Source organism: Bradyrhizobium sp. BWC-3-1 (assembly GCF_032917965.1).
Taxonomy (GTDB): domain Bacteria; phylum Pseudomonadota; class Alphaproteobacteria; order Rhizobiales; family Xanthobacteraceae; genus Bradyrhizobium; species Bradyrhizobium canariense_D.
Window position 1 is genome coordinate 3,756,001 of the sequence record NZ_CP136625.1, and the last position, 53,031, is coordinate 3,809,031.

Consider the following 53,031-nt stretch of genomic DNA (forward strand, 5'->3'; position numbering starts at 1 on the left):
CCCCATCATCTCCCGCACCATCGGCACTACCTTCCGCCCATAGAGCTCGATGCTCTTCATCAGCTTGCCATGCGGCAGCGGGCCCGCCGAATACTTCAGCTGAAACCGCGAAATGCCGAGCGCCTTTGCCGTCTTGGCGATCTTGCGCGCGACCGTCTCGGGCGAGCCGACATAGAGCGAGCCGTGCTCGGCCTCGTTCACGAACTCGTCGCGGCCCATCGGTGGCCAGCCGCGTTCCTTGCCGATGCGGTCGCGCATCGCCTTGTAGTCGGGCCACAGCTCCTCGCGCGCCTGTTCGTCGGTCTCGGCGACATAGCCTGGCGAGTGCACGCCGATCGGCTGTGCCGGGCGGCCGAACTCCCTGAATGCGCGATGATAGAGCTCGACGAAGGGCGCGAAGCGCGCGGGATCGCCGCCGATGATCGCGAGCATCAAGGGCAGATCGTAATGCGCCGCGCGCACCACCGATTGCGGACTGCCGCCCACGCCGATCCAGGTCTTGAGCGTGCCGTTCTCGACCGGGGGATAGACCAGCTGCCCCTTCAGCGGCGGACGCAGCTTGCCTTCCCAGGTCACCGGCTTCTGCGACAGCAGCGCTGCGAACAGATCGAGCTTCTCCTCGAACAGTTCTTCGTACTTGCGCAAATCAAAGCCAAACAGCGGGAAGGATTCGGTGAACGAGCCGCGGCCGAGGATCACCTCCGCACGTCCGTTCGAGAGCGCGTCCAGCGTGGCAAAGCGCTGGAAGACGCGGATTGGATCGTCCGAGCTCAGCACCGTCACGGCCGAGCCGAGATGGATCCGCCTGGTCCGCGACGCGATGGCGGCCAGCACGGTCTCAGGGGAGGAGATCGCGAAGTCGGCGCGGTGATGCTCGCCGAGGCCGATGAAGTCGAGGCCGAGCTCGTCGGCGAGCACCGCCTCGTCGACGACGTTGCGGATCACCTGTGCGTGCGGAAGCATCGCGCCGGAGGCGTCCCTGGTGACGTCGCCAAAGGTGTCCAGTCCGAATTCGAGCGTTGCGGTCATTGATGAGGTCTCTGCGGGCGCGGCTTTCGCGCCTGTCACTGGGGAGGGGATTGCCTTGGTTGGAGCTAAGCAGCCGGGTCTGATGCACAATGCTGCTTCGAGAAACCCATTGTTTCCCTTTTTCATGGTGTCGGGGGGGCCCGCCGCCCGCGGCTTCAGTCGGACCTGGCGAACATGTCGACCAGGGTGTCGCGCAGCCAGCGCTGCGCCGGTACGGTGTCGTTGCGCTGGTGCCAGAACAGGCTGACGATGCGCGGCGGCGCCTTGAGCGGAAGCGGCATCGCGTGCAGGAACGGCGCGTGCCGGGATTGCGAGCGCAAATCGCTCGGCAGCACGGCGATCAGGTCGGACTGGCGCACGATTTCGTAGGCGGCGCTATAGTGATTGACGGTCGCGACCACGTTGCGCGACAGCCCGCGCGAGGCGAGGAAGAGGTCGTAGGACGGCAAGGTCTTGCCGGCGAGGCTCACATCGACATGCCCCGCGTTGAGGAAGCTGCGCGTGCTCAGCCGCTTCATCGCGGCGAGCGGATGGCTGCGCCGCATGAAGCAGGCGTAGTCGACGGTCCACAGCGAGCGCGAGCGGATGGCGGCCGGCTGCTGCGCCTCGTTGACATAGACGCTGAGGACGCAATCAACGCGATTGTCCTCGAGCTGGTCGGCGATCTCCAAAATGGTGTTGGGAACGGTGTGGATTCGCGCCTTGGGCGCGACCTTGCCGAAATGGTTCAGCAGGTTCGGCATCACCAGCGAGGCGACGTAATCCGACATCGACAGGCTGAACTCGGTCTGAGCACGGTGCGCATCGAACACCTGCTCGTCGAGCGCGCCGCGGACGGTTTCGAGCGCTTCGCCGATCGGCTCCCACAGCACCACGGCGCGCTGGGTCGGACGGATGCCGGTGCCGGACCTGACGAACAGGGGATCGCCGAGCGCGTCCCGCAGGCGTGCGAGCGCATTGCTGACCGCCGGCTGCGTCATCAGAAGCGCGTTGGCGGCGCGCGTGACGCTGCCCTCGGTCATCAGGGCCTCGAACACTTTCAGCAGGTTGAGGTCGAGCGAGCGAAACGACAGAACATTCACCCCAGTGATGTACTAGATCATGATTATAAATTATGACGATAATATCTCCTTGTCTATGGTTCCCCCGGGAGCGAGCGGAGTGCCGGGCCGCCAGACAGAGGGGGACTTTCATGTCGATGATCTCGGCGCGGATCGAGCGCCTTCCATTCGCACGCTTCCACAAGCATCTACTGCTGATGGGCGGGCTCGGCTACATGTTCGACGCGATGGACGCAGCCGTGCTGGCGTTCATCCTGCCGGTGCTGCGCACGACCTGGAATCTGTCGAGCGTCCAGATCGGCGTGCTCGGCAGCAGCACCTATATCGGCTTCCTGTTCGGCGCGCTGCTGGCGGGCACGCTGGGTGACCTGATCGGCCGTCGCGCGGTGATGATGTCGGCGCTGGCACTCTATTGCGTCGCATCCATCGTCAGCGCTGCGGTGAACGACTGGTCGTCCTTCTTCGCCGCCCGCGTCGTCGCGGGCATGGGCACCGGCGCGGAGAGCGCGATCATTGCGCCCTATCTGGCGGAATTCGTCGCACGGCGTTACCGCGGCAGCTTTACCGGCGCGCTGGCCGGATTCTTCTCCTTCGGTTTCGTCGCGGCGGCCTTGCTCGGCTATTTCATCGTGCCCGCCTCTGAGAACGGCTGGCGCATCGTTCTGGTGATCACCGCGGTGCCGGTCGTCATGCTGCTGTGGTGGCGCAGGGCGCTGCCGGAATCGCCGCGCTGGCTGGAAAGCCGGGGCCGGGAGAAGGAAGCCGCAGCCGTGCTGGACAGGATCGAGGCCGGATTTGCGAGCCAAGGCCATGTCCTGCCGCAACCGGTCGTCGAAATCACGGCGCCTGCCGTGACTGGTGGGACGCTGCTTGCCAATTTCGCCGCGCTCCTCGCCGGCCGCCAGGCGCGCATCACCATTATGACCTGGATCATGTGGCTTACGATCACGTTCAGCTACTATTCCTTCTTCGTCTGGATCCCCGGCCTTCTGGTCCAGAACGGCATGAGCATCACCAAGAGCTTCGCCTATTCGATCGCGATCTATTGCGCGCAAATTCCCGGCTATTTCAGCGCTGCGTACTTCAACGAGCGCATCGGCCGGCAGGCGACGATCGCCTCCTACATGGTGCTCGGCGGCGCCAGCGCGCTTGGACTTGCATTCGCGCAGAGCGATCAGCACATCATGGTCGCCGGAATCTTGCTGTCCTTCTTCATGAACGGCACCTATGCGGGGGTCTATGCCTATACCGCCGAGGTATTTCCGACGGCCGTCAGAACCACCGGCGCCGGGCTCGCCTCCGCGATCGGCCGCATCGGTGCGATCGTCTCGCCGATCCTGGTCGGCTATCTCTATCCCAATTTCGGCTTCGCCGGCGTGTTCGGCCTCACCACGAGCGTGCTGCTGTTAGGCGCGCTCACCGTGGTGCTGATGGGCGTGCCGACACGCGGCCGTTCGCTGGAAGAGATCGCGGCAGGCGAAGTCGCATGAGGGAGACGAAACACCGATCCGATCCGCTGCTCTGCGCGGTGGCGGCCGCGCAGGGCAGGGCGGATCAGCCGGATGCCCTGTACTCGGCGCTGGACGACGCCCTGAAGTCGGCGATCGGGCACAAGCTGTTCACGATCCTGACCTATGACGCCGACACGAGGGAAGCCGCGCGGGTGTATTCCAATCTGCCCGGAGCTTACCCCGCGGGCGGCCGCAAGCACCTGGCGCCGGGGCCGTGGACCGAGGCCGTGCTCGACCGCGGCGAGGCCTATATCGGCCGCACCCGGGACGATCTGCGCGAGGTGTTTTCCGATCACGAGCTGATCGCTTCGCTCGGCTGCGAGAGCGTGCTCAACATGCCCGTGCGCTGGCGCGGGCGCACGCTCGGCTCGCTCAATCTGCTCCATGAGGCAGGCTGGTACGGCGAGGACGATGTCGCTGCGTGTCTCCCATTCGCCCAGCTCGCCTTGCCCGCGCTGCTCATCCAGTCCTGATAAGACAGGAAGTCGTCATGTCCCGTGTGCTCTTCAAGAACGCCGCTCTGCTCGATCCGCTTCAGCCGGACCTCCTGGAGGGACATCACGTACTGGTCGAGGACTGTCTGATCAAGGAGGTCTCCGATCGGCCGCTCCAGGTGGAAACCGACCGCACCGTCGATCTGAAGGGCAAGACGCTGATGCCCGGCCTGATCGACCTGCATGTGCATGCGATCGCCGTCGAACTCAATCTGGCGCAGCAGGTGCACATGCCGAACGTGCTGGTGACGCTGCGCTCGACGCTGCTGCTGCGCGGCATGCTGCGGCGGGGCTTCACCACCGTGCGCGACGCCGGCGGCGCCGGCCACGCACTGAAGCAGGCGATCGAGACCGGTCTCACCGACGGTCCGCGGCTGTTCGTCTCGGGGCGTGCGCTCAGCCAGACCGGCGGCCACGGCGACATGCGGGCCCGCTCGGACTACCTCGCCGGCGATGCACCGTGCCCCTGCTGCGTGCGTGTCGGCGCGCTGGCGCGCGTTGCCGATGGTGTCGACGGCGTGCGCAGGGCGGCGCGCGAGGAACTGCAGATGGGCGCCGACCAGATCAAGATCATGGCCTCCGGCGGCGTCGCTTCACCGACCGATCCGGTCGGCGCCTTCGGCTACTCCGAGGACGAGATACGCGCCATCGTCGAAGAGGCGCGCGGGCGTCAGACCTATGTGCTCGCCCACGCCTACACCGCTGCCGCGATCGAACGCGCGGTGCGCTGCGGGGTGCGCACCATCGAGCACGGCAATTTGGTCGATGCTCCGACCGCGCAGCTGATGGCCGAGAAGGGCGCCTATGTGGTGCCGACGCTCGTCACCTACGAGGCGCTGGCCAACGAGGGCGCCCAATATGGGCTGCCGCCCGAAAGCGTGGCCAAGATCGCCGATGTCCGCGACGCCGGCCTGCGTTCGCTGACGATCTACCGCGACGCCGGCGTAAAGATCGGGTTCGGCAGCGACCTGCTCGGACCGTCGCAGCGTCTGCAGAGCGACGAATTCCGCATCCGCGCCGAGATTCTCGGTCCGCGCGCCGTCATCGCCAGCGCGACATTGGTCGGTGCCGAGGTCCTCGGCATGGAGGGCAAGCTCGGCCGCATCATGCCCGAAGCCATTGCGGACCTGCTGGTGGTCGATGGCAATCCGCTCCGCGACGTGGCCTGCCTGCTCGGCCAGGGCGAGCACATCCCGATGGTGATGAAGGCAGGCAAGGTCCAGTTCGACCGGCTGGGGGCGCGTAGCTAATCCTATTTCGAGATACGCACGACCATCTTGCCAAGCGCCCCGCGCGTCTGCATCGTCCTGAACGCTTCCCGGAAGTCATCCAGCGCGAAGATGCGACCGACCACAGGCTTCAGCTGGCCGTCGACCAACCAGGCCGTCAGCTCCGACATCAGGCGCTTCTGCACCTCGGGCTCGCGGATTGGAAGCTGCGCGAGGTCGACGCCGAGCAGGGCGCCGCCCTTCAACAGTGGCAGGTTGAACGGCAATGCAGGGATCGCGCCGGCGGCAAAACCGACCACGAGATGACGGCCGCGCCAGGCGATGGAGCGAAAGGCCTGCACCGAGATCTCGCCGCCGACGGGGTCGAAGATCACGTCGGCGCCGTGTCCTTCGGTCAATTCCTTCAGCGTGTCGCGCCAGTTGGTCTGCGTGTAGTCAACCACGGCATCGGCGCCGTGCTGTCGCGCGAACGCGCGCTTGTCTGGTGTCGATGCCGCTGCGATCACACGGGCGCCGAGCAGCCTGCCAATCTGGACAGCCGCGATTCCCGTGCCGCCCGCTGCGCCCAACACCAGAAGCTGTTCGCCTGCGCCGAGCGACGCGCGCGCACTCAGCGCATAGAGGGCGGTCAGGTAATTGGCACGAAACGAAGCGGCGACCTCCGTCGCGACGCCGTCCGGCAGGGGATAGAGCGCTTCGGGGGTGACGACGATCTCTTCGGCAAGCGCGCCCGAGCGCGTCATCCCCATTACGCGCATCCCGGGTTGATAGCCGCCTGGTGCGCCGGGGGCTTCGTCCACGATGCCTGCGAATTCGGTTCCGGGAATGAAGGGCAGGGGATCCTTGGTCTGATAGCGCCCCTCCATCTTCAAACCGTCCACAAATCCGATTCCTGCAGCCTCTACCCGGACACGCAGCTTTCCGGGCCCGATGCGTGGAGACGGAACGTCCTTCAGGGCGATTTGATCGATCGACGCGTATTGCTCGACGACGACGGCTTTCATGTCGGACCTCTGTTGTCCAGTTATGCTGGCACGTCTCGACACCAGCCTCTTGTGTCTTACCGCCACATTCCGCGCATCCGCGCCCCGATGTCGACCTTCGGCCCTTGCGCCGCCGTGCGGGCCGCGCCTGCCCTAGCCTTCGGCCAGGCGGTGCGCTCGAACAGATAGACCAGCGGCTCCGGGATGAAGCGGGTGCGCGAGGCGTAGACGTGGCGGTCGCCCTTGGCGGCCTGGCCATGGGTGAAGAAGCGCTGCGGCACCACGAGGTGCAGATCGTCCTTGGCGCGCGTCATCGCGACATAGAGCAGGCGGCGTTCCTCCTCGAGCTCGGCGCTGGTGCCGGCGCCGAGATCCGACGGCATGCAGCCGTCGACGACATTGAGCACGAATACCGATTTCCACTCCTGGCCCTTGGCGGAGTGGATGGTGGAGAGGATCAGATAGTCCTCGTCGCGCAAGGGCGGCCCGGATTTGTCGCTGGTCGCATCCGGCGGGTCGAGCGTGAGCTCGGTCAGGAATTTCTCGCGCGAGGCATAGCCACTCGCGATCTGCTCGAGCTGCATCAGGTCGGCGCGGCGCGTCTCCGAATCCTCGTGGAGGCGATCGAGATGCGGTTCGTACCAGAGCCGCACGCGTTCGAGATCGGCCGGCCATTCCGAATAGCGCAGATTTTCGATGGTGCGGACGAAGTCGGTCCAGTCCGCGCCGGTGCGCGGCGGCACCGGGAGCTGGCCGAGCGCGGCGAGCGGATCGGAGCTCTCCGCCATTTGATCGAGCACGCGCTGCGCCGTCGCGGGTCCGATGCCCGGCAACAGATGCAGGATGCGAAAGCCGGCGACGCGGTCGCGCGGATTCTCGGCGAAGCGCAGCAGCGCCAGCACGTCCTTGACATGCGCGGCGTCGAGAAACTTGAGGCCGCCGAACTTGACGAAGGGAATGTTGCGGCGGGTCAGCTCGATTTCGAGCGGGCCCGAATGCGAGGAGGTCCGGAACAGCACTGCCTGGTGCTTCAGGAGCGCGCCTTGCTCGCGGTTGGCCAGCACTTCCTCGACGATGTAACGGGCCTGGTCGGTCTCATCGTGCACGGTGACGAGCTGCGGCTTTTGCGCGGAGCTGCGGTCGGTCCAGAGGTTTTTTGTGAAGCGCTCGCGCGCCAGGCCGATGACGCCGTTCGCCGCCGCCAGCACGGGTTGCGTCGAGCGGTAATTGCGGTCGAGCGTGATCATCTCGGCGCGGGGCGAGAAGCTCTGCGGAAAATCCAGAATGTTGCGGACCGTGGCGGCGCGGAACGAATAGATCGACTGCGCGTCGTCACCGACGACGGTGAGGCCGCGTCCGTCCGGCTTCAGCGCCAGCAGGACCGAGGATTGCAGGCGGTTGGTGTCCTGATATTCGTCGACCAAGACGTGATCGAAGCGGCCGCCGATTTCTTCCGCGATCAGCGCATCGCTCATCATCTGCGACCAGTAGAGCAGCAGGTCGTCGTAATCCAGCACGTGCTGGGCCTGCTTGGCCTCGACATAGGCCGCGAACAGGCCCTTCAGCTCGGCCGCCCAGCCTGCGCACCAGGGATAGTGCGCCCCCAACACCTTCTCGATCTCCATCTCGGCATTGACGCAGCGCGAGTAGATCGACAGGCAGGTGCCTTTGGCGGGAAAGCGGCACTCCGTCTTCGACAATCCGCGCTCGTGCCGGACCAGATTCATCAGGTCGGCGGAATCCTCGCGGTCGTGGATGGTGAAGGCAGGATCGACGCCGATCCGCTCGGCATATTCGCGCAGCAACCGTGCGCCGATGCCGTGGAACGTGCCGGCCCAGGTGAGCGCGTCGCGCATGATCGCGGCATTGTTCTCGCCGAGCACTTTTCGGGCGATGCGCTCGACCCGGCCGGCCATCTCGGCCGCGGCGCGGCGCGAGAACGTCATCAAGAGGATACGGCGCGGATCGCTGCCCGCGACGATCAAATGCGCGACGCGGTGGGCCAGCGTGTTGGTCTTGCCGGAGCCCGCACCGGCGATGACGAGCAGGGGCGCGCCCACGGTCGCACCATCGGCCACGCCATGCTCCACGGCGCGGCGTTGCTCCGCATTGAGCGTGTCCAGATATGTCGCCACGAATCGCCCCGGTGAAACAGCCAGAGTCGGCGATCCCGCTGCGAATCGCAATGCGTCTGGACGGGACCGATGTTAAGACCTAGGGACAAGACGGCCCAAGGTTCCATTCCGAAAAGCGCCACCCGGCATGACCGAGCTCAAATCCGACCAGTTCGAGATGCGACGGCTGGAATCGCTCAGCAACACCATCTTTGGCGTCGCCATGACGCTGCTCGCCTACGACCTGCCCAGGGCCGCGGTCTTCACCAGCGCGCCCGACTGGAACGATCTCGCCCGGGTCTATTCCGGCAAGCTCGCGGGTCTTGCGCTCAGCTTCATCATCGCCGGCGTGTTCTGGATCAGCCATCACCGGCGGCTGGCGCGCCAGCCCGTCGGCAGCCGCGGCGCGGTGATCCTCAATTTGTTCTTCCTGCTGTCGATCGTGCTGCTGCCGGTGACCAACGGCCTCTACACCAACTACGCCACGAGCAGTGCGGTCGCCGTGCTCTACGGCCTGCACCTGACTGCAATCGCCGGCCTCAATGCCTGGCTGTGGTGGAGGATCCTGGGCGGCTGGCGCCAGGAGATCATGGCCGCGTTGTTTCCGCTGCTGGTGTTTATCCCGGGCACGGTCGTTGCGGCGTTCGCGCCGCAAGTCGCGCCGTTCGTGTGGTTCATCGCCTTCGGCGGGCTGCTGATCCAGCGCTTCTATGTCGGGCCCACCGGGACGGACAATTAGGCCTGCCGTTCATTCGCCGGAGGGCGTCGCGCCGAACCCGTCGGCCGGCACGTAAAGCTTGACCGGGCGGATTTCGTAGACCGCTGAGGGATTGACCTGGCGCAGCGTCCGCGCCGCCGCGATCGCCGCCTCTTCCGTGTCGTACTCGACGAGGTGGAAGCCCAGAAGCTGCTCCTTGGTCTCGGCAAATGGGCCGTCCAGCACGACCCCCGCGCCGGGGCCGCGCAAGGTGCGGGCCTTTCGGGTCTCATCCAGGCGGGCGGCCGGGCCAAAATGCCCGCTTGCCCGGAGGGGAGCCTGAACCTCGATGACCTTTGCCACGACCGCGGCGTCCTTCTCGGGCGTCCAGGACAAGATCTCGTCTTCCACGTGATAGGCCAGGATGGCGTAAAGCATCGTCACCTCGTTGATTTTCGCTGCGCGCGTCCAAAGGACGTATCACCACCGTCGCAGCCGACAATGGGGCTGCGGAAAATATTGCGTCGCGGGGTGCGGCGACGAAACCTTCCCGAAACCCGATTGCGGCCGAAAGGTGTGAACGCCGCGCGAAATCGGCGCGACTGATTGCCACCAAGAGCACTTCGGAGGCGGCCATGTCGACCATCAAGATCATCTGCGACGCGCGTCGGACGGGAAAGTCGGAGCTTGCGGATCTGCACGACCAGAGCGGCCACCATCGCTATTACGGCAGCTCGGCCGAGAGCGGCGGCGAGCGCATCGTTGAAAGCCGGCGCGGCAAGCGCCCGCGCGCAATGAACGTTTGCGGCTTCTAGGCCCAATGCTTGCGAAACAGCCTGCGACCATGAACGTCGTGCAGATATCGATCGCCGCGATGCCGTTCCTGCTCTCGCTCGCGAGCAGGTCCGGCAAGGCGATGGCGCCAAGCCTGCTGGCGGGCAACTTCACCGTGCTTCTCGGCAGCGAGCCGCCGCGGGCGGCCATGGCCTGATGCGTCGGGCTGTTGATCGCAGCGGTTGCGGTGCGGGAGCGGACTCGCACGACCTGACCGCGTGTCACATCCCGCTCAGCACCTGCTTGATCAGGGTTTCCCGCAACCGGGCGATTTCGCCGCTCGCCTCCATCTGCTCGATCATCCTTCCGACCTTCGGCACGAGATCGCGATGCCGTTCATGCAGATGGTGGTAGATGCTGATGCGCTCGAGGGGTGGTGAGAGCGGATGGATCCTGGCCTGGAGATTGAGCTTCCTCACCGCAGCCAACCCGCTGAAGAGGTCGGTGACCATCACGTCGATGCGGTCGGCGTCGAGCATCTTGACCATGTTGTCGAGGCTTGTCGTCGCCGTGACCCGGGCCATGCCGCGCGTACCGGCTTCCGACGAGCCGACGCCGCGTACGATGCCGATGCTGTAGTCCCTAATTGAATTCCAGCCGGCGACGTCGAACTGCAGTTTCGTGGTGAAGACAGTAGGCTCGATGTAATTGATCGCAGGTGTCACCTGGATCAGCGTCGGATAGTCGCGAGAGAGCGTTCCAATCCGCTGGACCTCGCCGTCGACCTCGCCGGTGCTCGACAGCGCGAGCGCGCGCTTGCCGGGGACATCCTCGAATTCGAGCTTGATGTTCAGCCGGGCATAGACCGCGCGGAGCATCTCGCCGCCGACATATTGATCGGGGATATCGGCGATGCGTGCCAGCCGGATGACCTCTTGCGCCTGCGACGGGCCTGCTGCGAGCAGCAACAGGCAGACCACGACTATCCGCCTCATGACGCATCTCCCTGGCCATGCCTCTTCGGCGTGCCCTGCTACCATCGGATTCCGGTGCCGCGCGATCTACCGGAGATGGCCGCTGCGGTGGTCCGCAACGTTGACAGCGCGTTCCCGCTGTGCGGGCGGCTCCGGACTTTCACCGATGTCATTCTAGCACGCGAGGTGGTAGTTTGCCTGGGAATCCTGCTGCTGGGCGCAAGATATGACCCCGTCGAGCTCAAGCCGCCAAGGGCCGACAGGATCGTCGGCCGACAGGATCGCCACGTGTATCGCGTGCTGAGGCAGCGCCTCAACCGTTCACCTGCTCTGCGATCGGTAAGCTGAGCAGGTGCCGCCATTTTCGAGGACATGGTGCATGGGCGACGCAGGTGACGATGATATCAAGCGTGGCCGCGCCATTGCGCCGGCGGCTGCGAAGCAGGATTTGACCGGCATCGGCGCCCCGCTCGCGCCTCCGATGTTCGCGGCGCTCCTGTCGCGGATCTTCAACTGGTCGCGCAGCGGCGTCGGGCCTCGGCTGCTTGCCGCCGTGCTGCTGTTCTCATCGGTCGTGACGCTGACCCTGACCGCGCTCCAGCTCTATCTGGATTACAATCGTGAGGTCGGACTGATTGAGACGCGGCTCGACGAGATCGGCCGCAGCACGACGGGCAGCCTCGGAGAGAGCCTGTGGAATCTCGACCAGAACCAGCTCAAGCTCCAGCTCGATGGCATTCTGCGGCTGCCTGACATCCGTGCGGCGGAAGTCCGCGAGATCGCCGATCGGCCCAATCCGATCCGCGTGGAAGTCGGCGAGCGAAACACTCGTTCGATCATGACCCGGGAGTTTCCGCTGAGCACGATGGTGCAGGGGACCTCGCGTGCCATCGGCACGCTCCGGGTCGAGGCGACGCTGACCGACGTCTATCAGCAATTGTTGAACAGGGCCCTCGTCATTCTGGCAAGCCAGGCGGCAAAGACGTTCCTCGTCTCGTTGTTCATCATCTACATGTTTCATCTGCTGGTGACCCGGCATCTCGTCGCGATCGCCGAGTACGTCGGCAAGTACAGCCTCGGCCGGCCGCCGCCGCCGCTGCGCCTGGAGCGCCGGCCGCCTGACGAGGCCGACGAGCTGGACAAGGTGGTCGTTGCTTTCAACGCCATGTGCGCCAACCTCGAACATGCCTATGGCGAGCTGCGCGAGGCCAATGGGAATCTCGAGCGTGACCTGAAGATCCGGCGGCATGCCGAGGAGAACGCCCGCGCGAGCGAGCAGCGCTTCCGTGACTATGCCGAGACCGCATCCGATTGGTTCTGGGAGACCGGCCCGGATCACGTGTTCACCTACATTTCAGAGCGGGCCGATGCTTTCGGCATGGACCACACGGCGCTGATCGGGAGGCGCCGTTCAGATGCGGCCTTCGACCGCGATGCCGAGCCGCAGAAATGGCGCGGTCACCTGGCGACGCTCGATCGCCACGAGCCGTTCCGGAAGTTCGAGTATCGCGGCCGCGATGCGGCTGGGCGCGCGCGCCATTTCAGCGTCAACGGCCAGCCGGTGTTCGGCGCCGACGGGCGCTTCATGGGGTATCGTGGGTCGGCCACCGATCTGACCGAGCAGCACGAGACGGAGGAGCGGCTTCGCCAGTCGCAGAAGATGGATGCGATCGGTCAGCTCACCGGTGGCGTCGCGCATGACTTCAACAACGTGCTCACTGTCATCACCGGCACCATCGAGATCATCCGGGAGGGACTGGCGGACAAGCCCGACCTCGCCGCGATCGCCCAGCTCATCGACGATGCGGCGGCGCGAGGCGCGGAGATCACCTCGCAGCTCTTGACCTTTGCGCGTCGCCAGCCGCTGGAACCGCGCGAGATCGACGTCAACGGCCTCGTGCTCGAGACGGCGAAGCTGTTGAAGCCGATCCTGGGCGGAAACGTCGAAATCGTGACCCGCCTCGCGGACGACGCCTGGCCGGCGATGGCCGATCCGTCGCAGCTGTCGTCGGCGATCATCAATCTCGCCGTCAATGCGCGCGATGCGATGCCTGGCGGCGGCACGCTGACGCTCGAGACCGCGAACCGCGAATTCGATGGCGCGGATGGTGCCGGTGACGGCGACGCCACGCGCGGCGCCTTCATCATGGTCGCGGTGGCGGACACCGGCCATGGCATCCCCGCCGACATCCGCGACCGCGTGTTCGAGCCGTTCTTTACCACCAAAGGGGTCGGTCGCGGTACCGGACTCGGCCTCAGCATGGTCTACGGCTTCGCCAAGCAGAGCGGCGGCAGCGTTGCGATCGAGAGTGAGGAAGGCCGCGGCACCGTGATTCGGCTGTTTCTGCCGCGATCTGCGGGCGGAGCGCAGGCCAAGACCGGCTCGCTCCAGGCGCCCGCGGCGGCACGCGGGCACGAGACGATTCTCGTCGTCGAGGACGATCCGCTGGTGCAGGGCTATGTCATCGCCCAGCTCGGCAGCCTCGGCTATCGCATCCTCGCAGCCGGCGACGGCGCAACCGCGCTTGCGCTGGTGCAGCAGGGCGCCCAATTCGATCTGCTGTTCACCGACATCATCATGCCCGGCGGCATGAACGGGCAGGAACTGGCCGAGGCCGTGTGGCGCCTCCGCCCGGGGATGAGGGTGCTCTATACGTCCGGCTATACCGACAACGCCCTCGACGGTCATCTCGATCCCGGCGTTGCGTTGCTGAGGAAGCCGTACCGGAAGGCGGACCTGTCATCGAGGATCCGCGAGGTGCTCGCCGGCGAGCCGCTCGCCTGAGCAGCCGGCGCGCGATGCCAACGAAAAAGGCGCGGCGGGGGAAGGCCCCCGTCGCGCCCGATTTCTTGCTCGCTGGTCCAGGGCTGAGAGCGCCCCGATGCCAAGCCTCTATTCAAGGCTTAGCGGGCGATCCCAGCGAGGTGACAGCGCTTGGTAAAAGACACTGGATCACCTCCTTTCGTTGGTTGCGGAAGATTTCAATATAGGCGGCAATTCCGCCATTGTTAAGGGGAGGCGGGTCCGGAGGAACCAGCGGCTGTTCGCAAGGCCGGGAAAGCGCTGGAAGCCCCATCTGGGCAGTTGATCTTGGGCAGTTGAGACCGCCGCCCGGCCGTGTTAGGGAGCCCCTGTCGCGGGTGTAGCTCAATGGTAGAGCAGCAGCCTTCCAAGCTGAATACGAGGGTTCGATTCCCTTCACCCGCTCCAGCAAAATCAATGACTTAGCACGCATTTTCTTTGAAGATTAAAACTCAGGGTGCCCCACAGGGTGCCCCGCCAGGAAAGTAATCACGCTGCGTCGTCCACAATAATAATGTGTCACTCCGCGTCATCTTCGACAGCCGCGCCGCCTTCAGTCGGCGTTTCCGCTTCCAGGTCGCACACGTAGCCGCCCGACTTGTCCAGGCGATGTGCGACGCGCGTCACGATCCATTCGCCGTCCACGCCATCACGGAATCCGATCATGGTCAGCGGACTTTCAGCTGCTGCATCCGGTCGTCCAGGCATCGTCAGCGACAGCGTGGATTTCTTGCGGTCGCGCTTCGCCAGTTCGGCCTTCGCTGCGGCAAGTGCCATGTCCTGCGTCGGGAAATAGCGCTTCAACCTGGTGACGGGTTCGCCGCTGCCTACCTTCACTTCGTGGCGCTTGGCCTGCTTCACCTTGTGGTAATAGGCCACGACGGTGCCGGAACTCTCGCGTGCCGTCTCGATAACGCGGAAGCGCGAAACGTCGTCGTTCGACGTTATCGACAAGCTGGCCAGCGCCTGGCCGCCTACGGACTTCGATTCGCCGCGCTTGGCCAGCACCAGCTTGCCGTTCGCTGGCTTCACGATGGCGTCGTAGTTCTTCCCGATGCGCACCAGCAGGTTCAAGTCGCTTTCGTCGGACTGGTCGATGTGCGGCAGCACGATCGATTTCAGCGACGCGGCCACGGCCGGTTCCATGCCGTGTTCTTTGGCGATCTTCGAAACCATGTCGCCCAGTTTTGTGTTCGATGGCCAGCTGCGCGTCTTCTGGCTCTGCAGGTTCGCTTTGCCCTTAGGCGTCTTATCGAAGATCGCCCCGCGAGCCCTGATGACCATTTGCGACGGCCAGCCGCTGTATTCGATTTCGTCCACTACGAACATGCCCATTGGCTGCGCTTCGCCGTCGTAGCCAAGCGACACTTGCAGTTCCGCGCCTTTTGGCGGGCGCTGGATCGGCTCGCCGCTGTCGTCCAGCACGATTTCCAGCATGTCGGACGTGATGCCGGTTTCGTCCGTCAGGTTCATGGAAATGAAGCGCGAAGCGATGGCTGCCGTGATGTCGGAATCGTTCGCCACGACTTTGAACGCGGCCATTAATCCCATAGCTTCAGCCCTGGTTTGACGGTCGGCGTTTCCAGCGTCGGCAGTTCGATGTTCAGGCCAGGCGGCAGGCCAGGGCCGTGATCGGCCAGGCCAGGGTTCGCGGCCAGCACCTGTTCGACGGTTCGGTTATCCTGCGCGCCGTAGAATTTCCAGGCGATGTAATCGACGGTTTCGCCCGCCTTCGTGGTGTAGGTAGCCATCAGCCGATCTTCGTCAGTACGGATTGCGCGCTGGTGCGGACGCTTACGGCCAGCACGTTCACGCGATTAATATCGATCATGGCGTTGCGCACTGCGCTTGCAGCCGTCTGGTCGGCGATGTTCGCTAGCTTCAGCACGCCAGATGCAGCACCAGCAGCGCGCGACACTTCGCCGCCCACATTCACCAGGCTGTTCATGGCGCTTGGAATGCTTGTAATCGACTTCACGCCAGACAGCATGCGCAAAGCATCGCTCCCGCCGTTCTGCAGGCGCTTGGCAGCATTCAGGCCGTTGCGCACGGCAGCGTTGATGCTGGATGCCTGCGCGCCGATTGCGCCAGCCATGCCGGTGATGGTTGACACTGCACTGGTCAGGCTGGACACAAGGCTGGTCGTTCCTTTCGCTGCTGACGAAGCCGCCTGCGTTGCGCTGGACAGTGTGCTGGGAACAGGAATTGCGCTTGTGACTACCTCGATTGCATTTCCAAAATCTTCGCCGTCGTCCTGGTAGCGACGCAGGCTTAAGGTGAATTCCTGCTTCAGCGCGACGCCCTGCGGTCCGAAGATTGTCCCGCGCTCTTCGACTTCTTCGATTACCCACTGGCCCAGCATGTTGCCGCGCCCGTCGATCAGCGTTTGCGGCTCCAACTGCATGGCCATGTCGCGCAGTTCGTTAACCTGCTCGGTGCCGCTGAAGAATTCAGGATAGATCACGCCAGGTAGCGAAATCGTGTCCGCGCCGTAACCAGTCGCCTGCAGCGCGTCGTCCTTGCCGAAGCGCTCATTGCTGGCCCACTTGTATGCTGTCCTGCGCTGCAGTTCCTGGTAAGCGGCAGTGGTGATGCCGAAGCCGAAGGAACCCAGGCGCATCATGATGTCGCTCATGGTTTAATGGTCCGTAAGTGATCCACGCTGCTGCACTGCCGCGTCGCGCTTAATCATGTCGGCGATGCGTCGCGCCAGCGCTTCCTGCGACTCGCCAGGCTGTTGCGTGATGTTGAATTCGTTGTTGATCGCAGGCGCAGCAGCAGCGCCAGCCACAGCGCCGCGTAGCGCTGGCAGCTGGCCGTGCGACTTCAGGTATTCTGTTTCATTGGCAATTCGTTCTGCCTGCGCCTGGTTCGTTATGTTGCCCAGGCCGATAGCGCTGCCCACGCCCTCGATTCCGCGCGCGGTGCCAGATTCGATCTTCTGCCACCACTTCATGGCATTCCAGTTTGCATCGTCCTGCTTCTGGTCGATGGCCTTGCCGCCGATACCGAACTTGCCTGCGGCATAGTCCGCGATGTTGGCGACAGCCAGCACCGCCAGGGCGCGCTTAGCCATAGCAGCCAGTGCACTACCCGTCGTGGTCGCAGCAACGCCCTGCGCTGTGATCGCTGCAGTCTGCGCGGTGGTGGCAGTGGTAGCTGCCACAGCTGCTGCAGCCGTGCGCAGCTGCAGCGATGCATACAGCGACATGCCACCAGCGGCTACGGTCATGATTGGACCCAGCACAACCAGCGCAGCGCCAAGGCCGGTGATGCCGACAGCAGCCACCTTCACCAGCGTGCCGTGCTTGTCCGCGAACTCGTTAAAAGTCTTCAGCGCATCCGCGCCCTTTTCAAGCGCGGCGGTGTACAGCGGCAGAATTTCGTTGCCCATCCGCAGTTTGGCATCGGCCAGCTTTGCTTCGGCTTCCAGTTCTTTGCCGCTGGCGCTGTTACGGCCTTCCTTGTCCAACTGGTCGATGTTCTGCGCGCCTTTGTTGCGCGCCGACGCGCGGTGGATGTTTTCGCGCTGTCGATACATTTCAGCCAGGAACGAACCGCCGACGCTGTTCGACACAATCATGCCGATGGTGTCGATGACTTGTTTTTCGTCGGTAATGCCTTTTTTCGCCAGCTGAGGTAGCAGAACCTTTTCCATCCATTCGAACGGATTGGCGCGGAACAGGTCAGAACCCAGCAGCGCGCCTGGCTCCATGCTCGATACTTGGCCTGCCTTGTCGTGCTTCACTTTCGTTTTGTCGCCGATCAGTCCGAAGCGCTCCAGGTTCACCACGGAACGTTTCTTGGCGACGCCCTGATACAGCGACTTGTAAAGCGAATTCAGGCCGGTGCCTGCGCGGTCGCCGCCCATTTCCTGCACCAGGTGTTCGAACGTGTAGAACAGCGCTTCGCTGTCCATGCTCTTGCCAGCCAGGCCGCCAGTGGCCAGCATGTGCCGCCACTCTGTCGCGCTGACGCGGCCACCAGTGGCGCTGATTACCTGCTGGATGATGTTGGCCTGTTTGGTAAACTCGGCTTCCGACTTCAGGCCGCCGCGTGTCTCGATCACTTTCAGCATGTCCATGAACTGCTGGCTTTGCTGCTCGCCGCGCTCGGTGCCGAATACAGCCTTGTTCGCAAACTTCATTTTGGACAGCAGCGGCGCGACCATTTCGGCGTGGTGCAAGTCAGCAAACACGCTCAGGCCGTCACGCATCAGTTCCAGGTTTTCAAGCTGGCTGGTGCCGAACGTCTTCATGTCCTTGGCGAACTTGAACGCCTGCGCGTTCGTTTTCGCGCCCATGCCAAGTGCGGCGACGCGCGCCTGTTCGGTCTGGTAGTGCTTTGCTTCCTTCACTCCTGGCACGGTGGACGCAATCAGTGCGCCGCCTGCGACGGTTACGCCGACGCCTGCATTGCGGACTGTGCCAGCGCGCGCATTGATGCGGTCGTGCTTGGCTTGCGCGTCAGCCAGGCGCTTCTGCGCGGCGCGCAACTGGTCCACGGTCTTGATGGTTTCGGCGTACTTGGAGCGCAGCCCGTCCACGTTCTTGCCCATGCGCCCGAACGTGTCGATGCTGTTGCCCAGCAGACGCTGGCGCTTGTCCAGGTCGCGGATGGTGTCGCCCAGCCCGCGCAGCATCGACGTGGTGGAGCCGACAGCGGCACGCAGTGTGCTGCTGACGGTCCCGCCGATGGTGATCGTAGTGTTTAAACGCTTATTGGCCATTCAATTTCGCAAGGCGCTTCAGATAGTCCATAAACCGCGAAGTCGGCATGGCCAAAATTTCTGCTTCTGCCCAGCCGGTATGTGACGCCAGCGTCAGAATCCCGTCCAGACAGAAGTCTTCGCTTAGTCGAAAAAACCTTCGTATGCCGCCTGCAGCCGCGCGTAATCTTTCATCGGCAGGCGGTCCAGGTCAGTCGGCGCAATCTCGCACAGGTTCTGGAACATCGCCGCTTCACGCTCGCCCATGTCTTCGGACGACTTGAACGCTGTGCGCTGGTCCTTCACGGTCGGTTCGCGCATGCGCATAACCTTGATTTTCGTGCCGCCCAGGTCGAAGTCGCGGGACAGGGTGATGTCTGCAAAGCCGTCGCCATACTTCACGTTTTTGTTTTGATTTGCCATTTCTCGCCTGTGAATTTAATTGCGGGCCGTCGTGTTCGGCCCGCTTGTGGGTTACATGCCCAGGTTCGCGCGCTGGGTCGCCATCACGTCCACGCCGTCAACGATGTGGATCATGTTGATTACGTCGATTTCCTGCACCACAGTGTCGCCGTGCTGCAGGCGGTAGTAGTTCAGGTTCATGCTGACCTTGATTTCAGGCTTCGTGCCAGCTTCGACGGTGCCCTGGTCAATCTCGGTGATCTGGCCGCGCAGTACGTGGGTCACTGGCGTTTCGGTGCCGTCGTAGCTTTCCAGGTTTTCGCGCAGAGTCAGCGGCACGAATTGGCCTTCAGCCAGCCCGAACAGGGACAGCACGTCCTTGCTGAACTGGATCATGGAGAAATCCGCGTCCATGGCTTCCATGCCCATGCCCAGCTTGACAGGCATGTTCATGCCGCCGCCCCGGAATTCTTCGGTCTTCTTCGTCAGCTTCGGCGGGGTAACGCTGTTGACCTGGCCAGCATAGCCTTGGCCGTCAACGAACAGGTTAAAATTCTTGCGAACGTCGCGTGCAGTCATGGTTAGAAGACCTCTTTAATGTAATCGTTCACAAGGTGGGAACGGAAGGTGATGTGTTCAGCCGGGTACACAGGCGTGAAATCGAAATCGAAATACACGTGACCGTTTGCGATGTTCTCTGCCGTGTTCAGGTCTGCATCTGCCCAGCACTTACCGCCAAGGATCGCGCCCAGGGCGACCAGTTGGCGCAGGTATGCGTTCACGCCTTCCACGACTTCGATCACGTAGTTTTTCGTGATGCCACGATCCACGGCCCAGCGGTGTGCGCGCAGAATGCTGTCGTTGATGATGTCGGCGCTGCGCACGACGCACAGGAACTGCCACTTAGGATCATCGGACAGCGTGCGGTTGCCCCACAGGCGGTAGCCGTCTTCGCGCACGATAGTTGCCACGTTCGCTTCGTTCAGCAGGTTGGCGCGGCTGTTCGGGTCGTCCAGCGCGAAGTCGATTGCGCGGGCCGTGCCGACGATGCCGTTGAACAGCTGGTTGGACGGACTCCACCAGAAGCCCAGTTCGTTGTCGATGCGGGCCTGGATGCCTGCAGCACCAGCGCTTGCGTACTGGTTGACCAGTGCGCCGTCTTCGGACTTCACCACTTGCGGGTCGATCACATACACGCGCTTGCTGCCGAAGTCGCCAGCGTAGGCGATGGCGGCGGCGTCGGTGGTATTCGGGCCGTCCGCGAAGATCACGGCGCGCAGGCGCTCTGCGATGCCGATCATTTCGGCCACAACGGCATTGCCAGCAGTGCCGATGGTCGCGGTGATGGTCGCGCCAGTGCCAGCGCCTGCGCCGGTCAGGGTAAAGGTCGGCGCTGCAGTGTAGCCGCTGCCGCTGTGCGTGATTTCGCGCTTGGAGATTGCGCCGCCAGTGATGGTGATGCGTGCCTGCGCGCCGCTGCCGCCAGTGCCGCCAGTGGCGTTGATGATGTAGACGCCATCCGTGTAGCCGCTACCGTTTGCGCCAGCCAGGGCGATCACGCCGCCAGTCACGCGCTGATGCGTGAAGCCTGGTGCGATCAGGATGCGCGGCTGCTGGCCGGTGATGGCCTTCGCAGCCAGCAGCGCCTGCATGCCCAGGTATTGGCCGGTGTTGCTGTCCACGCCGCCGATGACGTTCGCCAAGGTTTCGGGGTCGGTCGCTTCTTTCTCGACGCGGATCACAACGACCACAGCGCCAGCCTGGTCAAAAATCGAATCCATGGCGGCGGGCAGGGTGCCAAGTCCGTTGCCGGTAGTGTCCAGCTTTGCTGCCAGGGTGCGCGAGTTGGCAACCAGGACAGGGGTATCCAGAGGGAATGCGGTTGCGTCGGCGTCGGGCGCGGTGCCGACAATGCCGATGACGCTGGACCGAACCGTGCTAATCGGGCGCGAACCGCCGTCGATGTTCACGACTTCGACGCCGTGCAGGAAAGTTTCGCTCATAAGTGGGGTTGTCCTGGTAAAAAATCGGAATTCTCAGCCCGCAGTTTGAAGGCGAAACGCTGCTGGTTCCTCTGGTGGGTTTTCCAATAAAAAAGCCGCCCAGGACTGCGGCGGCAAGGCGAGCGGAAATCGTGGCGTCAGGTCTTGATGATCTTGTTCAGCACCAGCGTCGGCTGCAGGTTCGGATGTGCGCTGCCAGTGCCATTGTTCTGCGTCGTGATGCCCGTTGCAGCGCTGCCAGCGGTGATGCCTGTGGCGCGCGACTGGATGGAAATTCCAGTGGCCGAAGCGCTAAGCGCCGATCCGCCGCCGCTGAAACCGCCGCCTGCAGCGATAAGCGATCCACCAGCCGGTCCAAGTGCAGTGAAACTGTGCGTGTGCCCAGGGTCTGTGACGGTGTGCGTGTGGCCTGGGTCGGTGATTCCGTGCGTGTGTCCAGTGTCCGTTACTGCGTGGTTATGTGCAGGCATCTGCGCCGTGGTGAGCGTGTGCGTTTGCGCGCCGCCTACTGCTCCAAGCGTCGCGCCATCGATTCCTGCACCTGCCGTCGTGACGCGGCCAGCAGCGACGCCGCCCATGTCGTCCCTCCCAGCGGCGACACGCCCGCGATAGTCGGGCAGGCTGAAATGCGTTCCGTCAACCGCGCCGAACGTCGTGCCGATCCTGGCAAACAGATTCGGGTAAGCGCTGCGCAGCAGAGATTGCCCGTAACACATCAGCCAACCATCCGGCGCGACCGTCCCCGCGTAGTCCAGCACAGCACCAGTCATGCCGGACCACATGTCCAGTACGCGGCTCACTATGCTTTGATGATCTTGTTGAACACGATGCCAGGCTGGACGTTCGGGTGCGCACCATCAGAACCCTGCGACACGTTGTTGATCGACATGCCGGTTACTTTGCTGGCGTTGTTGATCGTGATGCCTGTGGTGTTCGAATTGATTGTGGCGCCGCCTGTGGCGTTCAGGGCGAAGCCGCCGCCGCCCGTGCTGCTGCCGCCGCCATTGATCGCGGCATTACTGCTGTGCGTGTGTCCAGGGTCAGTCAGCGTATTGGTGTGCGTGTGACCAGGATCGGTGAGCGTGTTCGCGTGCGTGTGCGAAGGCATTTGCGCTGCGGTCAATTGGTGCGTCTGCGCGCCGCCAACTGCGCCAAGGGTCACGCCGTCGATGCCGCCGCCTGCGGTCGTCACACGGTTGGCCGCCGTGCCGCCCATGTTGTCCTTGCCGATGCTGGATCGGCCACGGCAATCTGGAAGCGTGAAATGCGTTCCATCGGCTGCGCCGTAAGTCGTGCCGATTGCATCAAATAAATTCGGGTAGTCGGTTCGCAGCAGAGACTGCCCGTAACACATCAGCCAACCAGTTGGCGCAGTAGTCCCTGCGAAGTCCAAAACGGTGCCGGTCATACCGGCCCACATATCAAGTACGCGGCTCATACACTCCCTTGTTTGAGGATGGCGGAAACATCAGGGTTCGCCGCCAGGAATGCCTGCAGCTTCGCCACAGGGTCGTTGTCGTTTGCTGGTGTCGGCTTCGTGACCAACGTCCAGGCAGTGCCATTCCAGTGCGGCACTTTGCCTTCAGGGATATCCTGCGGCGGCGGCACAAGCGTGCAGCGTGCGGGTACATGCCATACGCCTGGCTCCAGCGGGCTTTCGTCGGCCTGTGTTTCACCCATCAGCAAGCCGGAATGACTGAACTGGTATGCTCTCTTTGAAGTCATTTCACTAATTCCTTAGAACTTGATGCACGCAAGCAGCGCGACGTTGCGTGGACGCGTTTCGGTGCCGCCAGTTGCCGATACAGGTGCCGCAGCGACGTAGTCGTAGTTAGGGAATCGCACGTTACCTGGCGGGATTTCATACGGATCAGTGCCCCCAGTAGACGCGCCTGTGCCAGTAGGTGCCTGGTGGGTGTGCGATTTAAAATCGTCGGCCTGCGCGCTGCCAATGGCGCGGCCCGCATCAACGCCGCGCCCATCATCCAGCCCGCGCAGGAATTCGCCGCGAAGATCGGGCAGGTTGAACGTACTGAAGCCATCGCCAGTGCCGAACGTCGTGCCGATTGCTGCGAACAGGTCTGCATAGGCGGTACGGCTCACGGCGGCGCCATTTGCCTTCATCCAGCCAGTTGGTGCAGTGCCGCGCGCGAAGTGCGCTACCTGACCAGCTGGGGCCATCTGGCGGGTTTCGGCCTTGTTGAACACATCCAGGTTCGTTCGTGCCACGGCTTTGTCTGGCACGTCGGACAGGTTCAAGTCGCGTGCAAGAGGGAACGGCACGCTGCCGAGCGGTTCATTTTGCACCACACGGATAACAGAACCAGCAGGGCGAGCCTGGCCAAGAACAATCTTTGTGTCTGGATCGGTGCCATCTTCAAGCCAGCCGTCAACGCCTGCTTCATGCCCGATGCGGATGCCCTCAATGTAGACTGCCGCCCCTCGCGTCGTCGCCACGGCAAGCGTCACAACAGTTTGCGACGCGGCCAGCGTCTGCTTTTCCTCGATTACGTCCACAACTACGTTGGTTGTGTCTGGATCAGACCATTCAGTGTCTCCGTCCGCGTTAGATGCCTTTCGCAGAATCTGGTGTGTGGTCCCGCCAGGGAAAAGCGACGCCGGATTGATGTTGTTGATGATCCAGGTTTGCGTGGCAACGGCCACGTTCGGATCAACTTGCAGCGTGATGACATCGGCATTCGCTACCTTGAACTGCAGGCGCACGACCATGTCCGAAAACGCGCCTTCTTCGTCGGTTGGCTTGTAGGTATCGGGAATGTTCGAAACCGCGAACAGCCCGCCGTCCTGGTCGAAGATGCCGCATTCACGCACGGTGAAGCCGCCAACATCGGCAGGAACGACCAGTTCCGCAGTGAACAGCAGCGGGTCGTCCGGGTCTTGATAGACACGGTTCACCGCGTGCCGATACAGTTCACGCACAAGCCCTGTCTGACCTGGCGTCGGCGTTGTTGGATTGCCGTTGCCATCACCTACCGCCATGTGCGTCAGGTTGATTGGTGTGCCAGTGGCTTCAGCGGATGCGATGCGGCCAAGGCCGTAGCTGGTGTGGATGGTCTTGAATGTCATTATAAAAGATCGCCGGTTTGCAATTTGCTATGTCACAGGACGATGTACGAAAAACTAAATTGATAGTTTGTCGCGCTGGTCGTGCTGGGGGCCAGATGGAATGACGCTTTGTCGGTCGATGCATTGCCATTGATGTGGCCCATCGACATGGCGTTGCCGAAGATGCCGCCAAACGTCCCTGAAAGCTGAGTTGATGCGGTCAGGTTCGACGGCACGGGAAGCGTTAGATCTAATGCGGTTGCCGTATTTGCGGCGGTCGCCGTGATATCGATGCTGCCGTGTACAGTGACCACGTTGCCGTTGCGCGTCCAATATGCCGCGTATGGCGTCGCTGCTGCTGCGTTGGCGCCAAGCGTTGCAGTAGGCGTGTAAGTGCCGTTGCCAGACACGCTATCTGGAACCCATCCAGTGCCGGTAATGTAACGATAGGAAGATGGACTGCCAGCTGCCGGGTTGTTGACAATATATCGGTCGCCAGTTGACCACGGACCAGAAGCCGGTGGCGGCGATGCGCCGTGCACAACTGAACGGCCAGCGCTAACGTCGTTCAAGTTTCCGAAGCCGTCGATACGGAAAATATTTCCAGCTGCCGGAATCTTGGCGAGGTCAGCGCCAGGCAGTCGGAATTCGTTACGCGTCGAAAGATTGTCGCTGACGGCGATCCATTGCGTATTCGCGTTGTAGTAAATCGCGTCTACGATGAACAGGTTATTGTTAGTATTCGCTCCGACGAGGTTAAACCCGTTGGTGTTGGCGAGCGTGTGCAACTCCAGACAATGAATGTGGTACGTGTTTTGGACGTTGTGCGCCGTGCCTACCGATTCAGAATAGACGTTGAAGGCGCAGAAAGTCTGGTACGTAATGTTGAATACGTTATTTTCCCACTCCAGGTTGCCAGACTTGGAGTAGATGCCGTAGGTGCTGTACCAAAGAGTATTGATGTTGAAAATGTTGGTGCCGACGTGGAAGCCATCAGAAATATCACCGTTGATAGAACGAATGAACCCCTGGACGAAGAAGATATTTACTTTCAACTGGCCGATGTACTGCCCAGCGGCGGCGCTGAAGCCCAGTCCATAACCATAGCGCGTATCGGTGCCGCCATAGTTGAAGTTAAAGCCGGTCAGGGCGTAGAGGTTGATTACCTGCCCTTCTACAAGTGCGTTTGTGTAGCCGATTGTCAGCAAATTAGCCAATGCGTTCGACGCGGCTTTCAGCGTCGTGCGTGGCGCGTCGATGTCGCACAGAATAGGCGTCAGCGCACCAGGCGTAACAAGGCAGGTGCCTGGCGGCAGGCGAAGAACTTTGTATTGACCGTTGACGAGCGTGTTGCAGTAGGCAATCGCCAGATTCAGCGCGGCGGTGTCGTTGGTCGTGCCGTCAGCAGTAACGCCGAAGTCAGCACCATCCACAACTTCGCGCAGCTTGGCCTGCACGGTGCGAGCAACTGCACCAGTGCCTGCCTGGATGAACCCAGTGAACACTTTAATGATATACGAGGCAATCGCGGCCAGGCCAGCAAGGGCCCATTCTCCAGTCTTCTTAAATGCCCACGTTTCAGTTCCGTCCAGCGACGCTGGCGCTTCCTGGTTGTCGGGGTTCAGTGCTTCAGTCCGGTTCATCAGCGCCTGCGCCTGCAGGTTCATCGGGCCACCTGGGCCGCCCAGCGCTTGCGTAGTGGTCGGCAGCTCAGGGACATTATCCCAGCCAGGTGTGGGGTTCAGGTTCGGCATTTAGTTAAACACTCCATCAAGATTTTGCGAGCCGTCCAGTTGCCAGTCGCCGTCAAGAAGCAGCGGCGATCCGGCGTGCGGCTCATATGTCACTGTGATTTCGCTGCCTGTCATCGACACGCCAGCGGTGATTAATTGCGACTTCGTGGTGATCGTCGGAATAACCGTTTCAAGGTGCGAACGCAGGTTCTTCGTGGAATCGACCACCGAGAGAACGTTTGCCAGGTCGCCGTCGCTGATGCCGACTTGATCCACGTCCAGGTGCAGCAGGAACGTGTATTCAGGTCCAGGCGGCGACTGGTTGAACCACTCCTGCACCTGCGCGCCGAAACCCAGCGATCCCAGCGCGCGCTTCACTGCGCCAATGGTGCCTTTGCGCTGGTGGACGAAAACGGAATCGCGGATCGTTTGGCGCTTCTGTTCATCGGTCCAGCCAGACTGCCAAGCGTCAACGGAAAATTGATGCGCAAGCCACGGCAGCAGGACAGCAGGGCATGCGCCTGGGTCTTTCGATTCGCGCACCAGAACAGGAACATCAGAAATGCGCGAAGTCGCGCCTTCCATGGCGCGTTCCTGCACCGTTGCGTTCGATGGCAGCAGGGTGTCACTCACCAATGCCACCATTCGTCAGCGTGATGGCTGTGCAGCGCGCCGCTTCGTTCCAGTCCGCAACGATATCGGCAGTTGGCTGTGTCAGTGTCACGTTCTGCACGCCATCCTGGTGCAGCGCGTGATAGATTGCGGACAGCGTGATGTCACGGCCCAGGCGCATACTGGATTCGGTGTAAGCCTCGATTGCCGCCTGCGCTGCCGCCATGACCACGCTTGCGTCAGGGCCGCTGTATGTCTTGATGGTTGCAACGACGGTGTACGGCAAGATGACGGCAGCCTGCACGGTCACGTTATCGGTCATCGGGCGCACGTCGTCGCCCAGGGCCGCAGTAACAGCGGCCAGAAGTTCCGCTGATGCAACGCCATCATCCACACGGGACAGGACGGCGACGCTGACAGCGCCAGGCGTCGGGCTTGTCGCTGCAGCATCCAGCACATCAGCATCAGCACTCAGAGCGTGGAACAAGTAAGCGCCTTCCGGCCCGGCCGTGCTGAAGCCTTCGAATGCCAGCTGCACGCGACGGCGCAGCGCTTCGTCGCTTTCATAGGTAGGTGGCACAGGCGGGATTGCATCGGGGTTGCCAGCATCCAGCAGCAGGCGCTGCACGTTGTAGTTCGCAGCGATGTTGTCCAGGTCTGCGTCAATTGCGTAGGCCAGCGTCGTGGCTTTGATGGATTCGTTGACGCGTTGTCGCAGCAGGAATTCGCGATAGGCCGCCACTTCCAGCACTTTGTGCGCAGGGTCTGATTCGACCATGGCGGAAAACGACGGATCGCGCGCCACCAGGTCAGCCACCATCGCCGCCAGGATAGTTTCAAAATCCAGCGGTTCTACAGCATCAGGGAAGGGCAGCTGCGACAGGTCAACAGCGGTGAAATTACTTGCCATTAGCTTTTCTTGATAACGATGCCATCCAACGTCACCACGCTGCCGTCAGGCAGATAGTCGCCAGTCACGTCCAGTTCGACGCTGCCAGGCGATGCGGTGACGACATTGATTTTCTTCACGCGAAAGCGCGGCTCCCATTTCGTGATTGCCGTCACGCCCGCAGCGATGATTTTTGTAATGGTTTCGCGGTTAATGGGCGCATCGATCAGGCGCGGCAGTTCGCTGCCGTAGTCGCGACGCATCACGCGCGTGCCAATCGGCGTGCGCAAGATATCGGCGACGCTCTGGCGCATGTGGTCCAGGCCGCCAAGTCGCTTGCCATTCGATACGTTCATTCCGTCCATGCTGCCATTGTCGGCGGCATGGACGGAATGTTCCTCTGGTGGGTTTTCCTTACGCCTGCGCCGCCGTGGTCGGTGCCGTCGCGCCCTGGGCGGTGTGGTGGTGCGTCTTCAGTCCGATGGCGTCTGCAACCACGTCGGCCCCAGTTACGGTGACGTTGCCGCCGTCAATCGCTGCGCCGCCGTGGCCAGTAATCAGGCCGTCCACGGTCAGCGCCTGCGTGCAATGAACCAGTGGCGTGACCAATTCCACCTTCGTTTCGGCGTTCACGGTGGCGGTCTTGCAGTTCACGATTACCTTGCCGTCGCCCGCCACGGTAACGGTCAGCGTGTTGCTGACGCTGTCGTATTCCACCGTGCTGCCATCGGGGTACACGGTGGTTTCCTTATCCTTGCTGGTTGCTGGCGCTGGGTGGTCATCCTGATAGATCGCAGGCCCGATGATGGCCTGGCTGGTGTCGCCATAAGGTGCGAACACCAGGCGCTGTTCGCCAGGGCGAGGGGCGGACCAGGTACGGGTCGCGCCAGCGCGGCTTTCGCCCCACGGCAGCCAGTCGGTCGTCAGGCCGCCAACTTTCATTTTCACGCGGGCGTTCGCTTCGTCCAGTTGGCCCACGACGCCGACGCGGATCATATTCGCCAGCAGGCGTTCGATTTCCGCGCTCATGGTGGCGAAACCTGCGTGTAGTCGTCTTCGTGGCCAGTGCCGATGTCAGGGGAAATGCCAGTCCATACGGTCGTCGGGATTACGCCATCATTCGTCCACACGCTTTCGCCCAGGTGAACGACTTGCCGCCATTCGACGCACCACACTTCGTATTTGTCCAGTTCCGGCTTGAAGTCGCTGCGGTATGCGTGGATCGCTTCAGGTGGCCCCATGCGCGTGACGATGCGGCGCAAGTCCTTGTGAATGAACTGCGCCAACGCTGCGGCTAGCACGCGAGCCGACAGCTTCGCCTGTGGCGTGCGGAAGCCAAGGATCAGGTCGGCTTCGAATCGGCAGCGGACGGCCAGTTGGTCGGTTCCAGGGTCAACGTCGGGCGCATCTTCGAATTCCGGCATGTCCAGCAGGCAGGCTGGCGTCGGTACAGCGTCGCGGTCTTCGCGGTAGAATTCGACGGTTTGCAGGTCGGGGAATTGCGCCTGGATGGCGTCCGCGATGCGCGTGTGGAATTCCTCGATTGAAATTGCGGTGTCTGCGTTCATGCTTCGCCCAGCTTGTATTTCACGCGGGCCGTAAGATCGCGCTGAAAGTTCTTCCAGAAAATCTCTTCGGTCTGCACAAAAATTTGGTCTTCGATCACCACTTGCGCGCGGTCGCTGACGGCCAGTTGCTGTTCGATGATGTGCAGGCGGCCTTTGCCTTCACGCTTGAAGATGGTTTTTCGGTTCTTGAATTTGCTTTTTGCGACAAATCCGCCTTTGAATTCCTGGCCGCGAAAACTCACGCCATCGCCGCCACGCTTCGGTGTTCCCTTGAACCAGCTTACTGGCATGTCGTTGATGCCGAACCACAGCTGCATGCCGTCGCCACCAGAAACGCGCAGCTTCAGCGACTTCAGGCGCTTGCGCAGCATGTTGATGGCACGCAGGGCCAGTTCGTCTTTCAGCTTGCGGGCCGCCATGGTGCGCAGTGCAGTTGCAGTGCGAGCCAGGGCGCGGTGCAGTGCGAACTTCACCTGCTTTTCGGTTGCGCCCAGGTCCATCACCAGCTGGTCCATGCCGGTGGCGTCGATTTCGAAGTGCAGCAGGCTCATTTACGCCCGTGACAATTCCAGCTGCGCCATTCCGTCGCCCAGCGGCTGCGGGCGCGTCATGATATCGTAGGTTACGGTGCCGCCGTTCTTCGGCAGCGTTGCAACCAGACTGTCGCCTCGCTTGATGCCAGTACAGCGATTAAGCGGCAGTTGGAAAGTCGGCACAGTCGTGTCTTCCACGAATTCGCCCTTGCGCGCTTCCAAGTACGGGTCTTCCAGGATTCCGGTCACGTCACGCGTCCCGCCAGCCTGGAACTGGACGACGGCGGGCACGGCGAAATCGCCCGTGTCCATGAATTCGTCCAGGTTATCCCAGGCTGGCGAGGTCACGTTTTACGCGCCTTTTTTGCCGGTGATGGTCACGCCGAAGGTAACAGCAGGGGTGCTGCCGCCCAGGGTGTTCACGACTTTGACGAACTGCTTCAGGCCGTCAACGTTGCGCAACTTCGACTGGAAGGATGCGCCACCAGCGGTGGTGATCTGGTCGAATGCAATGCCGCTGTCGGTGTAGGTGCCGCCGCTGGTGTCGCAGTGGGTCAGCTTCACGTCGGAGGTTTGCGCCGCGCCTTCCATGGCGGACGAATTCAGTTCGAACAGGACTTCGCCAGTGAAGGCGGAAAGGTCAACGGCGGCGCTGGTGTCAGTCGCTGTGATGCGCTTGGACGGTGCCACAACGGCCTGGCTCAGATTTGCGATAACTTGCATGGTGTTTTATTCCTCAGTGGGATTTTGAAATTACTTCTTTGCCTTGGCCTTCGGCTTGTCTTCGCCGTCAACTTCGTCTGCCTCGACTTCCGCAGGCGCTTCGTCGGCTACAGTCGCCAGTTCGGCCTTGCCGCGCAGGATCAGGCCCTTTGCGTGATCTTCAGGCGCTTCAATGATGCTGCCAGCCTTGGCAATCTTGCCGTCCACGACAATGGCGGCGGTCAGTTTGATGTTTGCGGTTTTCATTTGGTTGAAATTCCTTCGTTCGCTTCAAAAAAGGGCGACGCTTGGCCGCCCTTTCTGGTTCACGTCAGCCGCTAGGCTTACGAAACGGTGTCGCTGCCGTAGCAGATGGATTCCAGGCGACGCAGCGCGAAGTCAACATCCTGGAACACAACGATACGAGTGCCGCCCGACTTCGACAGGCTGGACGTATCCACGATCATGTCCAGGCCGCCCCACATCGCAATCAGGAAGTCCGCGAAGTTGCCGAAGAACATATCGCCAGCGTTCACCTGGTTGGTCACTTCGGTGCGGTAGCCGTTGACGGTGTTGCCCGGTTCCCAAATGGTGGTTTCGGTGCCGCTGCCAAACTTCGGCGTGGTCTTCATCCAGCCGCGCAGGCGGGAGTGCATCAGGTAGGCCATGCTGCCGATGTCCGCGTTGTCGGCGGCAATCTCGGTTTCCATGGCAACCAGTTCCGCGAAGGTCGGCTTCTGCGCGGTGGCGAAGTCAACGGCGTTCATGCCGTTGTAGTTCTTCAGACCACGCGGCTGGTACTGGGTGCCAGTGCCGTAAATGGCGGCGATGTCAATTGCCTCGCCCACGGCGTCGGACAGGTCCTTGCGCACCAGGGCTTCAGCATCAGGCGAAGACTGGCTCAGCAGCTTGCGGGTGATGTCGATGTAGGCCGCAACGGTCTTCGGGGTGATGGTGATCTGGCCGAAGTCCATGCCGGTTTCGGTCGCGTCCTGACCTTCACCCAGCCAGTAAGCCTTCGCGCGGTCGGTCTTCTTCGGGATGTCCATGGAGCCAATCAGGCCGGACATCACGGTGGCCAGGCGCATCATCACCGAACGGTTCTTCAGCTGGTCGATCCACGAAGTGGAAACGGTGTGCGGGACCAGGTGCGCGCCGGACTGGCCAGTGCCAGGGACACCGCCAGCATTGAACACGCGGGAGGTTGCGCCCAGCACGTCGGCAGGGATCAGGATGCCCTGCGCGGTCTTGCCGGTGGCGCGCTGTGCGTTTTCGGAGCATTCGAATTCGAAGGCTGCGGCTTCGCGGTCAGCGCGGGTCGCGTTCGGATGCAGAGCACGGGCGGCGCGCAGGAAGCTGAAGCGCGACACGTCTTCGGCGGACATGCCGATTTCAGCAGTGCGGTTCTGCTCGTTCAGCGGCTTGTTGGTGCGCTGGTTGAAGCGCTCCAGCAGGGCGTCCTGCATGTCCTTTTCGGACTTGTTGTCACGCACCATCTGCGCGGCCAGGTCGCGGGCGTCGAACTTGTCGCCCAGTGCCAGGATGGCATTGGTGCGTGCGCGTTCAGCGTCAGCGCCCATGTTGCGCGAATGAGTATCCGCGCCTGCGGCTTCGATGATTTCGGACGCGCCGACATCCTTGCCGTTTTCGTCCTGCGCAACGCGGCACATGTTGCCCTGGGCGTCGCGGAAGTAGCGATATTTCATAAGTTTTTGTTCCTCGGTAGTTGCCCGCGTTGCTGCGGAATCGTTGATGCTGGTCGCATCATCCGGTGTTTCTTTCGGCTGTTCCTCTGGTGGGTTTTCCAGCGAACGGCCAATGCCCACCGTCGGGTCGGCAGGCACGCTGACAGGCGAAATTTCGAACGGCTCCCAGTCGATGACGCGGAACACGTCCACGTCTTCGCGTTCCTCGATCAGCTTCAGGCCGTGGACCATGTAGCCAACGCTGACTTTCGACACGATGCCGTCTGCGATGTCCTGCAGAAGCTGTTCGCCAGCCGCCGACTTACTCAGGCGGATGACGGCGCGGCCAACCCCGTTTTCAATGCGCGCCGATTCAACGACGCCCCGCTGGTCGTCCCAGTTGTGATTCCAAAGGACAGCAGCCCCGTCCTGCAGGCGATCCATGCGGACTTCGCCAGGTGCGTGGCCCAGGATTTCGATGCCGAACCAGCGGCGGTATTCCAGTTCACTGGAAAACGACAGTTCAACAGTGCGCGCTTCGATATCGACGGCGCCCACGCTTGCCTGGCGCTGCTGAGGCTTCTTCGCTAGTTCTGCCATGCGTTGCACGGCCTTGCTGGCCGCGCCTTCCTGCGCGTCTCGCGTCATCAGGTGTCGGATATTCATTCGGTTGCTTTCGGTTGCGGTTTTGCTGCTGGCGCTGGTGGCTTCGGTTGGATGCCAAAGCCCATCTTCACCAGGTCCATTGCTTCTTCTTTGCTGAACCCTTCAGCCTCCAGCGCGTCCACCTGGGCGCGCATGTCGCGGGCCGTTTCGATCCACACTGTTTGTGGGTCGCTGCCTTGCTCGCGGATGATTTCGCCTGGCGACTTCAGGAAATTGTTTTTCGACTCCACAGCGGCGTCGACGTCGGCGCGCGGGTCGATCCACTGCCAGCGGCGCGGCTGCCAAGAAACCTCGCTGTACTGGTCAATCTTCGACGCCTGCAGCGGCTTGTTTTTGTAGGCGATGCGACCAGCCACCAGCGAGTAAGCCAGCCAGGCTTCGAAGACTGGCTGCACCAGTTCTTCGGTCAGCCATTCCTGCAGTTCTTTCCAGTATTCGCGGCTGTCCAGCGTGCCCTGGCGGATGCTGCTAAAGTTCACGCCTTCCAGGTCGGCGGCCAGTTCGTTGTACGGAACGCCCCAGCCCGCAGCGATGCCGCGCAGGGTGTGCTTCGTAAACGGCAGGAACTCGCCAGACGATGCCGCAGGTGCGAACGTTTCGATGTGCGCACCACGCGGCAAGATGCCGAACGTGCCAGGGTCTGCGTCGATTTCTGGCGGGTTTTCTTCGTCGTAATCAGGGCCGTCAGTGTCCTTGTCGAACGCAATCCAGCCCATCTTCGACGCGCTGATGCGCTGGCCGATCACGGCGGCTTCTTCGTAGCCCTGCAGATTGCGCAGGCGCAGCAGGCCAGTGGCCATCCACGGCAGGCCGCGCTTCTGACCTTCCATCTCATCCACGAAGCCGTGAATGATCTGGTCGGCAGGAATGCGCACGTGCGCGGTGCCGCCATAGACGAACTGCTGCTCGCTTTCGTCCGTGGTCGTGAAGTAGTAGGCCACTGGCCGCCCGAAGCGGTTGAACTCGATGCCAGCGCGGACGAAGTTACTTCCGCCGTTCAGGCGCTGAACATCCAGGGTGACAGGGCATCGCTGGGCGTCGATTGTCTGCAGCGCAAAACCCCACGGCCCAGCGTCGGCGCCGTAGATCTTCCGCACGAAGAATTCGCCGTCTTTCGCGGCAGATTGAACGCAGCCAGCCTGCACAGCGCGCCAGCTTTTCTTGCCGGTGACGGTGCAGTTCTTGCGGTGGCCCCATTCGCACCATGCGTATTCAATTGCCTCGTTGGCTTCTTTGTCCAGCTTTCCGCGCGCGCTCCTGGACTGCGCCTGCAGCATCACGCCAGAGGGGCCGACGATATTCTGACGGCACATGCGCATGAACGCGCGTGCATGGTCGTTGTTGGCCACCATTTCGCGGGACCGCGCCACCAGAGCAACCTGGTTGCGTGACACGATGTCGTCAGCGGTCAGCGGCGTGCTGCCCCAGCTTTTCGTCAGGCGGTCGGATTGCGCCGATGCGAACATGCGAGTTGCTGCACGCGTTGCGGCGCGCGCCGCCTGGCGCAGTCCGCGTTCTGGTCGGTTGTCGGCCAGTGGCGCGGCTGCAGATACAGCAGCCGCTGGCGCACTGCGTTTAAACAGGTTGAAAATCATTTGAGCCTTACGCGGACTTCGCGCCCGAATACGTTGCCGCCACGTGCAGCGGCATCTTCAGCGCGCACGCGGGCCAGGTAGGTTTGTTCAAGCAGCAGCAAGTCCTTCAGCGGCGTGCGCCACAGTTCGCGCGGGCCGTTCGGCGTGCTGATAAGGTATCGCTGCTGGTCCTGCGTCGCGCGTTTCTCGATAACCGCGCGGATGTTCTCCAGGACGATGCGGTTATGGCTGCGCATGTCGCCGCCAGCAGGCAGCTGCGCAACGTCGGCAAGAATTTCTACGGTGCCCGCGTCAACCTCGATCACGACGCCATCGGCAGACACGCGGGCGCTGTAGACGTAAAGACCTGGCGTCCATGCTGCAGTAGTGTCGGCAGATGCTTCCAGCTTGTGCTGAACGCCGTCAGCAACGCCTGCAAGGTCGATGACGGACGGACCACGCAGCGACAAAGACAACTGCCAGCCCGTCGCCGGGTAGCATGTCAGTGTCACCAGCTTGGAAAATGTCAGGCCAGCACTAATTTTTGCTGGAAGAATGTCGTTCACGTATGCCCATCACCAGTTATTCACGAAATTGCGTCGCTTCGTCGCCTTCGCAGGCGCAGACTGACGCACCTGTGCAGTTTGAACGACACGCTTCCGTTGTTCCTCTGGTGGGTTTTCCTGCTGCTTTTCAGCTGGTTTTTCGGGCGTTTTTGCTGGTTTTTCGGCGGTTTCTTCCGGTTTTTGCAGCCATTTTTCGCGCGGAATAAGGACTTTCAGGCGCTCCGCGATCTTCTTCAGATTGGGCTGCGTGATCTTCAGTGCCGCGTATGCGTAGACGCGGCAGTCAAGTGCCTCATTTCGCGCCTTTGGTGCCTTGTGCCACTCGCGCACTGGCTGGCCCTTCACGTAGCGAGTAATCAGCTTTTCTGCCGTGATCTGCTTGTAAAATTCTTCGTCGCGATCCGCAGGGATATGACAGTAACCAGGACCAGGCTTTGCCTGCGCCAGGCGGCGCATCACCATCAGCTTGGCTTCGTCAGTGCCGACAATGAACAGGTCAACCTTCCTGCGCTGCTTGCCGGACTGTCGGCGCTGCGGTGCCTGCACAATCGGAATGCCCCAGCCGCCCATGCCCTTGCCAGCAAACAGGCGGCGTCCAGTCTTGCCCTTGGCGTATTCGTAGGCGCGCTGCGTGTGGCCAGCGGTGCCGCCAGTGTCCAGCACGGCGGAACTGATAGACAGTAGCGCGCCGCTTTCGTGGCGGAATTCTTCTGCCAACAAGTCGTCTAGGTCGTCCCACACGTCCTGCTGCATGGTATCGCCCCACAGCACGCGATAATCAACGCTCCACGATTCCTCACCGACGCCCCAGGCGACAATCTCCGCTTCCAGACGGTCGTTCTGCATGTCGATGCCAGCGGTGATGTACGCGCCACCAGCTGGCACTTGCACTTCGTCCTGCACCCAGTCTTCCAGCTGCGCGCGGCCCTGCAGCGTGGTCGGGTCTGCCTTCTCTCCAGTTTCTTCGAACGTTTCCGCCAGGCTGACGTTCTGGAACGACTGGATGTCGCCCACGGCGATTTTGTCCAGGTACGACTGCACGATGTCGCGCAGGCGGCGGAACGTTGAAAGCATTTCAGGCGCGTGGAACGACGCGTGGCCCTTGAACGGTTTTGCGGCCTTCCATCCGTGCCCCAGCTTTTCTGCGTTGCGGATTGCCGCGATGCGCTGGCCGTCATCCCACAGGCAGCCGCAATGCTCGCAGGAATACATCGCCGTTTCCGGCTGATGCTCCTGGCCCACGTCCTGTTCCCATTCCTTGATTTCCGTCGAACGGCGGCCTTCCCAGCGGACGTTCGCCCACTTGAAATATTGCGGTTCGTCGCAGTCAGGGCAGCCGACATAATAGCGGCGCTGGTCGCCTTCTTCGAATCCGGTTTCGATGCGCGATGCGCCTTTGACGGTCGGCGTGCTGCTGCGTGTGTTCAGCGCCTGGTCGCCAAACGTGGCGGCGCGCTGCGACAGCAGTTCGACGGGATCGCCTTCAGGTGTTGCGTCCATGCCGTCCACTTCGTCGGCCTGCGTGATAGGCGCGGAACGGCCCCGCAGGGTCTTTGGCGAACCGGCCCAGCTGAACATAAGCCAGCCGCCGACATACGAAATGATGCGGCTGTTGTTGACGCCTTCGCGCCCGCGCTGCTTCGCCATCTTGTCGGCAATGGCAGGGTTCGCGTCCAGCATCGGGCGCAGCTTCGTTTCTAGGAATGTCTGCACGTCGCCCTGGGTCGGCTGCACCAGGATTTGGGAACGTGGTTCGTGCGCGATGAAATACCCGGTGATGCACTGCTGCACGGTCGTCTTGCCCAGCTGCGCGCCGGTCATGTAGTCGATGCGGCGGATGCCAGGGATTTTGATCGCGTCCAGCATGCCGCGCTGATACGGCGCGTTGTCGAAGTCGATAGGGCCGGGGATCGCATTGCCGACTGGGATGCGCACGTTTTCCATCGCCCATTCGGATGGCAACATGTCCTTCGGCGGGATCAGGTTCACGGCGGCGCGGCGGATGGCGGCCAGTACGGCTTCCGCGTTACGGAAGGCTTCGGCAATTATAGTCATGTTCGGCGGTTGAATAATCGGCGCATGGCGTAACTGCGCGCCAGGCTAAAGGCAGTGAAGCAAGCCGCGATGCCCAGGTGTTGGCCCGCGCTGGCAACGATGCCGAACGCGGGCAGGATGACGGCCTGCGCCGCCACGGCCACCAGGTAGCCGATGGCGGTGTTGGCAATGGCTTCGATTAAGCTGCTGCGGCGTGATTGCATACGGCGTTGTCGTTGGCGGGCTGCGGCATGGCGTCAGCGATGCGTTGCTGCGAGTCAGCGAAGTGATGCGCGGCCATTTCGCAGCCGATGAAATTACGGCCCAGCTTCACGGACGCAATGCCGGTGCTGCCAGTGCCCATGAAGGCATCAAACACGACAGCGCCAGGTCGTGTGCTGGCCGTGATGATGTGTTCCAGCATGGCAGCTGGCTTCTCGCATGGATGCTTGCCAGCGTATGGCTGCACAGGCGCGAATGTCCACAGGTCTGTGTGTGGCGTCTCGGCGGTGACTGCGAAGGGGCGGCGCAAATATTCAAGCGCGGCGGCGGAGCGGTCGAAGTCCGCCTGCAGCGCGTCGAACTGGGCGCGCACGTCCGCGTAATCCATGGGAAGACTGTCAGCCGCATCACCATGCTGGCGCATGACGGCGCGCATTGATTCGTAGTGCGTAGCGGTCGGCAGTTGCCACTGGGATGATCCAAAGTACCTGGACGATGCCATGCCGCTTGGCGCGAAGCCCATCAGCTTGTTCACTTCGTGCTTGTCCAAGCCGGAACGCTGCAGTTCGCCGTCCATGTAGGCGCGAAGCGGCGCGAAGGTCTTGGCCTTCAGTTTGTCCAGTTCGCCGCGATAACCAGGCTGGCCTTTTGGTTCGAACAGTTCAGCGCCACGATGTTCCGCAAACAGAACTGCCTCCCATGGCTGCAGATATGTACGCAGGTCTTCCTTGCGCTGTTTCCTGTGCCACCCGCTTTCCTTGTACCAGCGGATGCTGTTCAGCACGTCGAACCGCTGCGCGATCAGCGTTTCTACGCGCGTTGCCATCTGCGGGCTGGCGAACAGGTAAATGCTGCCGTTCGGCTTCAGGATGCGCTGGAATTCCTGCAGCACAGTGTCCAGCCAGGCTAGGAATTGCTGCGGCTTGGCCCACTGGTTGTCCCAGGGTTCGTCTTTCACCTTGAAGTAAGGCGGGTCGGTCAGGATTAGGTCAACGCTGTTGTCCGCCATGCCGCGCATGGTGTGAAGGCAGTCGCCAAGGTGTAGTTCGAGCCGGCTCATAAACGCTTCCATGTAGTGAAAGCGTCATCTTGAACGGCGCTGGCTCGCTGTTCCTCTGGTGGGTTTGCCGTTAGTCGTCGCCCTCGCTGTCATCGTCTTCGTCTTCCAGGGTCAAGTCGGCTTCGGCAGCGGCCTGCAGCGCCAGCGTCAATTCCTTGCGCAGCTTGTCCTTGAAAATTGTTTCATCGGTTTCGCCCAGCAACTGGATTACGCAGCGCTGCGGCACGTTCATGACGTTGGCGCGGATTTGCGCGAAGACTTTGGCCTGGGCGCGTTCGAAATCGCGGACGGGCGCAACCTCGCCTTTCTTCTTCGCCAGTTCCAGTTCAGCGGTCAACATCTTGGCCTGGGCCGTCCGCTTTTCGATGGCGGCCAGGTCGTCCGGTGCGCCGGCGTTGGCGTCGGCGGTGGCCCGCTCGATGCGCCATCGTATTACATCTGCCAGGTCGAAAACCCATTCAACGCCACGGCTGCCGCGCTGCCCCACTGGCATGCCGTCTTTTACCCAGCGGTCAATGGTTGGAAGGGAAACGCCTTGTGCTTCGGCAAGCCCGCTTCGGTTCAGTTTCAGGCCCATGCTTTATTGCTTTTAGTAATGATAAATTGAGTTTTTAGAACCCACGCAGATATGGAAAGGCGCGGAGCTTATGCCCCCGCTAAGGGTGGGGGGCCTCGGAAGGACCCGTTGTTGCAAACAAACAACAAAAATGCGCCATCATGGTGCGTCTCCCTCGTCTGCCGCGATGTGCGAACGCGTCGTGCGATTGACGATGTGCCACACGTGTGTGCGCCCGACTTGCGGGTACTTCGCTCGCAGTTGAGCCAACGACATCAGCCCATGGTCATAGTCCCAGCGGATAGCTGCCACGATGGCATCAGGTATGCTGGTCGGCCTGCCTGCCCATCCAGTACGGCGTGGCCGTGGTGCGGGCTGCATGTCCGCCAGCGTTGGCATGGTCAGGTAGTCAGCCAGCATCATTGCCCCTTGCGATCAGCACGCACCACGCCCTGGCAGCTGCGCAGCTGGTCCGCTACGCTGTCGGCTTCGTCGGCGAGTTGAACAAGAATTCCCGCATCCTCTGTCCGAAGGTTGAGGGACGCGGCTTCATCACGCTTGCTGGCGCTGGTGCCAGCTGGGGCGGTTGTGCCCCTGGTGCGCTGGCATGTGGTGAACTTGTCGCGCAGCCCGACAGCGCCAGCGCGCAGGTCAGCAATAGTGCGGTTTGAAATAGCTTCACGTTCGGCAATCTCCTGTTGGTGCTGTTGGTCAATGGCCGCCATGTCGGCGACGTGCTGCTGTTCCAGGCCGCGATAGCGCAGCTGCTCGGCGGCCAGCGCCTTACTGTTGTCCGCATCGTGCTGTGCAATGACGCGCTTGTAATGCTCTGCGGTCACATCAGCGCCGAAGCTATAGGCCGCCCACAACGCCGACAGGACAGCAGCCACGGCCAGCACATAAGGCAAAAGACGAAGCCACCATGGCTTCGTCGCTGTTTCGATTGTGTCCAGCACGCTCATTGAATGCGCCCCTTGACATGGATAGGCGATACCAGCACGCGGCCTGCGGGTATGAAGTAGGCCGCCAGGTCAAAAGACTTGTCTGCCAGCCAGCACCATGCATTCAGCAGCGGGGCTTTCGGCGTTGCCGCTCCCACGCGTTCGTCGCTCACATCAGCGAACCAGGCAGGAACGCCAAACAGCGTACCCTCATGCGTCAGGCCCACGGCCAGCGCGCGGGCTTTGGTGATGTACAAATAATCTCGAATCATTGCGCCCCCATACATTTATCAAATCGCTGCTTCTGACGTACCCACACGCCCCAGCAGCGCCTATTCGGCTGGCCATTAACCAGCGTGCTGCAGTCATACCCAGCAGCGAACCTGTACCGCAGCAGCGACTTGCAAGCCGCCGCATACTTCCCATCCATCAGATAACCGCGCATGCTCGATTGCCGCCAGTTGCCGATGCCATACTGCCCGGTGAAGTCCAGGTACGTGTCGTATTCCTCCTGGTACAACTCCACACCAGGCAGCGACGCCCTGAACTTCGCTTCGTCTTTCGATGCGAGATTTCGGGCCAGCTGCACAGCACGCGCCCTGGTGATCGTGTCGCCCATCTGTACACGGCTGCCGTCTTCATACGTGGTCGAACCATACCCAATCGTCGGCACATCGCCCTGCGTCGGGATTTCAGCCTTCGGCGCAAACCCTTCGCTGGCCTGCCACGTTGCAAATGCTGCCGCGCTGATGGACAGCACAGCAACAGCAATCCGCTGCTTACTCATGATGCGCGCCTTCGGCGTGCAACAGCCTCATGCGCTCATTGTGTTCTTCCTGCTGCCTGAGATCCTCGCGCAGCTTGAAAAACACATTCACTACCAGGCCAATGATGGCCACCAGGATGCCGATAACTATCCCGGCTTCACTTGTCGCCAACCAGCCCAGCACACTGGATGCTGACCCGGCATAAGTGACCTTGGACCCAATCGCAGCAACTGCTGCGTCTACTGTTTCGTGCTGTCGTTCCATTTATGCGGCGGCCTCATTGTTGACCTCCGCATTATCGTTCGATGCCACAGGGCAAACCTCTGGTGGGTTTTCCTTCGCCAGGTTGCGCACATGCCGCTCCGACACGCCGATAATCGCCGCCACGTTCACGGGCCGCATCCCAGCGCGCACCATGGACAGAATCGACTGGTCACGAAATGCGCGATGAATGTTTGCGCACGAAGCCGGGTACATAATTTCCCCGCCGAACGCTTCGCACATCTTCACCGCGTCAATGTAGCCCAGCGTCTTAACCAGGAAGTGGTCCAGGCCCAGCCGCTTCACGGTCGGAACGTACATCACCAACGTGGAATTCTTCGCGCCGGGGTAACGTTTATCGCGACTGTACGACCTCGGAAGCTTGCCAATCAGCAATAACGCTTTGTCACGCCCGATAACGTCAGCTATCTCCTGAACACTGGCAGGCAATTCCATGTTGGCATCCGTGAAATGTGAATGCCGAATTGTAATATAGGCGCGTGGAAATAAGTAGATTCAGGAAATGTTTTCTGTGTGTTGTTGCTGACCAACAGCATGACCACTGACAAGCACAACACCATTTTCTATAAAAGGTACGACCTATGTCTGGTGGTAGTGGTGGTTATCTCGTGTGTGCTACTACCACCACTACTTGATAGCATGCCTTTTTCTTTTAAAACCTTGTCATAGATAGTAGTTGGTCATCAATATAATAAAATCATAGACTTACAGATGACCATCTAATTTCATCGCTGACTAAGTTGGTCATTGGTAGGGCAATAAAAAAACCGCCCGAAAGCGGTTTGCTCGATCAGCGAAGACCAACTATGAAGTGGTCGCGGTCCTGCGGCACCTTCCGATCCTTGAGTGCCCAATTGACGATGTGGTGATCTTTGATGTTGTCGCTGCCGCCGATTGCTTTGGTAATCTCTTGAACAGTGAACGTCCCCTGATATTGAGACAGGAAATAGTCCACCCGCGATGCAAGCGGAATGTTTGGATGAAGTGGGTTTTCGTGTTCATCTTCTTCATCATTTGCAGCGCCTGAATGAACTTCCTTCGCCGGAATAGCGAAAACTGTCTGCCCATTGCTTCGCGACGGCTCGCCAACGATCTCGCGCAACCATACGCCAGCCTGGCGGGATGCGGCGATGTCCGCAGTGCGGCCCAGCGCCTTCAGGATCACGCTGGATGATACTTTGCGACCAGCGAACTGCGTCAGTCCGTCGATGAACCACTGCGGCGCATCCACGCTGCTGCCTGCACTGGCTGGTAGTGATGGCTTCTGCACTGCTACAGCATGTGCACTTCCGGTAGCTACTGGCGACAGCTTTTCGTCGATGTAGCACAGTGTCAGTAGCGTATTGTAGGGCACATGGTCAGTGCCATGCGTAGCGATGAAGTCATGCGCAGCCTTTTCTGCGCGCTTGAAAGTAGCAATATCCATAGTTTGTAGCAGTCCTATAGTGGTTGTAAGTGCATATGCACTGCTACAATTATACACTACTACTACTGCTACATGCACTGCTACAAAAGAAAACCCGCACACGGCGGGTTCTGGTCACATCATCAACGCATCAAACGGCGTCGGCGTTCGGCCTTTCAGTTTCACCAACTGGCGCTTCAGCCGCTGCTTCGCCGTCATCTTGGCTCTGATGTGCGGGTAGTCTTCCGACTTGCGTAGTCGCTTGCGGTATCGCTGCTGCACTTCCGTCCTGGTCAGCGCCTCAAGCTTGCATGGCGCATCACGCCCTGGTCCCGCATAGAACACGGGAACGATGCCGCCTGGTCCCTCTGTGCGCTGCCACTTGCCGACGTGCGCCCACCCACACGCGCGCAGGTCTTGAATCCAGTGTTGCACAGTTGCCTTCGGTGCGTCGATGCGGTCGGCCATGTCCTTCAGTGTGCCAGGCATGGCCTGCAGGGCAATCTGCGTGCGGTCGTGGCGGTAGACTTTGGTCACGCTGCGCCTACAGATTTCAGTGTCTGGCGGATCGTTTCCAGCGCGCCTGACAGCGTGCGCACCTGGTCCCGCAGTTCTTCTGGCTCTAGATAGTTGGGGCCGCCGTCTGCGTCCATTGTGCGCGCCTGGCCTGGCTTGCCGTAGGTGGACAGAATGGGCAGTAGGTGAAGCATTTCGTTCAAAGTGAACGTGAAGAACTTTTCATCAACGCCAGTCCGGTAACGCTCCAAACGATCATCCTTGACCTGCTGGCAAACTCGCTTGATCCACTCCAGAACTTCCGACTGCGTGGCCTGATGTATGGCTTCTTCCGCTTCCGCCTTCGCGTACTCCTTCCAGTCAGGCTCCTGGCCGTCGTTGCTGAACACTGGCGCGGCGTGATTCCACAGCATGGGCGCACCGTTCGCCTGGTCCACAGCCTTGCGCCATTCCACCACAGCATCCATTACATGGTCGCGGCGGATTACATCGTGGCCGCTCAGTTCGCACACGGAGCCGATAGCGCACAGCTGTGCGGTCGCCTTGAAGCCTGCCTCGTTCAGCGCCTGCACCTGGCGTCGTTGCGCCTCCACAGCATCCACCAGCGCCAGCACGTCGGCCACGTCCAGCATGTATTCATCGCCGCCAGGGGAAACGATGCGCGATATGTTCGTGGATCGCGGCAGATAATTTGCGGTTGCTCCCAAGTAATCCCGCACACGCCCCGCAGCCTCTTTCAGTTTGGTATCCATAAATCCTTTCGGTTGTTGAAGTGATTTCATTGCCGTTTCATGCAGGTATAGCCGCGTTCGGTCTTCACTGGCGTGCCGCCACACTTGCGGCATTCGTCGTTTTCCTTGCCTTGGTTGATGCCCGAAGCGATGGCAATCAGCATAATCGTGACGAACAGCGCGACAAGCGCGACACCGATCATTTTTTCGCCATCGTGGCTCATTTCGCACCCTCCTGCGCCCGCACCATCCTGCAATACAGCCGCACAGCCAGCGCCAGCACCACGCACACCACGACGACAGCCACCAGCGGCATCATGCTGCACCCGCTGCGGCCAGTGCCTTGTCGATGTCCTGGATATCCGCAGTGGCCTCGGATTCGCGGAACCCGGTCCCGTCATCGGTGAAGTGTTCAATGCTTTCGCGGGCTGCTTTAAGCGCTTCCACCAACTGTCGCGTCTGGTCGCGCAGCTTCGCCAGTTCAGCATCCTGCTGCCGCAATTCCTCTGCGCCATCCATCCAGTTCTGTTGCGCCGTCTGCATGTCTTCGCGCATGCGTGCGAGTTCGTCCCGCAGCGCGTTGTTGTCGGCCACCAGGTCGTCATGCGCATTGACCGCCGAAATAATTTCATCGGCAGCATCCCCGTCGCCTTTTTTGAAAACCATCGCGACGTATTCGTTAGGCGGCTCCAACGTTGCCAGCATCTTCATGCCGCCAGAAGCATACGCTATGCAGAGTTTCATAAATCCCTTTCATTGCGCGCTAGCCCCATGCCGACGCCTTCAACGATAAAGCCGCGTCGTGCGCGGCGTGGGGTGGTGCTGGGTTGTAGCTGATTAGGCGGCAGCAGCGTGCGCCAGTAGCGCGGCCATCAGTCGGTAACTGCCGGTCAGGTCAAGGAACTTCATTGCTGCGCCCTGGGCCTTGTAAGGCTGGTCACGTTCCAGTTGTTCGGCGGTGGAGCTGGTGCATTCCCAAGCACGGGCGGAATCCAGGCCCATTGCTTTGCATGTGTCGAAGCCAGCCTGGCGCGCATCCGGTGGAATCGGCTTGCCCATTGCGTTAAACGGATTCAGCGCCGGTTCGGTCGGCTGATTGATGTGTTCGGCCATGATGCCCTTTCGTTGATGCGCCCCGAAGGGCGCGGGTTGGTTTAGGCGGCGGTCAGGTAGGTGTTGCCACCTTCGCGCTTCACGCGCTTGCCCATGGACAGGACGGCTTCCGGCGATGCCTTATAAGTCTTGCCCATGTAGTTTTGGCGCAGCAGCTTGGATGCGCAGATAACGCCGACGTTCAGGATTTCGCCGCACTCGCTTTCCAGACCAACAGCGCGGGTCAGATTGGTTTTGCCGCAGCAGTCGCAAACCGGATAGTCGGTATTTCCCAGCACTTTGTATTTCGCGCCCTTGATGAATTCTGCTTTAGCCATGATGTCTTGCCCTTTCATTCCCGCCGCGCCAATCGCTGCGTCCATGAACAACATTCTACCGCAGGTTTATATGCGTGTGTAAACAATTTGCGCGATTTGTTGCGAAAACACAAAACCCGCCGAAGCGGGTTGTTGTTACAGCAGCGGCAGCTGTTCGCCCCACATGTCAGGCCACCAGAACGCGCCCTTGCGTGAGTTTTCCAGCCAGTGGATCACGCGCAAATTCCAGTGCACATGCAGGCCGCTGACAGTGCCGCCGATCTTCGGCACGATGTGGTCCACCACGTGCAGTTCGCCGGTTTCCTTCGTCAACCTGCGCGCTTCGGCGTACAAGGCTGCAATGGCCTTCATGTCGGCCCATGGTGGCGTGGCGCGTTTTGTCTGCGCGCGGTGGATGATGCCTTCCTTACCTTTCGGTCGCACCAGGCCGCGCTTTATCTGCGGCACGAACAGCGGCCCCGCATGGAAGCCGCCAACCAGCGCCAGCGATGCGTTCACGCGCCCACCACGTCAGGCTGTTTAAACATGTCCAGCACGGACTGTTCGCCAGGTGGCGGGTTCTTTGGTCGAAGGTCGCCAGGGCCAGCGCAGCAGTTTGTAGTCGCGTGGGGCAGCCAGGATGGCGGCGGCGTGTCAGTTTCCTGGTGAGGCCCACCAGAACTGAGAATAGGGTTTTGCAGCTTGAACGCATGGCCGATAACTGTCGTCTCTTTTCCATTCAGGTAAGCAAATGGACCAGACTGGTTCTGCCAGACATACACCTTACCCACTTCATAGAAGTTCTTCACTTCGAAGCCCTCCTATCCACCTCCCGCCGCTGCTCAGCCGCCAGGCGTCGTTCGCGCCTTGCCTGCTGCTCCTCGATTGCAGCCAGACCTTCGGCAGCATCGCGGGCCATGGTGTCCACGAATTCCGTCAATGGCTTGCGCTGCGCATCCAGGCCCGCACGGTAGGCGTCGGCCCGCAGTTCTTCGATGAAGTCCAGCAGCATCGTGGCGCGCTTCGGCGTGTCCAGCGTGGACGATGCCCAGCCTTGCGCCAGACTCCAAAACATTTGCCTGTCATTGTCGTTCAGTTTCATGCTGCCCTTTCGGTGGTGGTTGAAATAATTTCCTGCATCCTGCGTTCGATACCTTCGCGCAGTCGCTTGCCTAGTTCGTCGTTTCTGCCGATGCGTTCCAGTCGCTGCTCGGCGGCCAGCAAATCGGTACGCTGCAGCGCCAGCAGTTCGTGCGCCGCGTCGTCTGTCCACATCCGCTGCACAGTGTTGCGCAGCTGGTTCATCGCTTCGTCGCCGCGTCGCTTGCCAACCAGGTTGATGAACGCCTGGCGCTCGCTGGTCGGCATGCGCAGCACGGTGCGCGCTTCGCATTCGTGCCGCCATTCCTCGCTGCTGCCGTCAACGGTGCGTCCGTCGTGCGTCGTGAAAGTCGTCATCAGAATGGCCTGTCAGGGTCGTTGATAGGGTGCTGCGCTGAAGATGCCGCTGCACGTGCGCGGTTCTTTGGCTGGCTCGGCAGCATGAAGTAACGGCCCTTGGCCTTCGGCTTCGCATCCTTGCCGGTCAGCTTCTTCAGCACCTTGCTGGCGTGCGTGGCCTGGCCCTTGTTCGGCTTGTCGTATCCGATTGCCATCAGCACTTCGCTGGCCGTCATTTCGAAGCCGTGCAGCGCTGGCTTGTCCCAGTCGAACGATGCCAGAATAATTTCCTCTACCGGGTCCACGGCTTCATGTTCTTTATTCAGCTTGCCCAGCGCGTCGTTTTCTTCTTCGGTCAGGTGGTACTGTTCGCCGCGACGGAATTGCACCAGAAGTTCGGCCCATACCTGTTGCATGTCGATGTCGTGGCGGTAGTCGATCCATGTAACTGGAATGGTCCACCAGCGGCGGTTGCCGGTGTCATCCACCAGGTATTTGTCATCATTGACCGAAGCGCAGAACACAGTGCGGCGTTGGTATTCCGATTCCAGTCGGTCGTATGGCTTGCGCAGCTTGTCCATCGCCAGCGGGATGAACGATTTCAGGCGCGCAATGTCCGACTTGCGGAACGTCGCATCCAGTTCGCCCAGTTCGACAATCCAATTACTCAGCACTGCGGTTTTGCTGTCCTTATCGGACGGGTCCAGCGTTGCGCCCACCAGCACCAGGCGCATGTCAGCTGGTGCCAGTCGGCGGAACCACGTCGTTTTCCCGATACCTTGCGGACCAGTGAACACTAGGCATCCATGACCTTCGAATCCGACAGGCTGAAACACTGATGCCACAGCCGACAGCAGCCAGCGGTACATCAGCTTGTCCTTCAGCGCGTTGTCGCCATCGGTGCGCACGGTATCCAGCAGCTGCTGGATGCGCGGCACGCCATCCCATGCGCGGCTTTCGATCCAGTCGCACACTGGGTTATAGGCGTTGCGGTCGGCAATCAGCTTCAGGTAATCGGCCAGGTTCGATTGCGGCATGCGGTTGCGCACGGCCATGCTGGTAAGTTCTGCCAGCGCGCAGTTCGCGGCGTTGTCGATGGTGTACATGCAGCCGGGCAGCTTCACTTCCACGGCCTTGCGGATTTGGTTGTAACGCGCCGTGATGCCATATTGCGACAGCATGAATTCCAGGTTTTCGCGCACGTTCAGCGGCTGGCCTTTTTCCGACAGCAGCGGATACCCAAACGGATTTATCGGCGCGTCCAGCGGATACAGCGGCTCATTGTCGTTCGCTGCTTTCTTCGGCAGCGCGGCTTCGATCTGCTTTCGGATGGCGTCAAGTCCGTCCATCTGGTGCATGTCGTTGAAGTCTGTCGGTTTGCCGGATACGTCGGAAAACTTCGGCAGCGCCAGCAGACCAGCAGCAGCCTGGGCCGCCTGGCCGCCGTTCACGCGCCCGCTGTTCGGCTTCGTTTGATCTTCGTGCCAGCAGTCGTCATCGCCCAGGATGATGATGATTGCCTGCGGGTAGAGGTTGCGCATTGCCACGGCAACGGGACGCATGTTGTTGTCGTCAAACGCGACGACGGCAACGTGTCCGGTAGCCATGTGCGCACTGGCACACGTCGCATAGCCGCTGCCCACCAGGATGACGGGCTGCAGGCCGGAAGGCTTGCCGCCGATCATGTGGAAAGCGCCCATCTTCTGGCCGCCTGGCAGGTAGTCGCGGTCACGGCCCTGCATCATCGGGCTGGCCTGCTCGAAGATCGCCTGCAGGCTGACCAGTGTGCCATCGATCAGGCGCAGCGGCAGCAGCAGGCAGTTCGGTATGCCGCGATACGTGCCGACGCGCAGCCCGAACGAACGCACGCCTTTGCGCTCCAGGTAGACGTGTTCCGCGCCGTCGATTTCTTCGGAAGCATCCCAAATGGCGGCAGCCTTGTGTGCCGCATCAGCACGGCGTTTTTCGGCTTCGGCTTTCGCGACGGCTTCGCGCTCGTCACGCTCCCGCTGGCGTCGGTCGATTTCGTCCTGGCTAATCGGCGTGCGGTCCTGCGTGCTGAACTTGAACCCGAACGCCTGCGCCTCAGCAATCAGGCTGCCAATGGTAACGGCGCCCTTGACGTTGCCGCCAGCCTTGGCAGAACGCCAGGTGGAACGCGCATCCGGTTCGTTGTACCCATCGCCTGTGCGGCTCCAGTCGTGCCACAGGTCGAAGCCATCCGGCCCTAGTTCGTGCTGGATAGCGAACGCCATGCGATACCACGCATCGCGGTCGCTGGCGTTGATGTAGGACAGTGCATCCCTGATTTCTTCGCGCGTCAGGTCGCTGAAGTCGTGGCGAGGTTGTGCTGTCATTCTATGCCTGCTGGGCTGCCAGTTTCATTTTCAGCAGTTCCAGCGTTTCGGCGGGAATGACGCGCGTCGTTTTCTCGCCTTGGCACAGCCAAATGCGAACGGTGATCGGCTCGCGGTTCAGCAAACGTGCAACGTCACGCGTCTTCAGTTTGTGCTCGCGCATGATGTTGCGCAATTCTTCGTTCCGGTCGTCCATGAATATCAATTTAAAATGTTGTTTGGAAATTCAATTGTACATCAGAAAGTATGCAGCCGCATACTTAGATGTAAATTATTCCCGATCACTGCGCATCACTTCGGTTGCGAAGTTATGTGCCATCCGAAGCAGAAACTGCACGCATAAGCGCGAATCGGTTTGCGTCTGCCGTCTGGCTCGCGCTGTATCTGGTCGATGGCCGTAGTAGCGAATTGTTCATCGGGATAGCGATGCTTCACGCACACATGCTGACCGTTGCGCAGACGCCACGACAGCACGCGCCCGCCAGCAGTTTTGTCAGCAGTCGTTCCAGCTTCCTTTGCAAGTCGCTTCATCGCACGCTTGCGCCAGTCGTTACTGCGGCCAGCACTGCAGTGCATGATGCGGTCGCGCCGCTTAGCGAATTCAGCGGGCTTCACGATGCGCCCCATGGGCAGTAGACCGGCGTGTGGCCCGTTCCGCCGCAAAGCGTGCATTGCTGCTGACCTTTGGCGATTGCTACGGCTTCAGCTGCGGACCTTGCGACGCCAGCACGGGCGCCCAATCGATTCATGGCGCGCAGGAAGGCCAGCTGCTTCGGCGTCACGCGCGATTTGTCCTTGTATTCGATGAAGTGCGCCACGCCGATCACCTGGCCCACCATGTCGGGCGTGATCGTTTCGCTGGTGACGCCGAAAGTGTCGGTGAACCCTGGCGGCAGGCCGGTGTCGAACGGGCGAGGATTCTTAATCAGCATGTCGCCGTTCGGAAGCCGGATGCATTCGCTGCCAGTCCACGCCTTGCCGACGTTGGCCCGACTGTTGAAGATGCCAGGCTGGGCCAGTGCGTTCCTGCCAGCGTTTTGAATTGCATGTTCCGACATATCCGCCCCAGTAAAAGAAAAGCCCAGCTTGAACCTGCTGGGCTGTTCGTTCCTCTGGTGGGTTTGCCGCTATGTGGTGGGCAGCGTGTAGTCGCCGTCATAGCGCGGATAAAGGTGGATCAATCCATCGTGTTGTTCCTGTGCCATTCGGTAATAGCTTTGCGGCCACCATGGCTCTGGTTCGTAGATTTCGCATTCGTCTGGCCTGATGCCATACAGCCGCATCAACTCCATTGCGCCGATGTAATGGTACTGCCCATCCGTCTTGCTCACCACTACGCCAGGGTGCACGACATATTTCGGCTGCTGCTTCATGCCTTCACCTCATCTGGCGGGTTGCCATCAGCCATCAGCATGCTGCCGCGCCAGTGCAGCTGTTCGCGGCGCAGCATGTCGTTCGTCTGGATGCCAGCCTGCTCCATCCACTTGCGCAGCGCGTAGCCTTCCAGCGACGTTTCGGCCTTCAGCGTGATGACGCCGCATGTGTCCATGGTTGCAATCATACCAGGACCTCTGGCACTTCATTCCCGAACTTGCTTGCCACGTAGGCGCGCATAGCGGCAATAAGCAGCGTTTCCCCGGTGGCATCTGCATCATAGTAGTAGGCTCCGATATATTCTTCGTCAGCGCTGTACATGCCACCATCACAGAACGCGCGCCACACGCCCTCCAGCTTCATGGTGGCGATGTTTTCGTGCTCGATAACCGGCCCGCCTTGCGCCCAGTTGGTGGACGGTCGGAAGCTGTCAAGCCAGCGCCAGATGTTACTGGCTGGGTTGACTGTGTATTCCGGTTTGTGCGGCTGAATGGTTCGTATCGTGTAGCCTTTCGCTCGCGCCACCCAGTAATCCAGCAGCACGCCTTCCAGTTCGCTGACTTTCTTCATACAGCCCCCGGTGTCACAATCGGTTCTTCGGCCAGGCCGCGCCAGTAGTTCACCTGGTAGTCAGACTTATAGCCCTTTGGGAATCGTCGCGCAGATTCGTCAGGGGTCAGTCCGTAACCGCCCCAGTAAGAACCATTCCACCATTGGCAGCCGTGGCAATGCAGCACAAGCGTGTCGTTTTCTATGTCGGTGGTTTCATACGCGCCATGGTGTTCCGGCAGCACGTCAGGCGTGAACCACTGCGTGCGCGGAATAGCATCATTAATCTGCTGAGCGACTTCGGCGAACGATACGCCGCGGGAATAGCGCCAGTGCTTCGCGTGTTCGGGGTTAGCCGTCAGGTACAGCGTATCGTGGCTCATGGCCTTTTGGCCGTCCCATTCGTCCACGATGAACTGTAGTCCAAGATGCCTTGCAATGCGCTCCTTCCAGTGCGTCTTCCCGCAGCCCTGCGGCCCGTACACGATGACGGATTTATTCATGATGTCCTTTCGTTATTTCGATCAGGTCGGCCAGCAGTTCTTTGCCTTCATTCGTCAGCCAGCCAGGTACGCTGCCGCCATGCTCAGTGAAGCCCATGTTGTCGGCCCAGTAGTAGAAGAACCAGCGTGCGCGCTCATTGCCGAACAGCGCCAGGCCATCAGACTGCCACTTATTCCACCAGGCTGTGCTTGCATCGCGGTCGCGATATGACGGCGCTTCGGTTTGTTTGCGGTCGATGTGCGCAAGCCCATCGCGGACATACGAAAGGCTTTCGCTGGATGCTCCACAGCCGCAGAATTCCAGGACGCCGCACTGGATTAGGTCGGCGGCTGTGTCGTAGTGGCATCCGTCCGAAAACTCGTAGTCGCCATGTTCGGTTTTGTATTTGTCGATGAACATCACGCACCACCCGCCAGTTCCTGCTGCGCCGCCTGGTTCGCCTTCTCGCGCGCTTTCTGTTCGGCCTTCTCGCGCAGTTCGGTGATGCTGCCGTGCTGGTTCATCAGTTCCCACACGATGGTCGCTGGCAGCAGCACAGTGTCACCTTCCTTCGGTTCGTTCAGCAGGAACATGCGCGTTTCGGCTGGCAGCTTCGCGTGCAGCAGGTCCAGCGCCTGCACGACAGGCAGCACGTTCGCAGCTGGTGGCGTCCACGGCTTCAGCGCCTTGGCAGTGACTTTCTTGCCGCCGTTATCGGCCTTCGCCTTCACCAGCTTGTCAGCTGCTGCCTGGCCATGCGCACGCACCTGGTTGATAGCTTCCGTCGCCGCTACACTGCCATCCTTCACCAGCTGCTGCACCTGGTGCGGCGCGCTCGCCAGTATCAGCATCTGGTCCACGTGCTGGCGGGTCTTGCCAACACGGCGGGCGATGTCGTCAGGCGTAAGACCGAATGCCGATAGCCGCGCATAACCAGCCGCGATTTCCAGCGGGCGCAGCTTGCGGTTATCCTGGCTGGTCATGATGCGCACAGTGCGATCCAGGTCGTTGCCCACGAACGGTTCGATACGAATCCATTCGATAGGGTCGCCTTCAGCAATCAGTTCCTGGTAGGCCGCATTACGGCGGTGGCCGTCCACCACGTCCACTCCCATGAAGCCATCGGACGGCAGCGCGACTTCCAGCGCAGGAACCTTGCCGCCTTTCTTGATGTGTGCCTTCAGGGCCTGATGGTCTGCGATGTAGTCGGGGTCCGTCGCGTCGCGCAGGTTGAACCCGTCCACGATGCGAATTGCGGACGGCAGGATGGCCATGCCGTTGTCGGTGCGCTTGATGATCTTCGCATCGATCAGCATGCGCCAGGTGATTTTGCTCATTGCATTTGCTCCATTTGAAAGTCTTTAAAATCGGCATCGCCTTCCATGCGTTGCGTGCCGTCCTTGCGATACCAGCAGTATTTGCTGCCAATCCTGTGCGGCCACTCGCGGCGCGTCATGTGTACGTAGCCGCTGCAGCTGCACGATGTCTTGCGGGTGTTGCGTGCGTTCATCCAGGTGTCAATGCGCCACGACTTTGCGCCGCACGAATTACATACAGGTACGCGCAGGTATTCATCGGGCTTCATCTTGAATACTCGCCGCGCCTCGCACGTGCGGCAGCGGACGTGATAGCGGCTCATAAAAATGAGAAATCGAACTTGATTCGCTCTGCGCTGATGACCTTGTTCACAGACCAGTCGTGCTTGGCGATGCGCTGCACGTGGTTGCCAGGATGATGCGCATACTTATCGCCCAGCGCGCGCTTCACGATTTCAATGCGGCGGGCATTGCGTGCAGCCATTGCGGCGGCGGTTTCTTCGGTCATTTGTTTGCGAGTGTGCAGCATGGTGATCCCCTGAAGTGGATTGCGCCCCATGCTGGCGGCGCTGGTCGAAGTTATTCCGGCTGCTCTACTGCCAGTCGGGTGTACTCTGCAGCCAGCCTGCGATGCTCGCCCGCCTTCTGGATTTGATCCGCCGCTGCCTCGCTGTACTTGACGGCGGATTTTTCGTTTTGTTCTGCGAACAGGGTGCAGGTTTCAGCCTGGCGCAGCAGGTGTTCTTTGATTTGCTTCATGATTAGGCCGCCAGCTTGCTGTAAGCCTTGCGTGCGCGCACCTCGCCTGCCTTGCGGTCAAAGTGCGCTTTCAGGTTCGCGCCGTAGCTGATTTTCTTGGCGCGCTTCTTTGCTGGCGTCGCAGCGACGGCGAACAGATTGCAGCCCAGGAAGTCACGGATTTTTTCGGCGGCGTTCAGAGATTTCATAGTATGTCTTTCAGGAAAATGTTTTTGGGAAATCCTGCATCGAATTCAATGCAGTAACGCAATTCTAACCCGGCCAAAAATATTTGCGCAAGTAAATCAGCAAATTATTTGCGACGACGCCCGCCCATGACTTTGCCAGCCCACACAATCGGATTCTTATACCCGCGCTTGCGGCCCAGGTCGGCAAGTGCGTTCAGGTCTTTGCACGCGGCTTGCTCTGCCAGTAACCGAACGCGTGTTGCGCGCTTGTCTTCAGCGGTGGCTTC

General features: G+C 61.1%; 72 protein-coding genes and 1 tRNA gene (2 of these 73 cut by a window edge). 8 read left to right on the forward strand and 65 right to left on the reverse strand.

Annotated elements, in window-relative coordinates; translation table 11 throughout:
- Positions 1–1,029: the 5' portion of an LLM class flavin-dependent oxidoreductase gene (locus tag RX329_RS18020; RefSeq protein WP_085383405.1), read on the reverse strand. 3 nt of this gene lie to the left of the window's left edge; the window shows 1,029 of its 1,032 coding nt (coding positions 1–1,029); it begins with the start codon at positions 1,027–1,029; its stop codon lies off the left edge, out of view.
- Positions 1,030–1,184: 155 nt separating this feature from the next.
- Positions 1,185–2,051, reverse strand: coding sequence for a LysR family transcriptional regulator (locus RX329_RS18025; RefSeq protein ID WP_317246426.1), 867 nt, complete (start codon positions 2,049–2,051; stop codon positions 1,185–1,187).
- A gap of 170 nt (positions 2,052–2,221) precedes the next feature.
- Between RX329_RS18025 and RX329_RS18030 the strand changes: the two genes are divergently transcribed.
- Genes RX329_RS18030 through RX329_RS18040 form a run of 3 tightly spaced genes read left to right on the forward strand, consistent with a single transcriptional unit; the run spans position 2,222 to position 5,345 of the window.
- Positions 2,222–3,580, forward strand: coding sequence for an MFS transporter (locus tag RX329_RS18030; protein WP_018458110.1), 1,359 nt, complete (start codon positions 2,222–2,224; stop codon positions 3,578–3,580).
- On the forward strand, positions 3,577–4,074 hold the full coding sequence (locus tag RX329_RS18035; protein ID WP_085396286.1) for a GAF domain-containing protein: 498 nt from the start codon (positions 3,577–3,579) through the stop codon (positions 4,072–4,074). The genes RX329_RS18030 and RX329_RS18035 overlap by 4 nt, the downstream gene beginning before the upstream one ends.
- Before the next feature lie 17 nt (positions 4,075–4,091).
- On the forward strand, positions 4,092–5,345 hold the full coding sequence (locus RX329_RS18040; protein ID WP_085396287.1) for a metal-dependent hydrolase family protein: 1,254 nt from the start codon (positions 4,092–4,094) through the stop codon (positions 5,343–5,345).
- Between the two features lie 2 nt (positions 5,346–5,347).
- On the opposite strand, the gene RX329_RS18045 is transcribed toward RX329_RS18040, so the two are convergent.
- Both RX329_RS18045 and RX329_RS18050 read right to left on the reverse strand, forming a co-directional pair.
- The gene (locus RX329_RS18045; protein ID WP_085396288.1) at positions 5,348–6,328 is read right to left on the reverse strand and encodes an NADPH:quinone oxidoreductase family protein; all 981 of its coding nucleotides are present in this window, start codon (positions 6,326–6,328) and stop codon (positions 5,348–5,350) included.
- A gap of 56 nt (positions 6,329–6,384) precedes the next feature.
- Positions 6,385–8,442, reverse strand: coding sequence for an ATP-dependent helicase (locus RX329_RS18050; protein WP_317246200.1), 2,058 nt, complete (start codon positions 8,440–8,442; stop codon positions 6,385–6,387).
- A gap of 127 nt (positions 8,443–8,569) precedes the next feature.
- Here RX329_RS18050 and RX329_RS18055 point away from each other — a divergent pair, with 127 nt between their 5' ends.
- Positions 8,570–9,160, forward strand: a complete 591-nt coding sequence (locus RX329_RS18055) for a TMEM175 family protein (RefSeq protein WP_317246201.1) — start codon at positions 8,570–8,572, stop codon at positions 9,158–9,160.
- Between the two features lie 9 nt (positions 9,161–9,169).
- On the opposite strand, the gene RX329_RS18060 is transcribed toward RX329_RS18055, so the two are convergent.
- On the reverse strand, positions 9,170–9,556 hold the full coding sequence (locus RX329_RS18060; protein WP_247336197.1) for a YciI family protein: 387 nt from the start codon (positions 9,554–9,556) through the stop codon (positions 9,170–9,172).
- Positions 9,557–9,753: 197 nt separating this feature from the next.
- On the opposite strand from RX329_RS18060, the gene RX329_RS18065 reads away from it, so the two are divergent.
- A complete protein-coding gene (locus RX329_RS18065; protein ID WP_085351218.1) occupies positions 9,754–9,933 on the forward strand; it encodes a hypothetical protein in 180 nt (59 codons plus the stop codon).
- Positions 9,934–9,938: 5 nt separating this feature from the next.
- Positions 9,939–10,109, forward strand: coding sequence for a hypothetical protein (locus tag RX329_RS18070; RefSeq protein ID WP_317246511.1), 171 nt, complete (start codon positions 9,939–9,941; stop codon positions 10,107–10,109).
- Between the two features lie 64 nt (positions 10,110–10,173).
- On the opposite strand, the gene RX329_RS18075 is transcribed toward RX329_RS18070, so the two are convergent.
- Positions 10,174–10,887, reverse strand: a complete 714-nt coding sequence (locus RX329_RS18075) for a transporter substrate-binding domain-containing protein (RefSeq protein WP_317246202.1) — start codon at positions 10,885–10,887, stop codon at positions 10,174–10,176.
- Between the two features lie 358 nt (positions 10,888–11,245).
- On the opposite strand from RX329_RS18075, the gene RX329_RS18080 reads away from it, so the two are divergent.
- Both RX329_RS18080 and RX329_RS18085 read left to right on the forward strand, forming a co-directional pair.
- Positions 11,246–13,651, forward strand: a complete 2,406-nt coding sequence (locus RX329_RS18080) for an ATP-binding protein (RefSeq protein ID WP_317246203.1) — start codon at positions 11,246–11,248, stop codon at positions 13,649–13,651.
- Positions 13,652–14,003: 352 nt separating this feature from the next.
- Positions 14,004–14,077: transfer RNA gene (locus RX329_RS18085), tRNA-Gly, on the forward strand.
- Between the two features lie 111 nt (positions 14,078–14,188).
- Here the strand turns inward: RX329_RS18085 and RX329_RS18090 are convergent.
- From RX329_RS18090 to RX329_RS18380, 59 genes are all read right to left on the reverse strand, one after another.
- Positions 14,189–15,211 (reverse strand): contractile injection system protein, VgrG/Pvc8 family, encoded by a 1,023-nt coding sequence (locus RX329_RS18090; protein WP_317246204.1) that lies wholly within the window; start codon positions 15,209–15,211, stop codon positions 14,189–14,191.
- Positions 15,211–15,420 (reverse strand): tail protein X, encoded by a 210-nt coding sequence (locus RX329_RS18095; RefSeq protein WP_317246205.1) that lies wholly within the window; start codon positions 15,418–15,420, stop codon positions 15,211–15,213. The genes RX329_RS18090 and RX329_RS18095 overlap by 1 nt, the downstream gene beginning before the upstream one ends.
- Positions 15,420–16,304 carry a phage tail protein gene (locus tag RX329_RS18100; protein WP_317246206.1) on the reverse strand — a complete coding sequence of 295 codons (885 nt, stop codon included), beginning with the start codon at positions 16,302–16,304 and terminating at the stop codon, positions 15,420–15,422. Before RX329_RS18100 ends, RX329_RS18095 begins: the two co-directional genes overlap by 1 nt.
- Positions 16,305–16,307: 3 nt before the next feature.
- Positions 16,308–18,398 carry a hypothetical protein gene (locus tag RX329_RS18105; protein ID WP_317246207.1) on the reverse strand — a complete coding sequence of 697 codons (2,091 nt, stop codon included), beginning with the start codon at positions 18,396–18,398 and terminating at the stop codon, positions 16,308–16,310.
- Positions 18,399–18,521: 123 nt separating this feature from the next.
- Complete coding sequence (locus tag RX329_RS18110) at positions 18,522–18,800, reverse strand: phage tail assembly protein (protein ID WP_317246208.1); 279 nt, start codon at positions 18,798–18,800, stop codon at positions 18,522–18,524.
- 51 nt (positions 18,801–18,851) lie between these two features.
- Positions 18,852–19,358: a phage major tail tube protein gene (locus tag RX329_RS18115; protein WP_317246209.1), complete on the reverse strand. Its 507-nt coding sequence runs from the start codon at positions 19,356–19,358 to the stop codon at positions 18,852–18,854.
- A gap of 2 nt (positions 19,359–19,360) precedes the next feature.
- A complete protein-coding gene (locus RX329_RS18120; protein WP_317246210.1) occupies positions 19,361–20,782 on the reverse strand; it encodes a phage tail sheath C-terminal domain-containing protein in 1,422 nt (473 codons plus the stop codon).
- Positions 20,783–20,919: 137 nt separating this feature from the next.
- On the reverse strand, positions 20,920–21,582 hold the full coding sequence (locus tag RX329_RS18125; RefSeq protein WP_317246211.1) for a phage tail protein: 663 nt from the start codon (positions 21,580–21,582) through the stop codon (positions 20,920–20,922).
- Complete coding sequence (locus RX329_RS18130) at positions 21,582–22,220, reverse strand: phage tail protein (protein WP_317246212.1); 639 nt, start codon at positions 22,218–22,220, stop codon at positions 21,582–21,584. Before RX329_RS18130 ends, RX329_RS18125 begins: the two co-directional genes overlap by 1 nt.
- Complete coding sequence (locus RX329_RS18135; RefSeq protein ID WP_317246213.1) at positions 22,217–22,507, reverse strand: hypothetical protein; 291 nt, start codon at positions 22,505–22,507, stop codon at positions 22,217–22,219. The genes RX329_RS18130 and RX329_RS18135 overlap by 4 nt, the downstream gene beginning before the upstream one ends.
- A 12-nt stretch (positions 22,508–22,519) precedes the next feature.
- The gene (locus RX329_RS18140; protein ID WP_317246214.1) at positions 22,520–23,869 is read right to left on the reverse strand and encodes a phage tail protein; all 1,350 of its coding nucleotides are present in this window, start codon (positions 23,867–23,869) and stop codon (positions 22,520–22,522) included.
- A 32-nt stretch (positions 23,870–23,901) separates the two neighbouring features.
- Positions 23,902–25,602: a hypothetical protein gene (locus RX329_RS18145; protein ID WP_317246215.1), complete on the reverse strand. Its 1,701-nt coding sequence runs from the start codon at positions 25,600–25,602 to the stop codon at positions 23,902–23,904.
- Complete coding sequence (locus RX329_RS18150) at positions 25,603–26,214, reverse strand: phage tail protein I (RefSeq protein WP_317246216.1); 612 nt, start codon at positions 26,212–26,214, stop codon at positions 25,603–25,605.
- The gene (locus RX329_RS18155; RefSeq protein WP_317246217.1) at positions 26,207–27,103 is read right to left on the reverse strand and encodes a baseplate J/gp47 family protein; all 897 of its coding nucleotides are present in this window, start codon (positions 27,101–27,103) and stop codon (positions 26,207–26,209) included. Before RX329_RS18155 ends, RX329_RS18150 begins: the two co-directional genes overlap by 8 nt.
- Complete coding sequence (locus RX329_RS18160) at positions 27,103–27,438, reverse strand: GPW/gp25 family protein (RefSeq protein ID WP_317246218.1); 336 nt, start codon at positions 27,436–27,438, stop codon at positions 27,103–27,105. Before RX329_RS18160 ends, RX329_RS18155 begins: the two co-directional genes overlap by 1 nt.
- A 58-nt stretch (positions 27,439–27,496) precedes the next feature.
- The gene (locus tag RX329_RS18165; protein WP_317246219.1) at positions 27,497–28,111 is read right to left on the reverse strand and encodes a phage baseplate assembly protein V; all 615 of its coding nucleotides are present in this window, start codon (positions 28,109–28,111) and stop codon (positions 27,497–27,499) included.
- Positions 28,108–28,650, reverse strand: coding sequence for a hypothetical protein (locus RX329_RS18170; protein WP_317246220.1), 543 nt, complete (start codon positions 28,648–28,650; stop codon positions 28,108–28,110). Before RX329_RS18170 ends, RX329_RS18165 begins: the two co-directional genes overlap by 4 nt.
- Complete coding sequence (locus RX329_RS18175) at positions 28,647–29,201, reverse strand: hypothetical protein (RefSeq protein WP_317246221.1); 555 nt, start codon at positions 29,199–29,201, stop codon at positions 28,647–28,649. The genes RX329_RS18170 and RX329_RS18175 overlap by 4 nt, the downstream gene beginning before the upstream one ends.
- On the reverse strand, positions 29,202–29,531 hold the full coding sequence (locus RX329_RS18180) for a hypothetical protein (RefSeq protein ID WP_317246222.1): 330 nt from the start codon (positions 29,529–29,531) through the stop codon (positions 29,202–29,204). It lies immediately after the preceding gene.
- A gap of 3 nt (positions 29,532–29,534) precedes the next feature.
- On the reverse strand, positions 29,535–29,906 hold the full coding sequence (locus RX329_RS18185; protein WP_317246223.1) for a hypothetical protein: 372 nt from the start codon (positions 29,904–29,906) through the stop codon (positions 29,535–29,537).
- 30 nt (positions 29,907–29,936) lie between these two features.
- Positions 29,937–30,152 (reverse strand): hypothetical protein, encoded by a 216-nt coding sequence (locus tag RX329_RS18190; protein WP_317246224.1) that lies wholly within the window; start codon positions 30,150–30,152, stop codon positions 29,937–29,939.
- A 77-nt stretch (positions 30,153–30,229) separates the two neighbouring features.
- Complete coding sequence (locus RX329_RS18195; protein WP_317246225.1) at positions 30,230–32,236, reverse strand: phage major capsid protein; 2,007 nt, start codon at positions 32,234–32,236, stop codon at positions 30,230–30,232.
- Positions 32,233–33,831, reverse strand: a complete 1,599-nt coding sequence (locus tag RX329_RS18200; RefSeq protein WP_317246226.1) for a phage portal protein — start codon at positions 33,829–33,831, stop codon at positions 32,233–32,235. Before RX329_RS18200 ends, RX329_RS18195 begins: the two co-directional genes overlap by 4 nt.
- Complete coding sequence (locus RX329_RS18205) at positions 33,828–34,376, reverse strand: hypothetical protein (RefSeq protein WP_317246227.1); 549 nt, start codon at positions 34,374–34,376, stop codon at positions 33,828–33,830. The genes RX329_RS18200 and RX329_RS18205 overlap by 4 nt, the downstream gene beginning before the upstream one ends.
- Positions 34,377–34,385: 9 nt before the next feature.
- A complete protein-coding gene (locus RX329_RS18210; protein WP_317246228.1) occupies positions 34,386–36,431 on the reverse strand; it encodes a phage terminase large subunit family protein in 2,046 nt (681 codons plus the stop codon).
- The gene (locus tag RX329_RS18215) at positions 36,428–36,634 is read right to left on the reverse strand and encodes a hypothetical protein (protein ID WP_317246229.1); all 207 of its coding nucleotides are present in this window, start codon (positions 36,632–36,634) and stop codon (positions 36,428–36,430) included. Before RX329_RS18215 ends, RX329_RS18210 begins: the two co-directional genes overlap by 4 nt.
- Complete coding sequence (locus RX329_RS18220) at positions 36,610–37,692, reverse strand: site-specific DNA-methyltransferase (protein WP_317246230.1); 1,083 nt, start codon at positions 37,690–37,692, stop codon at positions 36,610–36,612. Before RX329_RS18220 ends, RX329_RS18215 begins: the two co-directional genes overlap by 25 nt.
- A gap of 70 nt (positions 37,693–37,762) precedes the next feature.
- On the reverse strand, positions 37,763–38,269 hold the full coding sequence (locus tag RX329_RS18225) for a terminase small subunit (protein WP_317246231.1): 507 nt from the start codon (positions 38,267–38,269) through the stop codon (positions 37,763–37,765).
- A gap of 398 nt (positions 38,270–38,667) precedes the next feature.
- On the reverse strand, positions 38,668–39,210 hold the full coding sequence (locus tag RX329_RS18230) for a lysis system i-spanin subunit Rz (RefSeq protein WP_317246232.1): 543 nt from the start codon (positions 39,208–39,210) through the stop codon (positions 38,668–38,670).
- Positions 39,207–39,461, reverse strand: coding sequence for a hypothetical protein (locus RX329_RS18235; RefSeq protein ID WP_317246233.1), 255 nt, complete (start codon positions 39,459–39,461; stop codon positions 39,207–39,209). The genes RX329_RS18230 and RX329_RS18235 overlap by 4 nt, the downstream gene beginning before the upstream one ends.
- Entirely contained in the window at positions 39,458–39,976 is a 519-nt protein-coding gene (locus tag RX329_RS18240; protein WP_317246234.1) for a glycoside hydrolase family protein, read from the reverse strand. Before RX329_RS18240 ends, RX329_RS18235 begins: the two co-directional genes overlap by 4 nt.
- Positions 39,969–40,220, reverse strand: coding sequence for a holin (locus RX329_RS18245; RefSeq protein WP_317246235.1), 252 nt, complete (start codon positions 40,218–40,220; stop codon positions 39,969–39,971). Before RX329_RS18245 ends, RX329_RS18240 begins: the two co-directional genes overlap by 8 nt.
- Entirely contained in the window at positions 40,221–40,673 is a 453-nt protein-coding gene (locus RX329_RS18250) for a hypothetical protein (protein WP_317246236.1), read from the reverse strand.
- 355 nt (positions 40,674–41,028) lie between these two features.
- Positions 41,029–41,664: a hypothetical protein gene (locus RX329_RS18255; protein WP_317246237.1), complete on the reverse strand. Its 636-nt coding sequence runs from the start codon at positions 41,662–41,664 to the stop codon at positions 41,029–41,031.
- Positions 41,665–41,778: 114 nt separating this feature from the next.
- On the reverse strand, positions 41,779–42,180 hold the full coding sequence (locus RX329_RS18260; RefSeq protein WP_317246238.1) for a hypothetical protein: 402 nt from the start codon (positions 42,178–42,180) through the stop codon (positions 41,779–41,781).
- A complete protein-coding gene (locus RX329_RS18265) occupies positions 42,177–42,941 on the reverse strand; it encodes a hypothetical protein (RefSeq protein WP_317246239.1) in 765 nt (254 codons plus the stop codon). Before RX329_RS18265 ends, RX329_RS18260 begins: the two co-directional genes overlap by 4 nt.
- Positions 42,938–43,114 carry a hypothetical protein gene (locus RX329_RS18270; RefSeq protein WP_317246240.1) on the reverse strand — a complete coding sequence of 59 codons (177 nt, stop codon included), beginning with the start codon at positions 43,112–43,114 and terminating at the stop codon, positions 42,938–42,940. Before RX329_RS18270 ends, RX329_RS18265 begins: the two co-directional genes overlap by 4 nt.
- A gap of 91 nt (positions 43,115–43,205) precedes the next feature.
- Entirely contained in the window at positions 43,206–43,634 is a 429-nt protein-coding gene (locus RX329_RS18275) for a hypothetical protein (protein ID WP_317246241.1), read from the reverse strand.
- Between the two features lie 93 nt (positions 43,635–43,727).
- Positions 43,728–44,003 carry a hypothetical protein gene (locus RX329_RS18280; protein ID WP_317246242.1) on the reverse strand — a complete coding sequence of 92 codons (276 nt, stop codon included), beginning with the start codon at positions 44,001–44,003 and terminating at the stop codon, positions 43,728–43,730.
- Between the two features lie 41 nt (positions 44,004–44,044).
- Positions 44,045–44,365 (reverse strand): hypothetical protein, encoded by a 321-nt coding sequence (locus RX329_RS18285; RefSeq protein ID WP_317246243.1) that lies wholly within the window; start codon positions 44,363–44,365, stop codon positions 44,045–44,047.
- Positions 44,366–44,455: 90 nt separating this feature from the next.
- Positions 44,456–44,818, reverse strand: coding sequence for a hypothetical protein (locus RX329_RS18290; RefSeq protein ID WP_317246244.1), 363 nt, complete (start codon positions 44,816–44,818; stop codon positions 44,456–44,458).
- Positions 44,815–45,108 (reverse strand): hypothetical protein, encoded by a 294-nt coding sequence (locus RX329_RS18295; protein WP_317246245.1) that lies wholly within the window; start codon positions 45,106–45,108, stop codon positions 44,815–44,817. The genes RX329_RS18290 and RX329_RS18295 overlap by 4 nt, the downstream gene beginning before the upstream one ends.
- A complete protein-coding gene (locus RX329_RS18300) occupies positions 45,105–45,401 on the reverse strand; it encodes a hypothetical protein (RefSeq protein WP_317246246.1) in 297 nt (98 codons plus the stop codon). Before RX329_RS18300 ends, RX329_RS18295 begins: the two co-directional genes overlap by 4 nt.
- A complete protein-coding gene (locus RX329_RS18305) occupies positions 45,398–45,757 on the reverse strand; it encodes a hypothetical protein (protein WP_317246247.1) in 360 nt (119 codons plus the stop codon). Before RX329_RS18305 ends, RX329_RS18300 begins: the two co-directional genes overlap by 4 nt.
- Positions 45,757–48,096 (reverse strand): VapE domain-containing protein, encoded by a 2,340-nt coding sequence (locus RX329_RS18310; protein ID WP_317246248.1) that lies wholly within the window; start codon positions 48,094–48,096, stop codon positions 45,757–45,759. Before RX329_RS18310 ends, RX329_RS18305 begins: the two co-directional genes overlap by 1 nt.
- 1 nt (position 48,097) lies before the next feature.
- Positions 48,098–48,292: a hypothetical protein gene (locus tag RX329_RS18315; RefSeq protein WP_317246249.1), complete on the reverse strand. Its 195-nt coding sequence runs from the start codon at positions 48,290–48,292 to the stop codon at positions 48,098–48,100.
- Between the two features lie 95 nt (positions 48,293–48,387).
- Positions 48,388–48,723 carry a hypothetical protein gene (locus tag RX329_RS18320; RefSeq protein WP_317246250.1) on the reverse strand — a complete coding sequence of 112 codons (336 nt, stop codon included), beginning with the start codon at positions 48,721–48,723 and terminating at the stop codon, positions 48,388–48,390.
- Positions 48,708–49,028 carry a hypothetical protein gene (locus tag RX329_RS18325; RefSeq protein WP_317246251.1) on the reverse strand — a complete coding sequence of 107 codons (321 nt, stop codon included), beginning with the start codon at positions 49,026–49,028 and terminating at the stop codon, positions 48,708–48,710. Before RX329_RS18325 ends, RX329_RS18320 begins: the two co-directional genes overlap by 16 nt.
- Before the next feature lie 195 nt (positions 49,029–49,223).
- Positions 49,224–49,469 (reverse strand): hypothetical protein, encoded by a 246-nt coding sequence (locus RX329_RS18330; protein WP_317246252.1) that lies wholly within the window; start codon positions 49,467–49,469, stop codon positions 49,224–49,226.
- Entirely contained in the window at positions 49,466–49,657 is a 192-nt protein-coding gene (locus tag RX329_RS18335; protein WP_317246253.1) for a hypothetical protein, read from the reverse strand. Before RX329_RS18335 ends, RX329_RS18330 begins: the two co-directional genes overlap by 4 nt.
- The gene (locus tag RX329_RS18340) at positions 49,654–50,040 is read right to left on the reverse strand and encodes a phage protein NinX family protein (RefSeq protein WP_317246254.1); all 387 of its coding nucleotides are present in this window, start codon (positions 50,038–50,040) and stop codon (positions 49,654–49,656) included. The genes RX329_RS18335 and RX329_RS18340 overlap by 4 nt, the downstream gene beginning before the upstream one ends.
- Positions 50,037–50,522, reverse strand: a complete 486-nt coding sequence (locus RX329_RS18345) for a hypothetical protein (protein ID WP_317246255.1) — start codon at positions 50,520–50,522, stop codon at positions 50,037–50,039. The genes RX329_RS18340 and RX329_RS18345 overlap by 4 nt, the downstream gene beginning before the upstream one ends.
- Positions 50,515–50,922, reverse strand: a complete 408-nt coding sequence (locus RX329_RS18350) for a hypothetical protein (RefSeq protein ID WP_317246256.1) — start codon at positions 50,920–50,922, stop codon at positions 50,515–50,517. Before RX329_RS18350 ends, RX329_RS18345 begins: the two co-directional genes overlap by 8 nt.
- The gene (locus RX329_RS18355; RefSeq protein WP_317246257.1) at positions 50,922–51,839 is read right to left on the reverse strand and encodes a hypothetical protein; all 918 of its coding nucleotides are present in this window, start codon (positions 51,837–51,839) and stop codon (positions 50,922–50,924) included. Before RX329_RS18355 ends, RX329_RS18350 begins: the two co-directional genes overlap by 1 nt.
- Positions 51,836–52,087, reverse strand: a complete 252-nt coding sequence (locus tag RX329_RS18360; RefSeq protein ID WP_317246258.1) for a hypothetical protein — start codon at positions 52,085–52,087, stop codon at positions 51,836–51,838. Before RX329_RS18360 ends, RX329_RS18355 begins: the two co-directional genes overlap by 4 nt.
- A 50-nt stretch (positions 52,088–52,137) precedes the next feature.
- Positions 52,138–52,347, reverse strand: a complete 210-nt coding sequence (locus RX329_RS18365) for a hypothetical protein (protein WP_317246259.1) — start codon at positions 52,345–52,347, stop codon at positions 52,138–52,140.
- A 50-nt stretch (positions 52,348–52,397) separates the two neighbouring features.
- The gene (locus RX329_RS18370; protein WP_317246260.1) at positions 52,398–52,577 is read right to left on the reverse strand and encodes a hypothetical protein; all 180 of its coding nucleotides are present in this window, start codon (positions 52,575–52,577) and stop codon (positions 52,398–52,400) included.
- A 2-nt stretch (positions 52,578–52,579) separates the two neighbouring features.
- The gene (locus tag RX329_RS18375; protein WP_317246261.1) at positions 52,580–52,765 is read right to left on the reverse strand and encodes a hypothetical protein; all 186 of its coding nucleotides are present in this window, start codon (positions 52,763–52,765) and stop codon (positions 52,580–52,582) included.
- 104 nt (positions 52,766–52,869) lie between these two features.
- Positions 52,870–53,031 carry the 3' end of a DEAD/DEAH box helicase gene (locus RX329_RS18380; protein WP_317246262.1) on the reverse strand. Its footprint extends 1,248 nt past the window's final position, so 162 of the gene's 1,410 nt are visible here — the last part of the coding sequence; its start codon lies beyond the right edge, outside the window — the gene reads right to left on this strand; it ends in the stop codon at positions 52,870–52,872.

Coding starts and splice junctions, on each gene's coding strand:
- RX329_RS18360 (WP_317246258.1), bottom strand. CDS start 52,087: ATGAAGCCCGATGAATACCTGCGCGTACCTGTATGTAATTCGTGCGGC.
- RX329_RS18115 (WP_317246209.1), bottom strand. CDS start 19,358: ATGACTGCACGCGACGTTCGCAAGAATTTTAACCTGTTCGTTGACGGC.
- RX329_RS18030 (WP_018458110.1), top strand. CDS start 2,222: ATGTCGATGATCTCGGCGCGGATCGAGCGCCTTCCATTCGCACGCTTC.
- RX329_RS18230 (WP_317246232.1), bottom strand. CDS start 39,210: ATGAGCGTGCTGGACACAATCGAAACAGCGACGAAGCCATGGTGGCTT.
- RX329_RS18200 (WP_317246226.1), bottom strand. CDS start 33,831: ATGATTTTCAACCTGTTTAAACGCAGTGCGCCAGCGGCTGCTGTATCT.
- RX329_RS18160 (WP_317246218.1), bottom strand. CDS start 27,438: ATGAACGTATCGAATGGCAAGCGACTTGGCGGCCTGGACCACATGCGC.
- RX329_RS18165 (WP_317246219.1), bottom strand. CDS start 28,111: ATGAGCGCGGAAATCGAACGCCTGCTGGCGAATATGATCCGCGTCGGC.
- RX329_RS18240 (WP_317246234.1), bottom strand. CDS start 39,976: ATGAGTAAGCAGCGGATTGCTGTTGCTGTGCTGTCCATCAGCGCGGCA.
- RX329_RS18155 (WP_317246217.1), bottom strand. CDS start 27,103: ATGGCAAGTAATTTCACCGCTGTTGACCTGTCGCAGCTGCCCTTCCCT.
- RX329_RS18075 (WP_317246202.1), bottom strand. CDS start 10,887: ATGAGGCGGATAGTCGTGGTCTGCCTGTTGCTGCTCGCAGCAGGCCCG.
- RX329_RS18300 (WP_317246246.1), bottom strand. CDS start 45,401: ATGAAACTGAACGACAATGACAGGCAAATGTTTTGGAGTCTGGCGCAA.
- RX329_RS18055 (WP_317246201.1), top strand. CDS start 8,570: ATGACCGAGCTCAAATCCGACCAGTTCGAGATGCGACGGCTGGAATCG.
- RX329_RS18040 (WP_085396287.1), top strand. CDS start 4,092: ATGTCCCGTGTGCTCTTCAAGAACGCCGCTCTGCTCGATCCGCTTCAG.
- RX329_RS18045 (WP_085396288.1), bottom strand. CDS start 6,328: ATGAAAGCCGTCGTCGTCGAGCAATACGCGTCGATCGATCAAATCGCC.
- RX329_RS18060 (WP_247336197.1), bottom strand. CDS start 9,556: ATGCTTTACGCCATCCTGGCCTATCACGTGGAAGACGAGATCTTGTCC.
- RX329_RS18120 (WP_317246210.1), bottom strand. CDS start 20,782: ATGAGCGAAACTTTCCTGCACGGCGTCGAAGTCGTGAACATCGACGGC.
- RX329_RS18375 (WP_317246261.1), bottom strand. CDS start 52,765: ATGAAATCTCTGAACGCCGCCGAAAAAATCCGTGACTTCCTGGGCTGC.
- RX329_RS18255 (WP_317246237.1), bottom strand. CDS start 41,664: ATGGATATTGCTACTTTCAAGCGCGCAGAAAAGGCTGCGCATGACTTC.
- RX329_RS18320 (WP_317246250.1), bottom strand. CDS start 48,723: ATGGGGCGCATCGTGAAGCCCGCTGAATTCGCTAAGCGGCGCGACCGC.
- RX329_RS18245 (WP_317246235.1), bottom strand. CDS start 40,220: ATGGAACGACAGCACGAAACAGTAGACGCAGCAGTTGCTGCGATTGGG.
- RX329_RS18100 (WP_317246206.1), bottom strand. CDS start 16,304: ATGAGCGACATCATGATGCGCCTGGGTTCCTTCGGCTTCGGCATCACC.
- RX329_RS18335 (WP_317246253.1), bottom strand. CDS start 49,657: ATGATTGCAACCATGGACACATGCGGCGTCATCACGCTGAAGGCCGAA.
- RX329_RS18095 (WP_317246205.1), bottom strand. CDS start 15,420: ATGGCTACCTACACCACGAAGGCGGGCGAAACCGTCGATTACATCGCC.
- RX329_RS18080 (WP_317246203.1), top strand. CDS start 11,246: ATGGGCGACGCAGGTGACGATGATATCAAGCGTGGCCGCGCCATTGCG.
- RX329_RS18185 (WP_317246223.1), bottom strand. CDS start 29,906: ATGCAAGTTATCGCAAATCTGAGCCAGGCCGTTGTGGCACCGTCCAAG.
- RX329_RS18355 (WP_317246257.1), bottom strand. CDS start 51,839: ATGAGCAAAATCACCTGGCGCATGCTGATCGATGCGAAGATCATCAAG.
- RX329_RS18135 (WP_317246213.1), bottom strand. CDS start 22,507: ATGACTTCAAAGAGAGCATACCAGTTCAGTCATTCCGGCTTGCTGATG.
- RX329_RS18140 (WP_317246214.1), bottom strand. CDS start 23,869: ATGACATTCAAGACCATCCACACCAGCTACGGCCTTGGCCGCATCGCA.
- RX329_RS18195 (WP_317246225.1), bottom strand. CDS start 32,236: ATGAATATCCGACACCTGATGACGCGAGACGCGCAGGAAGGCGCGGCC.
- RX329_RS18035 (WP_085396286.1), top strand. CDS start 3,577: ATGAGGGAGACGAAACACCGATCCGATCCGCTGCTCTGCGCGGTGGCG.
- RX329_RS18340 (WP_317246254.1), bottom strand. CDS start 50,040: ATGAAGAAAGTCAGCGAACTGGAAGGCGTGCTGCTGGATTACTGGGTG.
- RX329_RS18025 (WP_317246426.1), bottom strand. CDS start 2,051: ATGACCGAGGGCAGCGTCACGCGCGCCGCCAACGCGCTTCTGATGACG.
- RX329_RS18190 (WP_317246224.1), bottom strand. CDS start 30,152: ATGAAAACCGCAAACATCAAACTGACCGCCGCCATTGTCGTGGACGGC.
- RX329_RS18175 (WP_317246221.1), bottom strand. CDS start 29,201: ATGAGCCTGCTGCACTTCGAAATCGACGCCACCGGCATGGACCAGCTG.
- RX329_RS18285 (WP_317246243.1), bottom strand. CDS start 44,365: ATGGACGCAGCGATTGGCGCGGCGGGAATGAAAGGGCAAGACATCATG.
- RX329_RS18310 (WP_317246248.1), bottom strand. CDS start 48,096: ATGACAGCACAACCTCGCCACGACTTCAGCGACCTGACGCGCGAAGAA.
- RX329_RS18350 (WP_317246256.1), bottom strand. CDS start 50,922: ATGTTCATCGACAAATACAAAACCGAACATGGCGACTACGAGTTTTCG.
- RX329_RS18090 (WP_317246204.1), bottom strand. CDS start 15,211: ATGGCCGCGTTCAAAGTCGTGGCGAACGATTCCGACATCACGGCAGCC.
- RX329_RS18275 (WP_317246241.1), bottom strand. CDS start 43,634: ATGAAACTCTGCATAGCGTATGCTTCTGGCGGCATGAAGATGCTGGCA.
- RX329_RS18105 (WP_317246207.1), bottom strand. CDS start 18,398: ATGGCCAATAAGCGTTTAAACACTACGATCACCATCGGCGGGACCGTC.
- RX329_RS18065 (WP_085351218.1), top strand. CDS start 9,754: ATGTCGACCATCAAGATCATCTGCGACGCGCGTCGGACGGGAAAGTCG.
- RX329_RS18070 (WP_317246511.1), top strand. CDS start 9,939: ATGCTTGCGAAACAGCCTGCGACCATGAACGTCGTGCAGATATCGATC.
- RX329_RS18145 (WP_317246215.1), bottom strand. CDS start 25,602: ATGCCGAACCTGAACCCCACACCTGGCTGGGATAATGTCCCTGAGCTG.
- RX329_RS18250 (WP_317246236.1), bottom strand. CDS start 40,673: ATGGAATTGCCTGCCAGTGTTCAGGAGATAGCTGACGTTATCGGGCGT.
- RX329_RS18215 (WP_317246229.1), bottom strand. CDS start 36,634: ATGCAATCACGCCGCAGCAGCTTAATCGAAGCCATTGCCAACACCGCC.
- RX329_RS18225 (WP_317246231.1), bottom strand. CDS start 38,269: ATGGGCCTGAAACTGAACCGAAGCGGGCTTGCCGAAGCACAAGGCGTT.
- RX329_RS18110 (WP_317246208.1), bottom strand. CDS start 18,800: ATGGCAAATCAAAACAAAAACGTGAAGTATGGCGACGGCTTTGCAGAC.
- RX329_RS18235 (WP_317246233.1), bottom strand. CDS start 39,461: ATGATTCGAGATTATTTGTACATCACCAAAGCCCGCGCGCTGGCCGTG.
- RX329_RS18365 (WP_317246259.1), bottom strand. CDS start 52,347: ATGCTGCACACTCGCAAACAAATGACCGAAGAAACCGCCGCCGCAATG.
- RX329_RS18170 (WP_317246220.1), bottom strand. CDS start 28,650: ATGAACGCAGACACCGCAATTTCAATCGAGGAATTCCACACGCGCATC.
- RX329_RS18330 (WP_317246252.1), bottom strand. CDS start 49,469: ATGAAGCAGCAGCCGAAATATGTCGTGCACCCTGGCGTAGTGGTGAGC.
- RX329_RS18305 (WP_317246247.1), bottom strand. CDS start 45,757: ATGACGACTTTCACGACGCACGACGGACGCACCGTTGACGGCAGCAGC.
- RX329_RS18280 (WP_317246242.1), bottom strand. CDS start 44,003: ATGGCCGAACACATCAATCAGCCGACCGAACCGGCGCTGAATCCGTTT.
- RX329_RS18370 (WP_317246260.1), bottom strand. CDS start 52,577: ATGAAGCAAATCAAAGAACACCTGCTGCGCCAGGCTGAAACCTGCACC.
- RX329_RS18270 (WP_317246240.1), bottom strand. CDS start 43,114: ATGAGCCACGATGGCGAAAAAATGATCGGTGTCGCGCTTGTCGCGCTG.
- RX329_RS18265 (WP_317246239.1), bottom strand. CDS start 42,941: ATGAAATCACTTCAACAACCGAAAGGATTTATGGATACCAAACTGAAA.
- RX329_RS18220 (WP_317246230.1), bottom strand. CDS start 37,692: ATGAGCCGGCTCGAACTACACCTTGGCGACTGCCTTCACACCATGCGC.
- RX329_RS18345 (WP_317246255.1), bottom strand. CDS start 50,522: ATGAATAAATCCGTCATCGTGTACGGGCCGCAGGGCTGCGGGAAGACG.
- RX329_RS18210 (WP_317246228.1), bottom strand. CDS start 36,431: ATGACTATAATTGCCGAAGCCTTCCGTAACGCGGAAGCCGTACTGGCC.
- RX329_RS18315 (WP_317246249.1), bottom strand. CDS start 48,292: ATGGACGACCGGAACGAAGAATTGCGCAACATCATGCGCGAGCACAAA.
- RX329_RS18325 (WP_317246251.1), bottom strand. CDS start 49,028: ATGCTGATTAAGAATCCTCGCCCGTTCGACACCGGCCTGCCGCCAGGG.
- RX329_RS18130 (WP_317246212.1), bottom strand. CDS start 22,220: ATGAGCCGCGTACTTGATATGTGGGCCGGTATGACCGGCACCGTTTTG.